Consider the following 56323-nt stretch of genomic DNA (forward strand, 5'->3'; position numbering starts at 1 on the left):
CGGCGCGCGAAACGCCTCGATTCGTCGCAAAACGCATCCCGGCGCGACCGCTCACCAAACGTCAACAGCCCCTAGGCTTGGTCTACTTGCTGTACCTGCTTTCCACACGCTGGTAAGCCCTGTGACCGGCAGGGTCTATGCAGCTCATTCTCGTTTTCATTATCATTTACTTTTGCAATCGAATTTTAATGACCGATAGCAAAAACAATGAGAAAATAGCGCCTCCCATCGTATGGATAAACGAGATGAGCCACAGCCACCACCCCATCGACACGCGCAAGGAACCGGAAAGCGTGGAACGCCAGCAAGCCGCGCGCACCAGCACGCTGGTCAGCGTGGTGGTCAATATCGTGCTGTCCACGGTGCAGATCATCGTCGGCGCCTGGGCGCACTCTTCCGCCCTGATCGCCGACGGCATCCACTCGCTGTCCGACCTGTTCGCCGATTTTGTCGTGCTGTTTGCCGGCAAGCACAGCGGCAAGGGCCCGGACCACGATCATCAATACGGCCATCAGCGCTATGAGAACGCCGCGTCTTTGGTGCTGGGCCTGCTGTTGTTGGCCGTGGGCGGCGGCATGCTGTATTCCGCCGCGAATAAATTCATCCATCCCGAAGACATTCCGTCGGTGCATGCGCTGGCCTTGTGGATCGCCGCTCTGGCGCTGATCGCCAAGGAAAGCCTGTTCCGCTACATGCTGGCGGTGGCGCAGCGCGTGCGTTCCAGCATGCTGGTGGCCAATGCCTGGCACGCGCGCTCCGACGCCGCGTCATCGTTGGTGGTGGCGGCCGGCGTCGCCGGCAACCTGCTGGGCTATCCGATACTGGACCCGGTGGCCGCGCTGGTGGTGGGGCTGCTGGTGGGCAAGATGGGTTGGAGCTTCGCCTCGGACGCGCTGCACGATCTGATGGACCGTGCCGCCAGCGAAGACGATGTCGCGGCCATTCGCGCCACCTTGCTGGACACGCCAGGCATCATCGGCGTGCACGACCTGCGCACTCGCAAGATGGGCGATCTGATCCTGGTGGACGTGCATCTGGAAGTCGACGGCAGCATCAATGTGTTCCAGGCCCATGCCATCACCGAAGACGCCCAGCAGCGCGTCATGCGCAGCCACCCGGTGCTGGACGTGATGACCCACATCGACCCAGCCGAGCACTATCAATCAAATAGCATAACCATCGCCAGTTGATGGTATAGTGGCGGGCTGCAACTTTTGCGGCGCCAGCCCGTCTATTGCTACCATGACGCCACAACTCCGATACTCACAACGCAGATTGCTGCAGATCCTGACGGCGCTGACCGTGCTGTGGCAGTTCGAGACCTATGCCGTAGGCCACGCGCCGCTTGCGCCGGCCGCGGAGGAGCCCGCCATCAGCACCTGGAGCGAGCATTTGCCGCCGGACACGCCTTTCCTGCTGGTGCAGGAGGTCCGCGACCAGTTCCGCCATACCGACGCCAAGCGCGATGCCGGCACCCCGGTGCGCGACATCGCCGCGCTGCCGCCCCGGCCAGACGACGCAGCCTGAAGGCACAAGGCAAAAGGGCCGGTTGTCTCGCGACAAGCGGCCCTTGCGCTTCCATTTCAGGTTCAACGACTCATGGCGCTTTCGGCAACTGCCCCTGCGGATTGCAGAGCGGGCAGCCCGGATTGCTGCAATGAATCGAGCTGTTATGCACCAGCCCGCGCAGCTGGGAAAGCCGCTCAAAGTCGGCCGCGCCATCCCGGCTTTTTTTCGTCAGCAAAGCGCTGCCATGGCTGCTCAGCGTCGGCTCCAGCGCCATCTGCAACGGCTCCGCCTGCGCGGCCGCGCCAACACCCAGCATCACGCCGCCTGCGCTCAATACATAAACCAGACTTTTCTGCATACGCATTCTCCCCTTTGCAGGATCTGATGGCCTGACATGTTTGAAGCACGCCGCCGCTCGCGCGGGATCATTGAAAAAACAAACCCCGCCAAAGCGGGGTTGCGTCAAAATCAGCGTATCAGCTCTACCTTGTAGCGCGGCGGCAACAGCAGGGCCGGAATTTCGCGCTTGCCTTTGCGGCTGCGACGGCCAGGCGGCCGCGGCTGCTTCAGGCCTTCGCCATGGCTCATCAGCATCGGCAGCGCCGGCGACTCTCGCAGCGCCGACTCTCGCGGCTTCGGTTCCCGCACAATGGGCTCACGCGATGCCGACTTAGGCCGCGGCAGCCAGGACGGCCAGAAGCCATCCACGCTCTGCGGCGGCAGCGTCAGCTTGGTCAGCCGCTCGATCGCCTCGAGCTGCTTGGTTTCTTCCTGACACATCAGCGAAATCGCCACCCCCTTGGCGCCGGCGCGGCCGGTGCGGCCAATGCGATGCACGTAGTCCTCGGGCGAGGTCGGCAGCTCGAAGTTGACCACATAGGGCAGTTCGGTGATATCCAGGCCGCGCGCGGCCACGTCAGTGGCGACCAGCACGCGCAGATTGCCGTCCTTGAACCCGGCCAGCGTCTCCAGCCGCGCGCCCTGCGTCTTGTCGCCATGAATCGCCTCGGCATCCAGGCCGTCGCGCTTCAGATCGCGCGCCAGTTGGTCGGCGCTGATCTTGGTCTTGCAGAACACGATCACCTGGCTCATTTCGCGCGAACGGATCAAGTGCGCCAGCAACTGGCGCTTCTTGAAGTTGTCCACCTGGAACACCAGTTGCTCGACTTGCTCGTTGGTGGCGTTCTGGCGGGCCACTTCCACGGTCTGCGGCGAATGCATGAAGTCCGCGGAAAGCCGACGGATTTCCGGGGCAAAGGTGGCGGAGAACAACAGCGTCTGCCTGTCCTTGGGCAGCATGCCCATGATCTTGCGGATATCCTGAATGAAGCCCATGTCCAGCATGCGGTCGGCCTCGTCCAGCACCAACACTTCCACCTTGTTCAGCTGAATCGACTTCTGCTGGATGTGATCCAGCAGGCGGCCCGGCGTCGCGATCAGGATTTCCACGCCGCGGCGCAGCTCCTGCGTCTGCGGATCCATATTCATGCCGCCGTAGACGGTGGTCGCGCGCAAGGGCAGGTATTTGGTGTAGCTCTTGACGTTCTCGCCGATCTGGTCGGCCAGCTCGCGGGTGGGGGAAATCACCAGGGCGCGCACCGGGTGCATGGCCGGCGATACGCTGGTATTGGCAAACTTCTTCAGCCGCTCCAGGATGGGCAGCATGAAGGCGGCAGTCTTGCCGGTGCCGGTCTGCGCCGCAGCCAGCAGGTCGCGGCCCGACAACACCAGCGGGATGGCTTTCTCCTGGATCGGCGTCGGCTGGCTATAGCCTTGCTCCTCGATCGCTCGCAGGATCTCAGGCGACAAGCCCAGTTCCGAAAACAACATTTAACACACTCCTGCAATACGGAGGGGCACGTCGCGCCATTGCGCCAACGCGCCCCGATGTTCATCAATCGACCGGCGGCGGATAAAGCAATTGCCACTCCTAGGAGTGGCAACACCGTCAGCCCATATGGCTGGCCACGCTGATCAACAGCACAACCGCCAGCCACAACAAGGCGGATCGCCATACCAAACCTACCGCGCTTCTCAGGTAGCTGGGATCGGCTTCGTCGCCCAAGCCCAACTCCGGACGGTACTTCACCGAATAATCCTGGCGCAGCGGATCGCCCAGGCGGACGCCCAGCGCGCCGGCGGCGGAGGCCAGCAGAATCCCATTGGCGTAGTTGCCCCAGGTTCTGGCCTGGGAGCGCCAGCAGTACACGGCATCCTCGAAATCGCCCATCACGGCGAAAGCCGCCGCCGTCAAGCGCACCGGCAGCCAATCCAGCCAAGCCGCCGCTCTGGCGGCAAACAGGCCAAACAAGTCATCTGTCGCGCCGCGGATGCCCCACTTCTGATTCAGCATAGAACACAAGCGGTACAGCAAGGCGCCGGATGGGCCCGGCAGCAACACGAACCAGAACATGGTTCCGAACACATGGCGGTAGCTGTCCACCACGCCTTGTTCTATCGCCAGACGGGAGATCTCCTCCACCGACAGCTCGGCAGTGGGCTGCCCGGTCCAGTTGGCCAGCGCCACGCGCGCGTCCAGGTCCCGTCCCTCCGCCAGGGCCAGCGAAATCTCGGAAAACGCGCTGGAGAAATGACGGAAGCCCATGGTCAGATACAGAATCAGCACGTTGAAGGCCAGCGCCAGCAAGGGGCTGACCGCCTTCAACGAATAGAACACCAACAGGCTCAGCGCCATGGCCGGCACAATGGCGGCCAGCCAAGCCAGCACGCCGTGGCGTTCGGCGCCGGCATTCAAGTTGCGCTCGAGATGGTTGGCGTAACGGGTGAACAACAGCCACACCCGGTTGCGGTTGCCGAGCGGCCGCAACTGTTCCAAGGCCAGGGCGAGAATCAAGGAAATCAGGGTCATGGGTTCTGGATGTGATTTTCACGGGACCGCTGGGGAAGATACCACAAAGGGGGCGACTGCGCCCAGCCGCGATGATTCGGACAGCGGGCAAAGAAAAGGCGCCTTGCGGCGCCAAGCTGACAGAGCGGCGGTTCAAGCCGATCCCAATAAGCGGCGGCCGGTCACCACATCGGGGCGATTGCCGTCGCGGTCATAACCCAGCGTGGAAGCCGCGGCCGCGCGCAATGCGGTCAAGGCGCCCTCGACTTCCTGCAAACGTTCGGATACGAAACCGGCGTTAAGCTGGTTGACGCCTTGGGCGCGGCCAACCACGTCTTCCAATTGCACCCAGGCTTCGCAGGCGGCGGGCTTGTCGGCCAGCCAGATATACAGCGTATCTTTATCCTGCACGCCCTGCTCCGCCAGCAGCTTGCCGCGCAAGGCGGACTGCTGCGCCAGTTCGTCCAGCACTTCGCTCTTTTCGTCGGCCAGCGCATCCAACTGGTGCTCCAGCCTATTGACCAGCAGGGATTGCTCCTGCTCCAACAACGCAAGCAGCCGGGACATGAGTGCTATCTCAGCCCGGCACAATTCTGTGAATTCATCTATGACAGACATCTTGTCGCCTCATCGCTACCGGCGATCCGCCCGGCTCGCCGTTCAGCCGTGCAGCAGTTCCTGAGCCGAGGAGATCAGGCCGTCGGCAATCTTGTCGGCATTGATGCTGAAGCTGCCGTTGGCGATGGCGGACTTGATCGACTCGACCTTGGCGGCGTCGAATGAGGGCTGCTGCGCGCTGGGATCATTGCCGATGGCGCTCAAGCGGCTGGCCACCGAATTGATCTTCACACTGTCAGCGCTCGCGCTGCTGTCGCTGGTGCTGGAACTGGACGGCGCCCGGGGGGTGGTCTTGCTCTGGGTGCTGTAGGTACCCGACAGCTTGCCCGAATTGTCGATTTTCATGGCCTGGCCTTCCAGAAGCTATACTCAACTGACTCTATTATCGACCGAAAAAACAATCTCTTGAACTATTTTTCTAGACGATATCTGCTAAAAAACCACAGCGACGCTGCCATCCTGCCGCACCATGCCGCGCACAACCCTTCCCGTGCTGAGCCGGACATTGACCTGCTCGCCCAAAGCGGCGTTGCCCATCGCCATGCCCTCCGCCTCCGCGGCGAAGCCTTCGCCTTCCGCCGACACCTTGACCTGCTGGTTCACCCGCACCAGATAGGGCGCCCGCACCATGAAGTTGCGCAGCCAGGCGCCCGACGGCGCGCCGGAGCGCATCACCTGCCCCACAGCCTGGCTGGCATCGGTCAGCACATTGCTGGCTAGCGCCGGATTGCTGATCTCGACCATTCTGACATCATCGGCCGTCAACTGCTCGCCTGGGGCCACGGCCCGGTTCAGCGCCACGCCCAGGCGCTTTTCATTGATCATCACCGGCAGGCGCAAGGTCCAGCCGGAATCGGGACAGGAGAGCAAAACCGCTGTCGCGCCAGTGGTCACCGCCGGATTGGCCCATTCCGCCTTCGGTTTGGCGCAGGCCGGCACTGCCAGCCTGCGATCCAGTTGCCCCAGCTTCCAACTGGCCTCGCGCAAGCCCAGCTCGCGTTTCAAAAACTGCTCGGCCAGCTTTTCCAACACGCCCAGATTCTGGATGCCGTCGGCACGGGCCGACAGGGCCAGCAGCAGGCAGCAACCGCACAAAAAAAGTCTTCGCATGCCCGCATTTTAGCGCAAGCGCCCCATGACATGGGATGTCATTGACAAGTGGCTGCAACATTCGAATAATCGTTTGAATAGAGTTTAGACTCTTAAACCAAATAAAACATTTGCATGCTCGTTTCACGAGGAGACCCTGATGCGCATCCGCTTGACCGCTCTCGCCCTGGCCACCGCAATGGCCCTGCCAGCCGCTGCCCATGCTTACAGCAATATTTACTTCTTTGGGGATAGTCTGACTGACACCGGCGCTTTTGGCGGACTGGGCAATTTGCCTGCCAACGCTCGCTGGACGCTGGGTTACGGGGCTGGCTGGTCGGAGAACTTCGCCGGCCACTTCGGTATTTCGGTTACCCCGAATAATCCCAACAACAGCAAGATCACCGCCAAAAATGGCAACAACTACGCGCAAGGCGATGCGCGAGCGCAGCCGGCCAACCCAGCCAATACCAATCCGGAATCGGTTACCGGTGCGCCAACCAGCGACGCAATCAAGGTTTCCGACCTCGTAGACCTGACCGTGAACGGCACGGTCACCAATCCAGGCCAGATTTCCAGTTATCTAAAGCAAAGTGGTGGAAAAGCGGACCCCAACGCACTCTATTCAGTGTGGATTGGGGGGAATGATGTGATCAACTCTTTGCAGGTGGGCCAGGCTGCAATGTCGGCAGCCATAACATCTGCTCTGGCTGGTGGCGCCACGTTGGCACAAGCTCAGGCGCAAGGAAAAGCCGCCGCTTCAACAGCGATCCAAAACTACCTGACAACATCTGCGACTAACACCGTCCAAGCTGTTGGCACACTAAAAGCGATTGGTGCCAATACCATCCTATTGCCCAACCTGCCCAATATCGCGGCCGCCCCGCTGGCGGTATACGCCACCATCAATGCGAAATACTCGACGCCGGCGGACGCCGCCAATCTGGCCACCGCCTGGGGCGCCGCTTGGCAGGTGCTGAGCGCCGGCAAGACGGCTGGCTCCGCGGCGCTGGTTAGCCAGGCGCTGGCCAACGCAGAAAATTCAGTCGGTTTGACTGCGGGCACCCTGCAAACCATCTACAACACGCAAGTTCAGCCTACCCTGCAAACCGGCTCCTCTGGCTACAACCAGCTGGTTGACTTGCAATTGGCGGGAGCCGGCCTGACTCACGGTATTATCCGTGCCAACATCAACGGCCTATTCACCGAGATTCTGGCCAATCCGGGCACCTACGGCTTCACCAATACGTCCGGCTCTGCTTGCCCGCAATCGGCGTTGTACTGCAATGCGCAAGTCGTCCCTGGACTCAATTATCTGTTCACAGACGCGCTCCATCCGACCCCGCAAGCCTACAAGATCATATCCGACTACTTCTACGGCCTGACTCAGGCTCCGCTGTTCGCCGCCGCGCTGCCCGACTCCTCGCTGAACAACGCCCGCCAGCTCGGCAGCGCGCTGGACGCCCGCTACCAGGCCATCCGCTCGCAACAGCGCGCCGTCGGCACGGTCAGCGCCTTTGTGGACGGCGCATTCAACCAGGACAAGATTGCTTACAACGGCCTGGAATCCAAGCCCAAGGGCCAGCTGTACACCCTGGGCCTGGATTTCCAGGCCACGCCCAGCCTGAGCATGGGCCTGGCCATGTCTCGCCAGCAGGGCAAGTCCGATGTGACGAGCTCCGGCACCCCCGGCACGCTGAACGACCGCACCACGCTGATGACCGGCCTGGTCAGCTACAACCAGGACAAGTTCTGGATAGACGGCGACGTGCACGTCGGCTCCGGCGACGTCGACACCAGCCGCAGCGTGACGGAAGGCCCGGCGACGATCAACATCGGCGGCAAGACGCGCCAGACCCAGTACGGCATGCGCATTGGCGGCGGCTACCGCCTGCAATACGGCAGCCTCACCCATGGCCCGGTAGCGGGGCTGGATTTCGCCCACGCCAAGGTTGGAGGATTTACCGAACAAGGCGGCAACAGCAGCAGCATGTATTTCAACGAGCAAACCCGCAGCTCGCTGGTGGGCCGCGTGGGTTGGCAGCTGGACGCCACCGTGGGCCAGTTCAGCCCTTACGCCAAGGTCAGCTACGCCCACGAGTTCAAGCAGGATGACCGCACCATCACCGCCGGCCTCGCCACCGCCCTGGGCGATTGGACGACCAATCTGGGCAAACCCGCCAGCAACTGGATGGAATGGACGGCCGGCGTCAGCGCCAACTTCAACAAGAAGGTCACCGCCTTTGGCCAGCTCACCGCCACCAGCGGCAAGAACGGCGGCAACCAGACTGGCGGCAACATCGGCGTAGCCGTGTCGTTCTGATCCGCCACGCAGGAATCAAAACAGGCTCCGCATGCGGAGCCTGTTTTTTATGCCATCACGGCGGCTTAGGCCAAGGTTTTCTCGATCAAGGCCTTGACCTGGCCGGCATCCGCCGGCAGCACCACCACGCGCTGCGGCAAAGATTCCAGCTGCTCGAAGCCGGCCGGCCGCGGCGGATCGCGGTCCAGCGCCTCGCGTATGGTTTCGGCGAACTTGGCCGGCAGCGCCGTCTCCAGGCAGACGATATTCTCGCCCGCGCGCCGCAGCGCACGCGCCACCTTGATGCCGTCGGCGGTATGGGTGTCCACCACCACGCGGTCCTCGGCATCGACTTGGCGGATGGTGGCGAGCCGGTCGGCGTGCGCGCTCCTGCCGGAGACGAAACCAAACTGCTCGCGCACGCGGCGCATGGCGTCCGCATCCAGCTGGAAACCGCCGCCCGAGTCCACTTCGGCCCACAGCCGCTGTACTGCTGCGGCGTCGCGTCCCATCAGGTCGAACACGAAGCGCTCGAAGTTCGAGGCCTTGGAGATGTCCATGGACGGGCTGGAGGTGACATAGGTGCGCTCGCTGCCGCGCGGCGCGTAGCGGCCAGTGCGGAAGAACTCGTCCAATACGTCGTTTTCATTGGTGGCGACGATCAGGCGGTCTATCGGCAGTCCCATCTGCCGCGCCACATGGCCGGCGCAGACATTGCCGAAGTTGCCGGACGGCACGCAGAAGCTGACTGACTGCTGGTTGCTGTCCGTCGCGCGGAAGTAGCCGTGGAAGTAGTACACCACCTGCGCCACCACGCGCGCCCAGTTGATTGAGTTGACGGTGCCTATCTTGTGGCGCGCCTTGAAGGCATGATCGTTCTGCACCGCCTTCACGATGTCCTGGCAGTCGTCGAACATGCCCTGGATGGCGATATTGTGGATGTTCTCGTCCTGCAGGCTGTACATCTGCGCGCGCTGGAAGGCGCTCATCTTGCCGTCCGGGCTCAGCATGAACACATTGATGCCGCGCTTGCCGCGCATGGCGTATTCGGCGGCGGAGCCGGTATCGCCGGAGGTGGCGCCCAGGATGTTCAGCGTCTCGCCGCGCTTGTCCAGCACGTACTCGAACAGCTGGCCGAGGAATTGCATGGCCATGTCCTTGAAAGCCAGCGTCGGGCCGTTGGACAGCTCCAGTATGGCCAGGCCGTCATGCAGGCGCTTGAGCGGGGCAATCTCGGGGCTGCCGAATACTTCGGGCCGGTAGGCGCGCTCGACGATGCCCTTCAGGTCCGCTGCCGGAATGTCGTCGGCGAACAGGCGGATGATCTGGAACGCCAGCTCGGCGTAACTCAGGCCGCGCCAGGCCTCCAGCGTGGCGCGATCGATCTGCGGGTAGCGCTCCGGCAGCAGCAGGCCGCCGTCCGGCGCCAGGCCCATCAGCACGGTTTCGCAAAACGGCAGCGGCGCCATGCCGCCGCGGGTACTGACATAGTTCATTGCTGTGTTTCCAGATATTGGCCGCAGGCGGCGGACGCCTCCTTCAGGCGCTGTTTGCCGCGCGGGTCGTCTTTCTTGATCTGGCCGGTGAGCACCCCCATCACCTCTTCCGCGGTGAAGGTATTGGCCAGTTTCTCGCTGGCGCACTGGCAATAACGCTGCACCTGCTCGTTGCCGGGCTGGCCGACGCCGTCGGAAGCCGGCGTGCGCTTCAGACAGCCGCGCATCAGGAAGCCCTGCAGCAATTGATGCTGGCCGGGACTCAGCGGCGTCGCGGCGGCGACGCCGGTAAACAGCGCGGCGTACAAGCCGGCTTGCAAAGACTTAGTCATTCAACTCTTCCATCCTCAGACGCACCACCTTGCCAGCCACGCTGTCCAGCGCTTCAATGCTGGCTATGGCCCGATTGATCGCTTTTTCCTGCACGCGGTGGGTCAGGATCACCACTTCGGCGGTGCCGTCGCTGACCGATCCTTTCTGGATCAGCGCCTCGATCGAGATGCCGTTCTCAGCCAGCAGGCGGGTGATGTTGGCCAGCACGCCGGCGCGGTCCACGGCGCCGATGCGCAAATAATACGAGCTGGTGACATCGGCGATCGGCAGGATAGGCAGATCCTGCAGCTGGTCCGGCTGGAAGGCCAGGTGCGGCACGCGATGCTCCGGGTCGGAAGTCAGCAAACGCGTGACGTCGACAATGTCCGCCACCACCGCCGAAGCGGTGGGCAGGGCGCCGGCGCCGGCGCCGTAATACAGCGTCGGCCCCAGCGCGTCGCCCTTGACCAGCACCGCGTTCATCACGCCGTTGACGTTGGCGATCAAGCGGCTTTCCGGAATCAGCGTCGGATGCACGCGCAGCTCCACGCCCTTGTCGGTGCGGCGGGTCAGGCCCAGCAGCTTGACGCGGTAACCCAGTTCCTCGGCGTAGCGGATATCGCGGCCATCCAGCTTGCTGATGCCTTCCAGATAGCACTGGTCGAACTGCATCGGGATGCCGAAGGCCAGCGCCGCCATGATGGTCAGCTTGTGGCCGGCGTCGTGGCCTTCGATGTCAAAGGTCGGGTCCGCCTCGGCGTAGCCCAGCTTCTGCGCCTCGGCCAGCACGTCGGCGAAACTGGCGCCTTTGTCGCGCATTTCGGTCAGGATGAAGTTGGAGGTGCCGTTGATGATGCCGGCGATCCATTCGATGCGGTTGGCGGCCAGGCCTTCGCGCAGGGTCTTGATGATGGGGATGCCGCCGGCCACCGCCGCCTCGAACGCCACCATCACGCCTTTTTCCTGGGCGCGGGCGAAAATTTCCGTGCCGTGCAGCGCCAGCAGCTTCTTGTTGGCGGTGACCACGTGCTTGCCGTTGGCGATGGCCTTCAGCACCAGCTCCTTGGCGATGGTGTCGCCGCCGATCAATTCAACCACGATGTCCACGTCCGGGTTGTTGACGACCAGCAGCGCATCGTCCACCACCTGCACATCCGGCCCCAAGACGGCGCGGGCCTTGGCCACATCGCGGTTGGCGGCCTGGATCAGGCGGATTTCGCGGCCGGCGCGGCGGGTGATCTCGCCGGCGTTGCGTTTCAACACGGTGGCGGTGCCGCCGCCGACGGTGCCGACGCCCATCAGGCCGATATTGATCGGTTTCATATACATCTCCATTCAGTCCCTGGTTTTTATTCGGCTCAAGGCCGTCTGGACAGCTTGGGCTATCCGCACGGTCCTGCCGGCGGCGGATTTCTCCGCCGCCTCATAACGCTACGATCAGACCTCGCTGCCGTGGCGCTTGCGGTAACGCTCGAGGAAGCTGGCGATCCGGCCGATGGCCTCGATCAGATCATCCGAGTTGGGAAGGAATACCACGCGGAAGTGATCGTGCGCAATCCAGTTGAAGCCGCTGCCCTGCACCAGCAGCACCTTCTCCTGTTGCAACAGCTCCAGGATGAACTGCTGGTCGTCCGCGATCGGATAAACCTTGGGGTCCAGCTTGGGGAACAAGTACAAGGCGCCCTGCGGCTTGACGCAGCTGACGCCCGGTATCTCGGTCAACAGCTTGTGCGCCAGATCGCGCTGGCGCGCCAGGCGGCCGCCCGGCGCCACCAGGTCGTCTATGCTCTGGTAGCCGCCCAGCGCGGTCTGGATCGCATACTGCGACGGCACGTTGGCGCACAGCCGCATCGAGGCCAGCATGTTCAAGCCCTCGATATAGTCCTTGGCATGCGTCTTCTCGCCGGACAGCACCATCCAGCCGGCGCGGTAGCCGCAGGCGCGATAGTTCTTGGACAGGCCGTTCAGCGTCACCACGAACAGGTCCGGCGCCAGCGAGGCGATGGAGGTGTGCTTGACCGCGTCGTACAGCACCTTGTCGTAGATTTCGTCGGCGTAGATGATCAGCTGGTGCTGGCGCGCCAGGTCGACGATCTGCTGCAGCAAGGCCGGCGGATAGACCGCGCCGGTCGGGTTGTTCGGGTTGATGATGACGATGGCGCGGCTGGACGGGGTAATCTTGGCGCGGATGTCGTCGATGCTGGGGAACCAGCCCTGCTCTTCGTCGCAGACGTAGTGCACGGCCTTGCCGCCGGCCAGGCTGACCGCCGCGGTCCACAGCGGATAATCCGGCGCCGGCACCAGCACTTCATCGCCGTTGTCCAGCAGCGCCTGCATGGCCATCACGATCAGTTCGGATACGCCGTTGCCGATGATGATGTCGTCCATCGCCACATTGGGCAGGCTCTTCTGCTGCGCGTAATGCATGATGGCCTTGCGCGCGGCGAACAGGCCCTTGGAATCGGAATAGCCGGAGGCGGCCGGCAGGTTGACGATCACGTCTTCTATGATCTCGTCCGGCGCGAAAAAACCAAACGGCGCCGGGTTGCCGATATTCAGCTTGATGATGCGATGGCCCTCATCCTCCATCTTCTTGGCGTGCTCAAGCACCGGACCACGAATGTCGTAGCAGACGTTGGCGAGCTTGTTGGATTTATGTACGGGCTGCATGGAGGGGGTTTCCGTTTCGGGCTGCCCGCCAGACGCTATGGCGTTTCTTTGGCGGTGTGGCTGTTTCATGGGATCTCTCGTATTGGTTGGCCGGCGGGAAACCACATACAGGGCGTGGTCGCGTCCACTCCGGGTCTGGGTATAATCCTATCCCAATCTTTGACGCACTGCACAGCGCCGACGCGCGGCGCGCGCATCGTCCGCAACCCAGAGTCAATGGAGCCATTCCGATGAAAATGCATCAGTCGCTGGGACAGGGCAAAAACCTGTTCACCGGCTATGGCGAAGGCCATGTGCTGATCAACGCCCAACGCCATGACGGCAACCTGATCGTCAGCGGCGACGAGATCGTCAGCTGGGCCGCGCCGGACTTCGCCAGCCTGGCCGCGGAGCATTTCGAGGTCTTGCTGGCTTATCAGCCGGAAGTGGTGCTGTTCGGTTCCGGCAAGAGCCAACGCTTCGTCCATCCCAAGCTGTACGCCGCGCTGACTCAGGCCGGCATCGGCATCGAGTGCATGGACACCCAGGCCGCCTGCCGCACCTTCAACATCCTGCTGGCGGAAGACCGCCGCGTGATCGCGGCGCTGCTGGCGATCTAAGCCGCCTCCTCCGCCCGCGTCCGCGCGGGCTCGCGGTGATAGGCCCACACCACGGCCGCCGCAGCCAAAGCCAATAGCGCCAGCAGGGCGAACAGTGCCGGCTGGCTCCACGACAGCCCGATCAGCACCCCGCCCAGCCACGGCCCCAGCACCGAGCCGATGCGGCCGATGCCTAGGCTCCAGCCTACGCCGGTGGCGCGCAGGCCGGTGGGGTAGGCGCTGGCCGCCAGCGCGTTGACCGCCGGCTGGACGCCGATGACGCAGAAGCCGGCGCAAAACAGCAGCCCATACAGCCACAAGGCCTCGCCTTCGATGCCCCCGAGCGTCCACAAGCCCAATGCCGCCAGCAAAAAGCTGGTCAGCAGCACCTTGCGGAAGCCCAGACGGTCTATCCAGTGGCCGAAGGCCAAGGTGCCCGCCACCCCGCCCAGTTGCAGCATGCTGCCAGCGAGCAGGGCATGGCGCATGTCCAGCCCTTGCGCCCGCAGCAGCGACGGCATCCAGTTGGACAGAAAATACAGCACGATCAGATTCAGAAAACTGAGCAGCCACAGCAGCAGCGTGCGCCGGGCCAAGCCATGGCGGAACAGTTCGATCACCGGATTGCGCGAGGCCGGCTGCTCCGCCAGCCACGGCTGGCAATCGGCCGGCAAGGCTGGGTCCATCCGCCGCAGCCAGAACAAGGCCTGCGCCGGCCGGCCGCGCAGCAGCAGGAATTTGGCCGACTCGGGCAGGCCGCGCAGCATGGGCAGCCACAATAGCAGCGGCGCGGCGCCGCCGACGATGAACACGGCGCGCCAGCCATGGGCCGGAATCAGCCAGGCGGCCAGCAAGCCGCCCAGCAAGGCGCCGGCGGTGAAGCCGCAGGAAATGATCATCATCAGGCTGGCGCGCCGCCGCGCCGGGCTGTATTCGCCGGCCAGCGCCATCGCATTGGGCATGATGCCGCCCAAGCCGATGCCGGTGATCAGGCGCAGCGCGATCAATTGCGGCAGGCTGGCGGCCAGGGACGTGGCCAGCATGCCGGCGGAAAAGAGCAGCGTGCACAGCAGCAGCAATGGCCGGCGGCCGATGCGGTCCGCCACGGCGCCGAACAGCAGCGCGCCCAGCATCAGCCCCAGCAGACCCGAGCCGAACACCGGCCCCAGCGCCGCCTTGGCGATGCCCCAGTCTTCCAGCAGGGCCGGCGCGACATAACCCATGGCCTGCACGTCGAAGCCGTCCAATATCATGCATAGGCCGCACAGAACCAACAGCCGGTACTGAAATGCGCCCAACGGCCGCTCGTCCAACCACTTGCCCAGCTCCATGCCCGCTCCTTCGATATGCGAATGTCAAAGCAGCATCGAAGAAAGGCGGCAATGGGTCAAGTTGCGGCGCAGCACAGATCACAAGATAGGCAAGACAAACTAATGGCACTAGGGGCTGTTGACGTTTTGTGAGCGGTCGCGCCGGGATGCGTTTTGCGCCGAATCGAGGCGTTTCGCGCGCCGCATAGTCATTCTCTGCCAGCGCGGAACAACGAGGAGTCGGCGCGAAAGGCGCCCGGCCCTGCGGGTTTGGCCGCTTTGGGCCGGAAGCCGCGTTGCCCAGCCCTTGCATAGAATGACTATGCGTCGGACTGTGCGCCTTGCTTCCGGCCCAAATCGGCGCAAACGCGATCCACTCACCAAACGTCAACAGCCCCTAGCGTGAAGCAAATGGCAAATCGCCAGCCACCCAACTCCCCTTCTGGCCACGCCGCCCTGAAAACCGAGAGCAAGGTTTTAAGCTGGCGTTTGTTTGAGGCGCGCGACGTTAGCGCGCGCCGAGTTCGCCAGCGCCTTGCACTCGGTTTTCAGGGCGGGAATTCGTGGCCGGAGGGGTGGCCTGGGGTCGTGAGGGGGCTGGCCGCACAGCCCCCTCACCCGTCGACCGGGCGGAACCGGCATAGAAGCATCCATCCGCGCAGCGGATTCCACATAAAACAAAATGCCGCTCACTTTCCGCAAGTGAGCGGCATTCGCCAAAACTTCCCTCAAGCGGACCTGAACGGCCCACGCCATCATCAATGCAGCTTCAATGCCGGCCGCGCCGCGCGGCGCAGCTTGTCGCCGATGAACAGCAGGATTGCCAGCACCCAGCCATGCACCGCCGCCTGGTGCATGCGGTACAGCGAGGCGTAGATCAGCTTCGCGCCGCGGCCTTCCACGTGGTAATCGCGCTTCGGCCCCACCACGGCCGCCAGGCTGCCCACCGCGGTGTGCTTGCCCAGCGACACCATCATGCCCTGCGGCTTGAAGACAAACGGCCGCGCCGGCTTGTCGTCCAGCCGGCGCGCCAACTCCTCGGCCAGATAGCGCGCCTGCTGGTGCGCCACCTGGGCGGTGGCGGACAGCATGCGGCCGCTGTCGCCGTCCGGCGCGGCGGCGCAATCGCCCATCGCGTAGATGCAGTCGCCGCCGGCGCAATGCAGCCGGGTATCCACCACCAGCTGATTGACGCGGTTCACTTCCAGGCCGTCCAGCGTGGCCAGCCAGGCCGGCGCCTTGACGCCGGCGGCCCATACCGTGATGTCGGCTTCGATCTTGCGGCCATCTTTCAGCGCCACGCCATCGGCCTCCACCGCCGCCACCAGGCTGTTGGTCAGCACCTGGATGCGCTTGGCCGCGAGTTGCTCCTCTGCGTAAGCGGACAGCGACGGCGGCGCGGCGGCCAGGATGCGCTCGGCGCCTTCTATCACGCTGATCTTGACGCGTTCCGGCTGCAGGCGCGCACCGTAGTGGTGCAGTTCGCACATGGTATGGTTCAGCTCGGCGGCCAGTTCCACCCCGGTGGCACCGCCGCCGACGATGGCGATGGACAGCGCGCGCGCCGGCGCCGCGGCGCCGCTGGCGCGGAAGGCCTGCTCCAGCACGCGGTGGCGCAGCTTTTCGGCATCGGCCGGGGTGTTCAGGAACATCGCGTGCTCGGCCACGCCGGGCGTGCCGAAGTCGTTGGCCTGGGCGCCCACCGCGATCACCAGCCAGTCATAGGACACATCGCGCGCCGGGCTCAGTTCGCTCCCATCCTGGCTCTGGATGGCAGACAGCCGTATCGTGCGTTGCGCCTGGTCCAGGCCGGTCATGTAGCCGAATTCGAAATCGTAGCCGTTGCGGTAGCCGTGGGCGAAGTAATTGACTTCGTCCTCGCCGGTATTCAGCGCACCGGTCGCCACTTCGTGCAGCAGCGGTTTCCAGATGTGAGTAGGCGAGCCATCGACCAGCACGATCTGCGCGCGGTGGCGCGCGCCCAGGGTGCGGCCCAAACGGGTGGCCAGCTCCAGCCCGCCGGCGCCTCCCCCGACAATGACGATGCGCGGCAGCGCCGCGTTGCGGCTTAACATAAGCAGCTCCTGATGAGTGGTATTTTTGGCCAAGATTACCGCATTTTTCGCCCACCCTGCGGCGTCCGGCAATAATTAGCACCATGCCATGGAAGATTCATGCCATGCGCCTGATTCGACAGACATTTACGGCCATGCCGCGGGCAAGGCATTCAGAAAACATGCCCTTGGCCGCCGCGCGGCAGCCGATCGACTTATCCACAGTTGCACACCGTAGCCGATACTTATCCACAACGCAGCGTGCCTGGCGTCTGCACGCCCAGAAAAAACGGGCAACAGCCGTTGGCCATTGCCCGTTTCTCCCGCTCGCCAAGACATCGGCGCAACATCAGTCCTACCACAACGTCTTCGCCAACAGCGCAGCCAGCAGCAGGGCGATCAGCAGCAGCAGGAAATTCTGTCGCTTCTGTTCGCGCATCAGCTGGATATAGCCTTCCACCAGCAGGTCGGTCTTGGCCGAGCTCAGCGTATCGTTCAGCTTGCGCGGCAAGGTCGGCAAGGTCGTCGCCCATTGCGGCGCTTCATTTTTCAGCGTGCGCAACAGGCCGCGCCAACCGACCTGCTCGTTCATCCACTTGGTGAGGAAGGGCTTGGCGGTGTCCCACAAGTCCAGCTCCGGGTCCAGCTGGCGGCCCAGGCCTTCGATATTCAGCAAAGTCTTCTGCAGCAGCACCAGCTGCGGCTGGATTTCCACATTGAAGCGGCGGCTGGTTTCAAACAGCCGCAGCAGCACCATGCCGAAGGAAATTTGCGACAGTGGCTTCTCGAAGATCGGTTCGCACACGGTGCGAACCGCGGCTTCCAGCTCTTCGGCGCGGGTATCCTTGGGCACCCAGCCCGATTCGATGTGGGCGGTGGCCACGCGGTGGTAATCGCGGTTGAAGAAAGCCAGGAAGTTGACCGCCAGATAGTGCTTGTCGGTGTCGGTCAGGCTGCCGACGATGCCGAAGTCCAGCGCGATATAGCGGCCGTCGGCGGCCACGAAGATATTGCCCGGATGCATGTCGGCATGGAAAAAGCCGTGGCGGAACACCTGGGTAAAGAAGATTTCCACGCCGTAGCGGCTGAGCTTGCTCAGGTCGATGCCGGCCTGCCGCAACCGCTCCACCTGGCCTACCGGGATGCCGTGCATCCACTCCAGCGTCAGCACCTCGCGGCTGGAGTAGTCGTAGAACACTTCCGGCACGATCAGCTTGTCCGAGCCCTTGAAGTTGCGCCGCAGCTGCGAGGCGTTGGCCGCCTCGTGCATCATGTCCAGCTCGTCGTGCAGGTATTTGTCGAACTCGGCCACCACTTCGCGCGGCTTCAGCCGCTTGCCGTCGGCGAACAGCTTCTCCACCCAGCCGGCCAGCGTGCGCATCAGCGACAGGTCCTGTTCGATCACCGGCAGGATGCCGGGCCGCAACACCTTGACCGCCACTTCGCGGCCGCGGCTGCCGTCCGCTTGCCGCAGCCAGGCCTTATGCACCTGGGCGACGGAGGCGCTGGCCACCGGGGTCAGGTTGAAATCGACATAGATTTCGTCGATCTTGCGGCCCAGGCTGCTTTCCACCACCTGCTGCGCCAGCGCGCCGTCGAACGGCGGCACCCGGTCTTGCAGCAAGGCCAATTCGTCGGCGTATTCCGGCGGCAGCAAGTCGCGTCGGGTGGACAGCACCTGGCCGAACTTGACGAAGATCGGCCCCAGGCTCTCCAGCGCCATGCGCATCCGCGCCGGCAGAGGCGCGGCGGTGTCGCGCGCGATAGGACACAGGCGGAACAGCTTGTGCAGGAAGGCCAGCCTGGAATGCCCTTCCAGGAAATCATCCAGACCGTAGCGGTACAGGGTGGCAACAATCTTCAGCGAGCGCGATATCGACATAAAGTCCGTCAGGTCCGGGAATTCTGTTTATTGTTGAGCGCGGCTTCCAGCCGCTCCAGCCGCTTGTCCAGCCGGCCGGCGTCATCACGCAGCTTGTCCACGTCTTGCACGAAGCGGCCCACCTGATGCCGTCCAGCCAGCACGGCGCCATCCTCGCGCAAGTGCTCCAGCCAGTTGTCGGCCAGGCGGAAGGCCAACTGCCCCTTGAAGCCGAACAGGCCGCGCGCCAGCGTTTCGATGCGTTGCGCCGCCACATCGCCGAACACCCGCGACAGGTCTTCGCTGGCGTGCCATTGCAGCTGGCCGATGATGCGGCCGAGCGCGGCGGCCAGCTCGGCGTCGCCCTCCAGCGCGATGTCCGACAACTGCGGCGCCTGGCTGCTCAGGTGCGAGAACAGCACGCCGTGGCGCAGCACCAGCTTGGCTTCCGGCTCGCCCTCGCAGGCGGCCAGCCAGCCCTCATCGGTAATCACGCCGGCCACATGCAGCGGCGGCAGCGCGATGGCCACCCGCCGTCCGACAAAGCGCGCCAGCTCGGCGCGCCGCGCCGGATGCTGGTTCAAGAGATGGTTGAATGCGGCGATGGTCAGCGCCATGTGTTTACTCCGGTGAACCGTCACGCCCGCCAGCGCCAATGCCAGGGCTCGTACAGATAGCCGCTGGCGTTGCCGCGCGGGTAGCTCAGATGAAAGCCGAAATCCGCCGCCCGCCGCTGAAGCCAGCCAAAGGCGGCGGTGGTTTCAAACGCTTCCTCCAGCGGCGGCGAGCCGGGCGCGCCGATATCGACGGCGCAGCCGGTGTGGTGCTCGCTGAAGCCCGGCGCGGCGCTGACGCGCAGTATCTCGTCCAGGCTCAGCCCGCGCGCCAGTTTGGCGGCTACGATCTCATGCTGCCGCGCCACGCTGCGAAAAGCCGACAGCAGGAACACCTGCACGCCCTCGTCCGCCGCCGCGCGTCGCATCGCCTGCCAGGCAGCCGCCGCCGCAGGGACGAGCAGAAACTCGCGGCCCTCGGCATCGGTTTCCGCCAACGCCAGCTCGGCCGGCTCGGCATGGATTTCCAGCCCCCGCGCGAGCAAGTTAGCCGGAGCGATACCCAGCTCGGCCAGACGCGCCGCCAGCTCCGGCATCATCAGAACTTGACCCCCTTGTGCAGCGCAACAACGCCGCCGGTCAGATTATGGTAGTCCACCTTGCCGAAACCCGCGTCCAGCATCATCTGCTTCAGCGTCTCCTGATCGGGATGCATGCGGATCGATTCGGCCAGGTACTGGTAGCTGTCGGCGTCGTTCGCCACAAGCTTGCCCATGATGGGCAGGGCCTTGAAGGAGTAGAAGTCGTAGAACGGCGACAAGGGCTTCCACACCTTGGAGAACTCCAGCACGAACAGCTTGCCGCCCGGCTTCAGCACGCGGCACATCTCCTTCAGCGCCGCGTCCTTGTGCGTCATGTTGCGCAGGCCGAAAGCCACCGACACCGCGTCGAAATAATGGTCCGGGAACGGCAGCTTCTCGGCGTCGGCCAGCGACACCGGCAGGATCACGCCTTCGTCCAGCAGGCGGTCGCGCCCCACGGTCAGCATCGAGCTGTTGATGTCGGTCAGCCAGACTTCGCCGCTCTTGCCCACGCGCTTGGCCCAGCCGCGCGCCAAGTCGCCGGTGCCGCCGGCGATGTCCAGCACCTTGTCGCCGGCGCGCACGCCGGAGGTGGTCAGCGTGAAATGCTTCCACACCCGGTGCAGGCCGCCGGACATCAGGTCGTTCATCACATCGTACTTGCCGGCCACCGAGTGGAAGACTTCGGCCACCTTGCTGGCCTTCTCGCTCTCCGCCACGGTCTTGTAACCGAAATGCGTGGTCTTATCCATGTTCACTCCCTGCTCGCGCCGGCGGCGGCGAGCTTGTCCAGATATTGCTGCCAGTACTGGTCGCGTTTGGCGCCCAGCTCGTATAGATAGCTCCAGCTGTAGAGGCCGCTGTCGTGGCCGTCGTCGAAGGTGATCTTCAGCGCATAGTGGCCCATGGGCTCCAGCGCGGTGATGCCGACATGGCGCTTGCCGGTCTGCAGCTTCTCCTGACCCACGCCATGGCCGCGCACTTCGGCCGAAGGCGAATAGACGCGCAGATACTCGCACGGCAGCTCGAAACGGGCGCCGTCGTCAAAGGCGATCTCCAACACCTTGGAGATTTGGTGCAGCTGGATTTCCACCGGCTGCGCGGCGTCGGGGGTGAGTCCGGACATGGCCTTATCCTCGGTTAAACCCTGAAAAACTCATTAGCCACCAAATCCACGAAAACCACAAAACGGCAGTAAACAAAGCGCTTAAAACTCACACGGACTTCCACACCGTCTTTGTGCGTTTTTTTCGTGTCGTTTCGTGGATTTCGTGGCTAAAAAACCCTCAATCAATCCTTCCGTTCCAACAGCATGGCGTCGCCGTAGCTGAAGAAACGGTATTGCTGCTCCACCGCATGGCGGTAGGCATGGAACATCTCGTCATAGCCGGCGAACGCCGACACCAGCATCAGCAGCGTCGATTTCGGCAGGTGGAAATTGGTCAGCAGGCGGTCCACCACGCGGAAACGGTAGCCTGGCGTGATGAAGATGTCGGTCTCGCCGCGTCCCGCTTTCAGTTCGCCATGCTGCGCCGCCGATTCCAGCGCGCGCACGCTGGTGGTGCCGATCGCCACCACGCGGCCGCCGCGGGCGCGCGCCGCGGCGACGGCCTCCACCGTGGACTGCGGAATATCGTAAATCTCGCTGTGCATCTTGTGCTCGGCCACATTATCCACCTTCACCGGCTGGAAGGTGCCGGCGCCGACATGCAGCGTGACGAAGGCGGTGGCGATGCCTTGCGCCTGCAGCGTCGCCAGCATGTCATCGGTAAAGTGCAAACCGGCGGTAGGCGCGGCTACCGCGCCCTGCTCGCGGGCATAGACGGTCTGGTAGCGCTCGTCGTCGTCCTGCTCGGCGCTGCGTTCGATATAAGGCGGCAGCGGCAGCTTGCCGGACGCCTCCAGAATATCGTAGACGTTCTCTTCGGCCAGGAAACGCAGCTTGAACATCGAGTCGTGGCGCTCCACCATCTCCGCCTCCCAGCGGCCGGCGAAAATCAGCCGGCTGCCCGGTTTGGGCGACTTGGACGCGCGGACATGCGCCAGCGCGGTGTGGTCGTCCAGCACGCGCTCAATCAGCGCCTCAACCTTGCCGCCGCTGGCTTTTTCGCCGAACAGGCGGGCGCGGATGACGCGGGTGTCGTTGAACACCAGCAAATCGCCGGCTTGCAAACGCGATGGAAAATCGGCGAAAGTGAGGTCGGACAGCGTCATGCCGTCCACATGCAACAGTCGGCTGGCGCCGCGCACGGCCGGCGGGTGCTGGGCGATCAAGGCCTCAGGCAGGTGGTAATCGAAATCGGAGAGCTGCATGGTGAAAGCTATGGTTCAGAACCGGCCGATTATACCTGCGCCCAACCATCGGGCACAGTGCCGGGAACGCCAATACCCAATGCCACGGCGTACTAGACGGGCAAATATTTTCTTGACATATTGCAGATACGCTACACTGCGGCACCCTGATCCGGCTAAGTTTTTACTCTAAAACCAAGATCTTGCCCTGCATTCGAGCCGCTAAACGATTGTTTTAATTTCTGCAAACGCTGGACATCTTGCTGCGAAGTGCGGCAAACTCGCGGCCAAGATGAAAAACGGGAGTCAGGCCTTGAGCCGATCCATCCTTGTGCTGCACGGTCCCAACCTCAATCTGCTCGGGGTCAGGGAGCCACAACACTACGGCCGGGACACACTTGACGCCATCAACCAGCGGCTGGCCGATCAGACCAAAGCCGCCGGCTTTGCTTTGACAGCATTGCAGAGCAACGCCGAGCATGTACTGATTGAACGCATACATCAATGTCTGGATGACGGCACCGCCTTCATCCTGATCAATCCGGCGGCGTTCACCCATACCAGCGTCGCGCTGCGCGACGCGCTGGCGGCGGTGAAAGTGCCGTTTATCGAAGTGCATCTATCCAATGTCCATGCCCGCGAACCCTTCCGCCAGCATTCGTATTTTTCGGATCTGGCGCTCGGTGTGATTTGCGGGCTGGGCCCCCACGGTTACGAGCTGGCGCTGGCGCACGCGCTGCGGCATTTGTCCGCGCAGCCCTGATCGCCGTAACTGAACACCCCATTCGAAGGATCAACAATGGATTTGCGTAAACTCAAGAAACTGATCGACCTGGTCGAAGAGTCCGGCATCGCCGAACTGGAAGTGACCGAGGGCGAAGAAAAAGTCCGCATCACCCGCGTATCCGCCAACCAACAGCAAGGCTACGCCCAGCCGGTGGCGCAAATGTACGCCGCCGCGCCGGCCGCTCCTGCGGCTGCCGCGCCGGTTGCGGCCGCTGCGCCTGCGGCCCCTGCCGCCGCCAATGAGAACGCGATGAAGTCGCCGATGGTCGGCACCTTCTACCGCTCGCCCAGCCCCGGCGCCAAGTCCTTCGTCGAAGTGGGCCAAAGCGTCAATGCCGGCGACACCCTGTGCATCATCGAAGCGATGAAGCTGATGAACGAGATCGAAGCCGACCGCTCCGGCGTGATCAAGGCCATCCTGGCGGAAGACGGCCAGCCGGTGGAGTACGGCGAGCCGCTGTTCGTCATCGAGTAAGACGCTCCGACGACCTCGCGAGATTCAGGGCACGGCCAAGGTCTGTGCCCTTGTCGTTTGACGTGACAGCAAAGGCCGGCCGATCATCCCGACGCTGGCCGGCTTGTGGAGAATTCCATGTTCGAAAAAATTCTAATCGCCAACCGTGGTGAAATCGCCCTGCGCATCCAGCGCGCCTGCCGCGAAATGGGCATCAAGACCGTGGTCGTGCATTCCGAGGCCGACCGCGACGCCAAATACGTGAAGCTGGCAGACGAGTCGGTGTGCATCGGCCCCGCCCCGTCCGCCAAGAGCTATCTCAACGTGCCGGCGCTGATCGCCGCCGCCGAAGTCACCGACGCCCAGGCCATCCACCCCGGCTACGGTTTCCTGTCGGAAAACGCCGACTTCGCCGAGCGCGTCGAGCAATCCGGCTTCGTCTTCATCGGCCCGCGCCCGGACACCATCCGCCTGATGGGCGACAAGGTGTCGGCCAAGAACGCGATGATCGAAGCCGGCGTGCCCTGCGTGCCCGGCTCCGACGGCGCCCTGCCGGACGACCCGGTGGAAATCACCAAGATCGCCAAGAAGATCGGCTTCCCGGTCATCATCAAAGCCGCCGGCGGCGGCGGCGGCCGCGGCATGCGCGTGGTGCATACCGAAGGCGCGCTGATCAGCTCGGTGCAGATGACGCGCACCGAAGCCGGCGCGGCGTTCGGCAATCCCACCGTCTACATGGAAAAATTCCTGGAGCATCCGCGCCACATCGAAATCCAGGTGCTGGCCGACGAATACGGCAACGCCATCTATCTGGGCGAGCGCGACTGCTCCATGCAGCGCCGCCACCAGAAAGTGATCGAGGAGGCGCCGGCCCCAGGCATCACCGACAAGCAGCGCCAGAGGATAGGCGAAGCGTGCGCCGAAGCCTGCCGCCGCATCGGCTACCGCGGCGCCGGCACGTTTGAATTCCTGTTCGAAAACGGCGAGTTCTACTTCATCGAGATGAACACCCGCGTACAGGTGGAACACCCGGTGACCGAAATGATCACCGGCGTCGACATCGTGCAGGAGCAGATCCGCATCGCAGCCGGCGAGAAACTGCGCTATAAGCAAAAAGACATCGTGATCTCCGGCCACGCCATGGAATGCCGCATCAATGCCGAGGACCCGTTCACCTTCGTGCCGTCTCCCGGCAAGATCGAGAGCTACCACCCGGCCGGCGGCCCCGGCATCCGCATCGACTCGCACATCTACCAAGGCTACGTCGTGCCGCCTCACTATGACTCGATGGTGGGCAAGCTGATCGCCTACGGCGACACCCGCGAGCAAGCGATGGCCCGGATGCGCGTGGCGCTGTCGGAAATGGCGATTTCCGGCATCAAGACCAATATCCCGCTGCACCAGGAGCTGTTCATGGATGCGGCCTTCCAGCGCGGCGGCACCAGCATCCACTACTTGGAAAACCGCTTGTCGCAGCAGAAAAAAGGGAGCGCCTGATGGCCTGGTTGCAAGCCACCATTGATTCCGATTCCTCTGTCGCCGAACGGCTGGCCGACGCGCTGATGGACGCCGGCGCGCTGTCCACCGCCATCGAGGACGCCTGGGCCGGCACCGACAAGGAGCAGCCCATCTTCGGCGAACCGGGCGAGCCGGTTGACCAGCTGTGGAGCCAGAGCCGCATCATTACGCTGTTCGACGAGAACGACGACCCAGCGCTGCTGATCGCCGCCGCCGCCACCGCCTGCCAGCTGGCCATGCCCAGCTACAAGATCGAGCGCGTGGAAGAACAGGACTGGGTGCGGCTGACCCAGTCGCAGTTCGACCCGATCCGCATCTCCGACCGGCTGTGGATCACCCCCACCTGGCACGAAGCGCCGGAACCGAACGCGGTCAACCTGCAGCTGGACCCGGGCCTGGCCTTCGGCACCGGCAGCCACCCCACCACCCGGCTGTGCCTGCAATGGCTGGACAAGCAGCTGCAAGGCGGCGAGTCCGTGCTCGACTACGGCTGCGGCTCCGGCATCCTGGCCATCGCCGCGCTGAAGCTCGGCGCGGCCTCGGCCGTGGGCATCGACATCGATCCGCAGGCGGTGCGCTCAAGCCAGGACAATGCCGAGCAGAACGGCGTGCAGGCCGACTTCTTCCTGCCGGACGCCAATCCGCAAGCCCAATACGACGTGGTGCTGGCCAATATTCTGGCCAATCCGCTGCGCATGTTGGGCGACTTGCTGGCAAGCCATGTGAAAACCGGTGGTAGAATCGTGCTTTCCGGCATCCTCGCCGAGCAGGCCGACGAGCTGTCCGCCATCTATAGCCAGTGGTTTGAGATGGACGCGCCTGTGTTCGACGAAGGGTGGACACGATTGACAGGAACCCGACGCGCCCAGGTATGACATATACGACACAGTGCCCAAACTGCCAGACCCGTTTCAAGGTCAACGACGTCCAGCTGGCCGCCGCCGACGGACTGGTTCGCTGCGGGCGCTGTTCGCATGTCTTCAAGGCGCCGGATCATTTTGTCATCACGCAGCCGGCGCCCGCGCCGGTTGCGCCTCCCCCGCTGATTACCACGCCGCCGCCAGCCGTCCCGTCGTCCGCCGCGCCCGAGCGCGACCCGATGGACGACTTCGAGCTGGAAGTGCCGGACTTCGACCCGCACGCCAACGCCGCGGAACTCTCCTCACCGATGGCAGCGGCGCCGCAGTACGATCTGCCTGCCGAGCACGCCGCGCAGCCGGCCGAGCCGCCGGCGGAAGAAGTTGAAGCCTTCCAGCGCGCGCTGGCGGAGGCCATGCAGAACCGCAATATCACGGCGCCGATAGGCAACCCCTTCAATGAACCGGCCCCCAGCCCAGCCATCGCCGCGGAGCCGGAAGTCTTTGGCAGCCGCCGCCGCGCCGAAACGCCGCCGGAGCCGGAGCCGATCAAGCCCGCCGCCCGCATCGAGCCGGAGGAGCCGCTATTCACCGACGCCGATGCCGAGGAGGAGGACGAGGCCCGCCATCAAAAGCCCGCCGCGCCCTGGCTCAACGGCTTGCTGGCGGCGTTCGCCTTGTTGGGCTTGCTGTTTCTGGCCGCGCAACTGGTCTACATCAATCGCACCCGCATCGCCGCCGAGGCGCCGGAAACCCGTCCCGCGCTGGAACAGCTGTGCAAGTCCATGGGCTGCGACGTGCCCTGGCCGACCGACATCGCGCTGATCCGCACCGAATGGTCGGAACTGGCCTTCGTGCCGGACTACCCCAATCTGATCCAGCTGTCCGCCACGCTGAAGAACCACGCACAGTACGCTCAGGCTTACCCGATGCTGGAAGTGACGCTGAAGGACAGCGACGACCAAGTGCTGATCCGCAAGGTATTCACGCCCAAGGAATACCTGAAGCCGGACGACCTCAAGCTGGGCCGCTTCAATGGCAACAGCGAGGTCAAAGTCACAATGCGGCTGGACGCCGGCAAGGTGCACGCCATGGGTTACAGCCTGTATTGGTTCTATCCCTAAGCTACGGCTTCGCGCCTGATCTCGTCGCCAGCCCGTCGGCGTAACCCCCGCCATGCGGGCTTCCGCCCTAGCGGAAAAATTCTTCCAGATACTCGACGAACACCCTGACCTTGCCCGGCACATGCCGCCGCACCGGATACACCACGGACAGATCCAGGCAGTGCCAATCGTACTCCTGCAGCACCGGCACCAGGCTGCCATCGGCCAGCGCCTTCTCCAACAGGAAACGCGGCTGCAAGACGATGCCCATGCCGTGCACCGCGGCATCGGTCAGCACATCGCCGTTATTGGCCCGCAGCGCCCCCTTCACTCTCACCTTGTCCTGGCCGCCGTCAGGCCCGCGGTAATCCCAGATGTTGGGCTGAGCCGTCAAGGCGTACAGCAGGCACTGATGCTCGGCCAGCTCCGCCGGGTGACGCGGCGTGCCGTGGCGCGCCAGGTAGTCCGGCGACGCCGCCACCAGGTCGCGGATCTGCGCCAAGCGCCTGGCCACCAGGGTGGAGTCGGTCAGATTGGACACCCGCAGCGCCAGATCGAAGCCTTCCTCCACCAGATCCACCCGCCGGTCGTTCAGGTTCAGCTCCACTTCGATGCGCGGGTGGCGCTGATGGAAGCCGCCGATGATGGCGCCGAGGTAGCGCATGCCGAACGATACCGGCGCCGACAGCCGCAAGCGCCCCACCGGCTCGCTGGCGCCGTGCGACAGCCGCGCGTCCAGCTCGTCCAGCTCCGCCAGCAAGCTGCCGGCCTGCGCCAGATAGGTCTCGCCGGCTTCGGTCAGCGACAGCTTGCGCGTGGTGCGATGCATCAGCCGCGCGCCCAAGCGGTTTTCCAGCGCCGCCACCAGCTTGGTCACCATCGCCCGCGACAACTCCAGCCGCTCCGCCGCGGCGACGAAGCTGCCCAGTTCCGCCACGGCGACGAAGGCGCGTATTTCCGAAAAACGGTCCATATAGTTTCTTATTGGTAAATAATAATTTCAATAGAACGATATTTATTGAATATAAGGCCGATGGTCAAATAGCGCCATCCCCATTCTTCAGGAACAAACACCATGAACCGTCTGCAAAATCCCTACCTCGCCACGCTGTTGCTGCGCGTGGCGCTGGGTCTGATGTATCTGTCGCACGGCGCATTGAAACTTTTCGTCTTTGGTCCGGCCGGCACCGCCGGCTACTTCGCCAGCCTGGGTTTGCCCGGCTTCTTCGGCTACGTCGCCATCGCCATCGAAATCGGCGGCGGGCTGCTGCTGCTGGCCGGCATCCAGGCGCGCTGGGTGGCGCTGCTGCTGATTCCGCAGCTTCTGGGCGCCATCGCGCTGGTTCATGCCGCCAATGGCTGGATGTTCGCCAATGCCGGCGGCGGCTGGGAATACCCGGCCTTCCTGATCGCCGCATCGCTAGCGCTGTTCCTGCAAGGCGATGCCAAGCGCGCCCGCGCCGCCTAAATGCCCTTTCATCCGGCCCTCCCGGGCCGGATGCCGCCTTTCTCCGTTTTAGAGTTGCATTACAAAAATGCAACAACCGCCCCGCCGCCCTTCCCGCCGCTAATTCCAGCGCAATCAAGCTACAATAACGGGCTTGCCCAGCGATGGTGCAACGCAGCACTTAATTCGAACAATTCAGACTTGCACATTTTCTTGATTGCCATCAAGCTGCTGCGTAATTTGCGTGTAGTTTAACTACAAACCTTGGCAAGATATAACGCAACCCAGTCGTCGATGTCTGCAGATGGCGACCCGTATATAATCGCCGAAAGCCAGTCAGGACAAGCCAAGCCGTCAAGAGGCGCAGAAATGGCCCTTGAGCTGGCGCAAACAAGAATCGGTTTGATTGACGCTCGTAATAAAACGACTGGAATTATCCACGAATTGAGGAGTTTCTCATGGGCACCTCCGCACCAAGACTAGACATCCTGGCCCCCCTCTCCGGATGGTTGGTCCCCTTGGACAGCGTTCCGGACCCGGTGTTCGCCGGCAAAATGGTCGGCGACGGCATCTCGCTTGACCCCACCTCCGGCAGCCTGCTGGCGCCGGTCAGCGGCGTGGTCAGCAATCTGCATCCGGCCCATCACGCCCTCACCATCACCACTGCGGAAGGCGTGGAAGTCATGGTGCACGTGGGCATCGATACCGTGATGCTGAAAGGCGAAGGCTTTTTCCCGCTGATCGAACAAGGCCAGCAAGTCAGCGCCGGCCAGCCGGTCATCGACTTCGATCTGGACCTGGTGGGACGCAAGGCCGCCAGCCTGCTGACCCAGATCATCATCACCAACGGCGAGACCGTGGCCCGCATGCAGCCAGCCACCGGCATGGTGGATGCCGGCAAGAACGTGGTGCTGTCGCTGCAGCTGGCCAACGGCAAGGACGTGCTGCAAGCCGTCGTCGGCGAGCCGCAACTGTCCGCCGACATCACCATCGGCAACCCGGCCGGCCTGCATGCGCGTCCGGCCGCCGTGTTCGCAAGCAAGGCCAAGAGCTTCGGCTCCGACATCCAGCTGCTGTTGGATGGCAAGGAAGCCAATGCCAAGTCGGTGGTCGCCATCATGGGCCTGGCCACCAAGTTCGGCGACAAGGTGCGCGTCCGCGCCCAGGGCGACGATGCGGCTGCCGCCATCGCGGAACTGACCCAACTGCTGAATGACCGTTGCGGCGAGAAAGCCGACGAGGCGCCGCTTGCGCCTGCCGCCGCTCCGGCCGCGGCCCAGCAACAGGACAGCGATACCCAGCTGGCTGGCGTGGGCGCTTCGCCCGGCATCGCCATCGGCCGCATCGTCCATCACCGCCTGCAGGAATTCGACGTGCCGGAGCAGGGCAAGGGCGCCAATGTGGAACAGCAGGCCTTCGCCCGCGCCACCGAGGAAGCCGCCGCCCAGCTGGATCTGGTCAAGGCGCAGCTGACCGATCCGGCCAAGCAGGCCATCCTGTCCATGCACCAGGAACTGCTGCAAGACCCGGACCTGCTGGCGCAAACCTATACCGGCCTGGCCGACGGCAAATCCGCCGCCTGGTCCTGGCGCGCCGCCTTCAGCGCCTACTCCGCCCGCCTGGAAGCGCAGGACAACGCCCTGCTGCGCGAACGCGCCAACGACATCCGCGACGTGGGCCGCCGCGTGCTGGCCCTGCTGGCCGGCGTGAAGCAGGCTTCGCTGGAGCTGCCGGCCGGCTCCATCCTGATCGCCGAAGACCTGGCCCCGTCCGACACCGCCTCGCTGGATCCGTCCAAGGTGATGGGCTTCTGTACCCGCACCGGTGGCGCCACCAGCCACGTGGCCATCCTGGCGCGTTCGCTGGGCATCCCGGCGATCTGCGGCATCTCGCAATCCGCGCTGAAGCTGCCGGAAGGCCTGCAAGTGATTTTGAACGGCAACGAAGGCACGCTGGCCATCGCCCCGACGGCTGAAGACCTGGCCGCCGCCGAGCAGGAAATCGCCCGCCTGGCCGAACGGCGCGCCTCCGAAGCCAAGAGCTCCATGCAACCGGCCGCCACCAGCGACGGCGTGCGCATCGACGTGGTCGCCAATATCCGCAACGCCGCCGACGCGCGCGAAGCGGTGGCCAAGGGCGCCGAAGGCGTGGGCCTCTTGCGCTCGGAATTCCTGTTCGACAACCGCGACACCGCGCCGACCGAACAGGAACAGGCGGCAGAATATTGCGCCGTGGCCGAAGCGCTGGGCAAGGACCGCCCGCTGGTGGTGCGCACGCTGGACGTGGGCGGCGACAAGCCGCTGTCCTACCTGCCGCTGCCGAAGGAAGACAACCCCTTCCTGGGCCTGCGCGGCATCCGCGTCAGCCTGGACCGTCCTGACCTGTTGCGCACCCAGTTGCGCGCCATTCTGCAGGCCGCGCCGTTGACCAAGCTGCACATCATGTTCCCGATGGTGGCCTCGCTGGAAGAGCTGCGCGCCGCCAAGGCCATTCTGGCCGAGGAACAGGCCGCCGCCGGCGTCACCGACGTCAAGGTCGGCATCATGGTGGAAGTGCCGTCGGCTGCCGTGCTGGCCGCTCGCTTCGCGCCGGAGGTGGACTTCTTCTCCATCGGCACCAACGACCTGACCCAGTACGTGCTGGCGATGGACCGCGGCCACCCGCAATTGGCCAAGCAGGCCGACGCGCTGCACCCGGCGGTGCTGGCGATGATCGCGCTGACCTGCGAAGGCGCGCGCGCCCACGGCAAATGGGTGGGCGTGTGCGGCGGCTTGGCCTCGGACGAACGCGCCGCGCCGCTCTTGGTGGGCATAGGCGTGACCGAACTGTCGGCCAGCACCCCGGCCGTCGCCTCGGTCAAAGCCACGCTGTCGCGCTGGAGCCTGGACGAGTGCCAGCAACTGGCCAAGGATGTGTTGGCGCTGTCCACCGCGACCGACGTCCGCCACTACCTGAATCAACACGCTCGTTAATCGGATAAGCGCCGACGCGGCGGGAGCTGCGGCGCCGGATGGGGAGACCGCCAGGGCAACCTGGCGCCGTCCGGCGCCACCTAGCGCAGCGTCCAGCCACGGCGGTGCTTTATAGAGGGGACGGCCTCACAGCCGCTCGACATTCCATAAGCATGTCAAAGCAGGATAATAATCATGTTTAGTCAATCGTTCGCTTTTCTGCAGAAGATAGGCAAGGCGCTGATGCTTCCAGTAGCGGTGCTGCCTGTCGCGGGCCTGCTGCTCGGCATCGGCGCCACCGACTTCCACACCCAGAACGCCATCGCCCTGGCGATCCTGTCGCTGATGAAGCACTCCGGCGATGTGATCTTCGGCAACCTGCCGCTGATCTTCGCCGTCGGCGTGGCGCTCGGCTTCACTGAAAACGATGGCGTGGCCGCCATCGCCGCGGTGATCGGCCATCTGGTCACCACCGTCACCCTGGGCGTGATGGCCGGCATCATGGGCGTGGAGACCGCCACCATCATGGGCCTGCCGTCGATTCAGACCGGCGTGTTCGGCGGCATCCTCGCCGGCGGCCTGGCAGCCTATATGTTCAACCGCTTCTATCGAATCGACCTGCCAGAGTACCTTAGCTTCTTCGCCGGCAAGCGTTTTGTTCCGATCATCACCGCCATCGGCGCCATCGGCCTGGGCGTGATCCTGTCCTTCATCTGGCCGCCGATCGGCAACGGCATCAAGGCGTTCTCGCAATGGGCCGCCGTCAGCGACCCGCGCACCGCCGCCACCGTGTACGGCTTCGTCGAGCGTCTGCTGATCCCGTTCGGTCTGCACCACATCTGGAACGTGCCGTTCTTCTTTGAAATCGGCGCCTTCCCCGACCCGGTGACCGGCAAGGTCATCCACGGCGACATCGCCCGCTTCTTTGCCGGCGACCCGACCGCGGGCATCCTGTCCGGCGCCTTCCTGTTCAAGATGTTCGGCCTGCCGGCAGCCGCCATCGCCATCTGGCACTCGGCCAAGCCGGAAAACCGCGTCAAGGTGGGCGGCATCATGATCTCCGCCGCGCTGACCTCGTTCCTGACCGGCATCACCGAGCCGATCGAGTTCTCCTTCCTGTTCGTGGCGCCTATCCTGTACGTGATCCACGCCGTGCTGGCCGCTTCCACCCAGTTCGTGGCCAACACCCTGGACATGCACATGGGCTTCACCTTCTCGCAAGGCGGCATCGACTTCCTGATGTTCAACCTGATCGGCGACAAGGCCAAGCACGCCTGGTATGTGTTCATCCTGGGCCCGATCTACGCCGTGGTGTACTACAGCGTGTTCCGCTTCGTCATCGCCAAGTTCAACCTGAAGACCCCGGGCCGCGAAGATGAAACCCTGGAAAGCGCTGGCGCAGTCAGCGAAGACCAGCGAGCTCGCGAACTGGTGCTGGCCTTCGGCGGCCGCTCCAACATCCGCGGCCTGGACGCCTGCATCACCCGTCTGCGCGTGGCCGTGGCTGAAATCGCCAAAGTCGATCAAGCCAAGCTGAAAGCCATGGGCGCCTCCGGCGTGGTGGTGGTCGGCAATGGCGTGCAAGCCATCTTCGGACCCAAATCGGAAAACCTGAAAACGGATATGGACATCTACCTGCGCAGCGCCGGCAGCGACGCCGAACTGTCGTCCGCGCCGGCCCCGGCAGCCGCCCCCGCGGCAGCCCCGGCTGCGGCCAAGGCCGATGTCGCCGCGCTGAAGCAGGCCCTGGGCGGCAACGCCAACCTGGGCAAGGTAGAGGCCATCGCCCATACCCGCCTGCGCGTGGAGCTGAAGGATGCCAGCCGCTTCAACGAAGCCGCTGCCCGCGCCGCCGGCGTGAGCGCAGTGACCCAGGTGTCTCCGGGCACGCTGCATCTGATCGTAGGCGATCAGGCCGCCGCCCTGGCCGCGGCGCTGCAAGCCTGATAGGCCCTGTCTCCGGCCAAAACCAAACGCCAGCGGCTCGCCGCTGGCGTTTTTCATTATCCACCATCCCTCAGCGCGCCACGCGCAGCCCGCCCTCGATTCCCTGCCTGCTGAACAGCACCTGCCACAGCTGGATGTCCCGCGCCCGGAACGCGCCGGCGCAGACATTCAGGTAATAGCAGAACATGCGGTAGAAACGCGGAGAATAATGGGCCGACAACTGCGGCCAGGCCTGCTGGAAACGCTGCAGCCAAGCCATCAGCGTCAGATCGTAATCGGCGCCGAAGTTGTGCCAGTCCTCCATCAGCCAATATTCCGAGCTGGCTTCGGCGATGTGGATGGCGGATGGCAGGCAGCCGTTGGGAAAGATGTATTTCTCTATCCACGGATCCACCCACATATCGGTCACCTTGGCGCCTATGGTATGCAGCAAGAACAGTCCGTCCGGCTTCAGATTGCGGGCGATGGTTTCAAAGTAGGCGCGGTAGTTGCGCGGGCCGACGTGCTCGAACATGCCGACCGAGGCGATGCGGTCCGCCCGCAGCGCCAGATGGCGATAATCCTGCAGCAGGATTTCCACGTCCAAGCCGGCGCAGCGCTCTCGCGCCAGCCGCTGCTGCTGCTCGGAAATGGTGATGCCGGTCACGCGAACGCCATAATGCCGCGCGGCGTATTCCGCCAACCCGCCCCAGCCGCAACCGACATCCAGCAGATGCATGCCCGGCTGCAGGCCCAGCTTGTCGCAGATCAGCTTGAGCTTGGCCTCCTGCGCCGCCTCCAGCGTGTCGGCGCCCTTCCAGTAGCCGCAGGAATATTGCATATAGGGGTCGAGCATGGCGGCAAACAAGTCGTTGCCCAAGTCATAGTGATGCTCGCCCACCTGGCGGGCGCGGCGCAAGGATTGGTAATTGACCACTCTGGCCGCCAGCACGTACAGGATGTCGCGCCAGCGGCGCGGCAGGCGATGCTCCAGACCGGCGCGCAAGGTCCGCTGGAAGAAGATGTCCAGCCGCTCGCACTCCCACCAACCATCCATATAGCTTTCGCCCAGCCCCAGCGAGCCCTGCTGCAGCACGCGCCGGTAAAACTGCGGGTGTTTGACCTGGATGTCGAACGGCCGGCTGCCGTTGACGGCGATGTCCGCCGCGGACAACAGCTCCTCGATCACCGCCTGCCCCGGTTGGCGGACGGCACTGCCCTCGTTTTCAAGACAAGATGAATTCATGGCATCCCCCATGGCCTCGGCCACACTGCACAGCGAACTCGATCGACAATCTTAAAATCAGTTTTGTTTTGGATGGAGACCGGCCAGCCCCAGCCCAGGCAGTACGCCTTGTCGCCGGGAAGCCGCAAAGTCTTATGGGATGGTCTTAGCTTAGCGCGCTCCCGCGGCACTTGGCTAGCGGGAGCGAGAAGAGGCGATTTACAGCGCGAACAATTCGCGCAAGTGTCGCGCCACGCCGGAGTCGGCATGGCTGGCGATCTGCCGCGCATGCGGCAGCTCGCGGCGCAGACGGGGATGCGCGTTGCCCATCAGCCGCGGATGGCCGGCGGCCTGCAGCAACTCGATATCGTTCTGCCCGTCGCCAAAGGCCAGGCACTCGCTGGCCGGAATCGCCAGCCTGTCCAACACCAGCTGCAGCGCATGGCCCTTGGACACGCCAGCCGCCATCACTTCCAGGCAATGATCGAGCGAGAAGGTGATGTACAGCCGGTCGCCGAAGCGCGCTCTCAACTTGCGCTCCACCTCCAGCAAGTGCGCGTGCGGCGCGATGTACAGCACCTTGCCCACGCGCGCGCCGTCGTGGCGGGCCAGATCGCACACTCGATACACCATGCCGGAATCGCGGTGCATGTCCAGCAGCGCTTGGCTCGGTTCGCTGATCAGCCATTCGTCGTCGAGGTAGAAGTTGACGATGGCGCCGGCGGCGAACTCCGGCTGCGCCATCTGGCGCACCAGCGCCGCGTCGATATCCTGGCGGTGGATCAGCGCATTGTCGGGATCGTGCACGCGGGCGCCGTTCGAGGTGATCAAGTGGGCGCGCACGCCCAAGGCCTGGCGGATGCCCTTGACGTCCAGGTAATGGCGTCCGGTGGCGATGGCGAACTGGACGCCGCGCCGCTCCAGACGCTGCAGGGTGTCGGCTGTCAGCGGATCGACGGCGTGGTGCACATCCAGCAACGTGCCATCCAGGTCGGAAGCGATGAAACGATAGGACATGGAAACTCCAATGCTGCGCGAAGCCAAGATTATACGCCGCCCGACCAAGCCGCACCGCGTTACGCGGCGCTATGCTGATTATCCGCAAATTGACAAAGCCATAAGCGGCAGATAACTTGGCCTATTCGCAGCCGCAAGCAAAAACTCGCAAAGAACCTGAGCCAAGGGGCGCCGACGCAGCCAGTACGGCAAGGGGGCGCAACGCAGGATCAGGGGGGTTGGCTGGCGGCGCTTCGCCGAAAATTTCCTGCCCATCGACAGGAAGCCTAATGGGAGCCGATATGGCCAATCGATATGGCGAGCTGTTGCGCACCCCCGGCGTCGCTACGCTTGCGCTGGCGGGCGGCGTGGCGCGCCTGCCCGGCGCCATGGTCGGCATCGGCGTCATCACCATGCTGTCGCTGACGCAGAACAGTTATGGCCTGGCCGGTGCGGTGGCAGCCACTTTGACCCTGGCCGCGGCTTTCTTGTCGCCGCAAGTCTCGCGGCTGGCCGACCGCTACGGCCAGAGCCGCGTGCTGCCGCCGGCCGTCGGCATCGGCGCGTCGGCCCTGCTGGCGCTGGCGCTATGCAGCTGGCTGAGCGCTCCGCCCTGGGCCTTGTTTGCCTGCGCCGCGCTGGCAGGCTGCCTGCCCAGCATCCCGGCCATGACCCGCGCGCGCTGGGCTCGGCTGCTGGATGGCCGCACCCTGCTGCCCACCGCGTTTGCGCTGGACAGCGTGCTCAGCGAACTCGCCTTCGTCATCGGTCCGCCGCTGGCCATCGCCTTGTGCATGGGTTGGTTCGCGGAAGCCGGGCCGATCTGCGCCGTACTGATGCTGCTGCTGGGCGCCGCGGTATTGCTGCGCCAGAAAGCCACCGAACCGCCGGTCCACCCAGATGCGCAGCACGGCGGCCGGCCGGCGCTCTTCCTGCGGCCGGTGCCGACGCTGGCCCTCTTGCTCGCCACCTTGGGCGCCATCAACGGCGCGATAGACGTCACCGCTGTGGCCATTGCCAAGGCGGAAGGCTCGCCGTCGGCCGCCAGCTGGGTGCTGGCGCTGTACGCGCTGGGTTCGGCCACCGGCGGGCTGACCTTCGGCGCGCTCAAGCCCGCCCTGCCCTTGGGCCGGCTGCTGCTGTATTGCTGCGCGGCCACCGCGCTCAGCTCCATCCTGATCGCCCTGGCGCCCGACAGCGCCTGGCTGGCGGCCGCCATGTTGCTGTCTGGCTTGTCGTTTGCCCCGACTCTGATCGTCGCCATGGAAATGGTGGAAAAATCCGTGCCGCGCGCTCGCTTGACCGAGAGCCTGACCTGGCTGGTCACCGGCATTCAGCTGGGATTGGCCGGCGGCGCCTCGCTGTGCGGCCTGCTGACGGATGGCTATGGCCCACGCGCCGGCCAGAGCCTGGCCCTGGCGGCGGGTCTGGCCGCGCTGCTGGTCGCCGCCATGCTGCCGCGCGCGGCCCTGCGCAAGGACGTCAAACCGGCGTGCTGAACGCGCGAGGCGCGACAATGCGAAAAGCCGAACCCTTGCGGATTCGGCTTTTCGTAATCTGGTGGCCAGTCGCGGAATCGAACCACGGACACGCGGATTTTCAATCCGCTGCTCTACCAACTGAGCTAACTGGCCTTGCTGTGGTGGCCAGTCGCGGAATCGAACCACGGACACGCGGATTTTCAATCCGCTGCTCTACCAACTGAGCTAACTGGCCACTTCTTCTTTCAGCGCTAGCGCGCCGTCAGAGCCACGCATTTAATCAGAGGACGGCTTTTGAGTCAAGGCATAATTGCAAAAAAACGGCTCGCCATCCGCCTGAAAACATAAACAGCCCGGCCGCTCAACGCGCCCGGGCTGCCGGATCAAACACTTACACCGCGTCCGGCTGCTTGGCCGGATGCGCGTCGGCAAATGCCGGCAGCGCCTCCAAGGCCTCCGCAATGCGGAAGATGGTCGGATACGGCGCCAGGTCCACGCCAAAGCGGCGCGCGCCGAACACCTGCGGCAGCAGGCAAATGTCGGCCAGCGTCGGCTCATCGCCCACCGCATAGCGGCCGGCGCTCTGAGCCAGCTGCTGTTCCAGCGCGTTGAAGCCGGTGCGTATCCAGTGGCGTATCCACTCGGTCTTGCCCTCCTCGCCCGCGCCGAACTCCGCCTGCAGATACTTGCCGACGCGCGGATTCTGCAGCGGGTGGATGTCCGCGGCGATGGCCAGCGCGATCGAGCGCGCCTGCGCCCGGAGCGCGGGATCCGCCGGCAACAGCCGCGGCGAATCCGGATAGGCCTCGTCCAGGTATTCGCAGATGGCCAGCGACTGGGCGATCCTCACCCCGCCGTCGTCCAGCAGCGGCACCAGGCCGTGCGGATTGATGGCCAGGTACTCGGCGCTGCGCTGCTCGCCCTGCAGCAGATTGACCGCCCGGTACTGGTAAGCCAAGCCCTTCAGGTTCAGCGCGATGCGCACCCGATACGCCGCGCTGGAGCGGAAGTAGCCGTATAGAACGCGCTCAGCCATGCGCCACCACAGCCTGCTCGATGGCGCCGAAGATGCTGCGGCCGGCGGCGTCTTTCATCTCGATGCGCACGGTGTCGCCCGCCTTCATGAACGGGGTCTTGGGCGCGCCCTGCTCGATGGTTTCTATCATGCGCTGTTCGGCCAGGCAGCAGGAACCGACGCTGCGGTCATGATTGGAGATGGTGCCGGAGCCGATGATGGAACCGGCCGCCAGCTCGCGGGTCTTGGACACATGCGCCACCAGTTGCGGGAAGCTGAACTGCATCTCCACGCCGCAATTGGGCTTGCCGTAGAAGGCGCCGTTGTAGTCCACCAGCAAGGGCAGATGCACCTTGCCGCCCTGCCAGGCTTCTCCCAGCTCGTCCGGGGTGACGGCGACCGGCGAGAACGCGGTGGCCGGCTTGCTCTGGAAGAAGCCGAAGCCCTTGGCCAGCTCGGCCGGGATCAGGTTGCGCAGCGTGACGTCATTCACCAGCATCAAGAGGCGGATATGCTTCTCATCGGCCGGCGCGCCCAGCGGCACATCGCCGGTGATCACCGCGACTTCGCCTTCGAAATCCAGGCCCCAGGCTTCGTCGCGCAGCGGGATGTCGGCCGTCGGCGCCAGGAAGGCGTCGGAACCGCCCTGGTACATCAAGGGATCGGTGTAGAAGCTGGCCGGCACCTCGGCGCCGCGCGCCTTGCGCACCAGTTCCACGTGGTTCAGGTAGGCGCTGCCGTCGGCCCATTGATAGGCGCGCGGCAAGGGGCTCAGGCAACGCTTGGCGTCGAAGGCGACTTCGTCCGGCACCTGGCCATGGTTGATGGCGTTGTAGACTTCCTTCAGCCGCGGCTCGGCTTGCGCCCAGTTGTCCAGCGCGGCCTGCAGCGTGGCGGCGATGGCGGGCACCGCCACGGCGCGGGTCAGATCGCGGCTGACCACCATCAGCTGGCCGTCGCGGGTGTGATTGTGATAGGTCGCTAATTTCATCTTGATGTTCTTTCTGCTAACAGGCAGTGACGCGCTTGCTTGTTATTTAAATGCTTAGCGCGGCTTGAGGAGCATTTCGTCGCGACGGCCCGAGGTCGAAGCGAGACGCGCAGCTGTACAAGTGGTACAGCGAGCATCGCAGCTTCGAGATCGGCCCGCGCAGCAGAAATGAACTCAAGCTCAAACTTTCGGCTTCCAGCTGTCCACGTAGCCCTGCCACTCCACGGCGGCAAGGCCTGGGCCCTGCTCCAGCGCATCGCGGGTATCGATCATCACCGCCACTTCGTCGGTGAACTTCTTCGGGTCGCTCATCGCCTTGGCGAAGGCCTTCGGATGCGGGCCGTGGGTGAAACCGGCCGGGTGGAAGGTCATCATGCCAGGCTTGATGTTGTCGCGGCTGAAGAAGTCGCCGGCGTGGTAGAAGATCACTTCGTCGTAATCGTCGTTGTTGTGATAGAACGGCACCTTCAGCGCGCCCGGGTCGGACTCGATCGGCCGCGGCACGAAGGTGCACACCACGAAGCCGTCTGCGACGAAGGTGGTGTGCGCCGACGGCGGCAGGTGGTAGCGATGGCTCATCAGCGGACGGATGTCGCGCCAGTTGACGCGCGCCACCGACAAATTGCCGTGCCAGCCGATGGCGTCCAGCGGGTTGTACGGGTAGGTGACGGTGGACAGCGCGCCGCGGCGCTTGATCACCACCTGCCATTCGTCTTCAGTCTGCTGCGCCTTGAAGGCGTCATCGATGGCCGGCACGTCCAGCACCGCTTCGTCGAAGATGGCGTGCGGCCCGACCAGTCCCTTTTCCGGCAATTGATACGCGCCGTTGCTGGTTTCGATCATCAGCATGGTGGTGGCTTCGGCCGGCTCGATGCGCCAGCTGGTGGAGCGCGGCACCAGGATGTAGTCGCCGTCGCGGTAGCTGAGGTGGCCGTAGTCGCAGAACAGCTCGCCGCTGCCGCCGTGGATGAACAGCAGATCGTCGCCGTCGGCGTTGCGGAACAGCTGGGTCATCGCCTGGTCGCAGCGCCAGATGCGCAGCTTGCACTGGGCGTTGTGCAACACCAACAGCGCCTCCCACGGCGCCGGCGCGCCGTGAGGCAGTTCGTTCAGGTCGAAGGCGCGCGGGCGCAGCGGCCCTTCCCAATCGCTCCAGCCGGTGGGCGGATGCTTGTGGTGCAAGTGGGTGGCCGGGCCGAAGAAGCCGCTGCGGCCGACTTCCCGTTCATAGATGCCTTCGGCCGGCAAGTCGGCGTGGGCTTGGCGCGAGATGGTGCCTTCGCGGTGCGGAAAACTGATCCATTTACGCATTGTGCAAAATCCTTTTTGCCACGGAAGCACACGGAAAACACGGAAGAAACCCAAAGTTCAAGCCGTTGCCCCTTGATGGGAGCAGGCGCCGTCTCTTGATTATTCCGTGCCCTTCCGTGTGTTTTCCGTGGCCAATTTCTTGGACCGCCCTTGCCTCCAACCTTAAACAAGCGCAAACAAGGACGCTCAGAATCACTTTCAGCGACTGGCCGCTCAGGCCTTCAGCACGCCGCGGCGGATCTGGTCTTCCTCGATGGACTCGAACAGGGCCTTGAAGTTGCCTTCGCCGAAGCCCTCGTTGCCCTTGCGCTGGATGATCTCGAAGAAGATCGGGCCGATCACGGTTTCGGTGAATATCTGCAGCAGGATGCCTTCCACCGGCGCGCCGTCGATCAGGATGCTGTTCTTCTTCAGGCGGGCCACGTCCTCGCCATGGCCCGGCACGCGCGCGTCCACCTTTTCATAATAGGTGTCCGGCGTATCCAGGAAGCGGGTGCCGCGCGCCTTCAGCGTTTCCACCGTGGCGTAGATGTCGTCGGTGGTCAGCGCGATGTGCTGGATGCCTTCGCCGTTGTACTGGCGCAGGAATTCCTCGATCTGGCTCTTGTCGTCGGACGATTCGTTGATCGGGATGCGGATCTTGCCGCAGGGGCTGGTCATCGCCTTGGACACCAGGCCGGTCAGCTTGCCTTCGATGTCGAAATAGCGGATCTCGCGGAAGTTAGCGATGTTGGTGTAGAAGTCGGCCCAGGTGGCCATATTGCCGCGCGCCACGTTGTGGGTCAGGTGGTCGATCAGGGTCAGGCCCACGCCGAACGGATGCTGATCGACGCCGTCCACCGGCACGAAGTCCACGTCGTAGATATTGTGTTCCGGACCGTAGCGGTCGACGAAATACAGCGCGGAACCGCCGATGCCCTGCACTGCCGGGATGTTCAGCTCCATGAAGCCGATCGGGCGCTGATAGGGCTTGGCGCCATGCGCCAGCGCGTATTCGTAGGCCTTGGCGGCATCCTTCACGCGCCAGGCCATCGCACAAGCCGACGGGCCGTGCGCGTGGGCGAATTCACTGGCCGGCTGGCTGGTTTCGGCGTTCAGGATGAAGTTGATGTCGCCCTGGCGGAACAGGCTGACGTTCTTGCTGCGGTGGCGGGCGACTTCGGTAAAGCCCAGCGACAGGAACAACTGGCGCAGCTTTTCCACGCCGGCCGCGTCGGGCGCGGTGTATTCGACAAACTCGAAGCCGTCGGTGGCGAGCGGGTTTTGCAGCATGGCTTCCATTTTCATCTGTTTCTCCTCTGTTATATAGATCGCGCTCCGATGATACGGAAAGCGATAATCCACTCGGTTTGAGCGTTGTGTGTAAACGTCTGCAGGCGATCCGCGTTATGTAAGCAGGCCGCCTGCCCGCCCGCTTTTGCGGGCGGTTGGCAGTTCGACAGGGTGGGAAGAGGCAGACGGGAAAACCGCGTTGCGCACCTGGGACGGGCGCATCGGCGCCGACCGCCGATGGCGGCACGGCAAGCTCTCCTCCGAATGAATCGTTATCTGCTGTCACACACCATCGACATGCGTCGGCAGTCTGGCGCTGCCGTTTGCGATTTAGGCTTTTTATTCTATGGAAAGTGCATAGCAATTATCTTGCCAAATTGCTTTCCATGATTGATATTGAAGAATAAAATGCCGCAACAAACCGATAATCAGGAGAAAATATGCCAAGTCTTACATTAGATAAGACGGACTTGCGTATTCTGGCCGAATTGCAGCTGGATGGCCGGTTGACCAATGTCGAGCTGGCCGAGCGCGTGGCGCTGTCGCCATCGCCCTGTCTGCGCCGGCTCAAGCAGCTGGAAGAGTCCGGCGTGATCCGCCAATATGTGGCGCTGCTCGATCCTGCGCATATCGGTCTGGGCCTGCAGGCCTGGGTGCGAGTGACGCTGGAAAAACGTGGCAATATGCACCTGCAAAGCTTCATCGAAGCGGTGCAGAACTGGCCGGAAGTCATCAACTGCTTCGCCATGACCGGCGAAATGGACTATCTGTTGCAGGTGTACTTTGAAGACATGGAGCACTTCTCGCGCTTCGTGATGGATGAGCTGCTGCAGCACCCCGGCGTGGAGGACGTCAAATCCAGCTTCGTGCTGAAGGAGATCAAGCGCACCACCGCGCTGCCCCTGGGACAGATGCGCGGCATGTGATCACGCCCCGCGCAATAAGCAAAACGGCCCTTCGCGGGCCGTTTTGCTTGTTCGGATCCGGTTCAGTGCCGCTGGTGCTGCGCCGTCGCGCTGGCCAGCAACTTGTCGGTATAGGCGATGGCCGCGGCGGACAGCAGGAAGGCCAGATGCAAAAACAGCTGCCACTTGATGGTGTGCTCGTCGATGCGGCTGGCGTTGATGAAGGTTTGCAGCAGATGGATGGACGAGATGCTGATGATGGCCATCGACAGCTTCACTTTCAGCACCGAGGCGTTGACGTGGTCCAGCCATTCCGGCTGGTCCGGGTGAGTGTCGATGCGCAAGCGCGACACGAAGGTCTCGTAACCGCCCACCGTCACCATCACCAGCAGGTTGGCGATCATCACCACATCGATCAGCCCCAGCACCGCCAGCATGATGTCGGTCTCGGTCAGATGATTCAGCCCTTCCAGCAGTTCCCACAACTGCGCCAGGAATTTCCAGGCGTAGACGCCCTGCACCACGATCAAACCCAGATAGATGGGCAATTGCAGCCAGCGGCTGCTGAAAATGATCTGGCCGAGCAGCGATTTTCTCGGCGGATTCTGGATGCTCAATGAGTCTTGCATAGGCTTTCCTGTCGTTGGCGGCCGCGGGCGGCCCATGCCGCCCGCGCGCCGTCACAGGCCCAGCCTCTGCCAGATGGTGGAGACCAGGCCTGCCTGGTTCAATGTGTAAAAATGCAGCCCCGGCGCGCCGCCTTGCAGCAGCCGGTCGCACAGCTCGGTCACCACGTCCAGGCCCAGCGCGCGGATGGACGCGGTGTCGTCGTAATAGGCCTGCATGCGCAGGCGCAGCCAGCGCGGCACTTCCGCTCCGCACATGTCGGAGAAGCGGCACAGCTGGCCAAAATTGGAAATCGGCATGATACCGGGCACGATGGGGATGTCCAGTCCGCGGGCGCGGATTTCATCGACGAAGCGGAAATAGCTGTCGGCGTTGAAGAAATACTGGGTGATGGCGGAGTCGGCTCCGGCGCGCACCTTGCGCACGAAATTATCCAGATCGTCATCGGCCGAGCGCGCCTGCGGATGAAACTCCGGATAGGCCGCCACCTCGATGTGGAAATGATCGCCGTGCTCGGCGCGGATGAACTCCACCAGCTCGTTGGCGTAGCGGAACTCCCCCGCCCCCACCATGCCGGACGGGATATCGCCGCGCAGCGCCACCAGGTGGCGGATGCCGTTGCCGCGGTACTCATTGAGGATGGCGGCGATGTTTTCCCGGGTGGAGCCCACGCAGGACAGGTGCGGCGCGGCGGCCTGCCCTTCGCTGCGGATTTCCAGCACGGTAGACAGGGTGCCGTCGCGGGTGGTTCCGCCGGCGCCGAAAGTCACCGAGAAAAACTGCGGCTTGAACTGGGCCAGCTGCTGGCGGGTGGTGCGCAGCTTGGCCACGCCTTCCGGCGTTTTCGGCGGAAAGAATTCAAAACTGAAGGTGCGCGGCGTTTGTGTCATCGTGATCCTCTCTATCGCTGTCCTGGCTATCTTGTCATTGTCGGCCTCTGGGTGCCGTTGCTTGCGCGGGCCCGAAAAAAACGGACAGCACCATTCTAGGGGGCTGTCCGTTTCGGCTTGGTTCAAAAATCAATAACGATAGTGATCTGGCTTATAAGGCCCTTGCTTGGGCACGCTGATGTAGGCCGCCTGCTGGTCGGACAGCTCGGTCAGCCGCGCGCCGATGCGGGAGAGGTGCAGCCGCGCCACTTTCTCGTCCAGATGCTTGGGCAGCACGTACACTTGCTTTTCATATTTGTGGCCGTTGGCGAACAGCTCGATCTGCGCCAGCACCTGATTGGTGAAGCTGTTTGACATCACGAAGCTCGGGTGGCCGGTGGCGCAGCCGAGGTTCACCAGGCGGCCTTCCGCCAGCAGGATGATGCGCTTGCCGTCGGGGAAGATGATGTGATCGACCTGCGGCTTGATGTTTTCCCACTGGTGCTGACGCAGGCTGGCGACTTCGATTTCGCTGTCGAAGTGGCCGATATTGCAGACGATGGCGTTGTTGCGCATCTTCTTCATGTGCTCGTGCGTGATCACGCCGACGTTGCCGGTAGCGGTGACGAAGATGTCGGCCTGATCGGCCACCTCGTCCATGCGCACCACGCGGTAGCCTTCCATCGCCGCCTGCAGCGCGCAGATCGGGTCGATCTCGGTCACCCACACGGTGGCGCCCAGGCCGCGCAGGCTCTGCGCGCAGCCCTTGCCCACGTCGCCATAGCCCAGCACCACCGCCACCTTGCCGGCGATCATGACGTCGGTGGCGCGCTTGATGCCGTCCACCAGGCTTTCGCGGCAGCCGTACAGATTGTCGAACTTGGACTTGGTGACGGAGTCGTTGACGTTGATCGCCGGGAACGGCAGATGGCCGTCCTTTTCCAGCTGGTACAGGCGGTGCACGCCGGTGGTGGTTTCTTCCGTCACGCCCTGAATGTGCTGCAGGCGCTTGGAATACCACTGCGGGTCGATGGCCAGATGGCGCTTGATCGACGCGAACAGCGCGGTTTCTTCCTCATTGGTGGCGTGCGCGATGGCGCCGATGTCCTTCTCCGCCTTGCTGCCCAGCATCAACAGCAGGGTGGCGTCGCCGCCGTCGTCCAGAATCATATTGGCCGGCTGGCCTTCGGGCCATTCGAATATCTTGTGGCTGAACTCCCAGTACTCGTCCAGGCTCTCGCCCTTGAAGGCGAATACCGGAATGCCGGCGGCGGCGATGGCGGCGGCGGCGTGGTCCTGGGTGGAGAAGATGTTGCACGACGCCCAGCGCACTTCCGCGCCCAGCGCCGTCAGCGTTTCGATCAGCACCGCGGTCTGCACCGTCATGTGCAGGCTGCCGGCGATGCGCGCGCCGCGCAGCGGCTGCGCGGCGCGATACTCGTCGCGGATCGCCATCAGGCCCGGCATTTCGGTTTCGGCGATGTTCAACTCCTTGCGGCCCCAGCCGGCAAGGGAAAAATCTGCTACGTGATAATCGGAGAAATCAGCCATCGTGAAGCATCCTTGTTCACGCGGCCAGGCAGGATGCGGCCCACCCGTCATCCCATGCCCGCCACGGTCATGAGTCAGGTGAGCGCCGTTGAGTCGCCCGCCGGGCGGCAGGCGGCACGCCAAGCCTGGGGAGAACACCCTCCTCGCAGCGCCCCTCGGCATGCCGGGTAATTATACCTAGTCCGCGCGGAAAATATAGGCGTTGTCATGCTGGCGCGATACGCAAGCCATCCATCGCCAGCGTCGATGCCAAGATTTCCCGCCTGGCGACAAATGGCAGGATATCCCGCGAATGCTCGCTAGAGCCGCCAAGCGCGCGGCGATTCCATCATAAAAGCGGATAAAAAAACCGCCTGCGTGAGCAGGCGGTGTTCCAGACCCTCGACAGATTCGGCGCTTACAGGCCGGCGTCGGCGCGCAGCGCCTCCACCTTGTCGGTGCGTTCCCAGCTGAATTCCGGCTCTTCGCGGCCGAAGTGGCCGTAAGCGGCGGTCTTGCCGTAGATCGGACGCAGCAGGTCCAGCATCTGGATGATGCCCTTCGGACGCAGGTCGAAGTGCTTTTTCACCAGTTCCACGATCTTCTCGTTCGGAATGGTGTTGGTGCCGAAGGTGTCGACCGAGATCGAGGTCGGCTCCGCCACGCCGATGGCGTAGGAAACCTGGATCTGGCACTGGCGCGCCAGGCCGGCGGCGACGATGTTCTTCGCCACGTAACGGCCGGCGTAAGCGGCGGAACGGTCCACCTTGGACGGATCCTTGCCGGAGAAAGCGCCGCCGCCGTGCGGCGCCGCGCCGCCATAGGTGTCGACGATGATCTTGCGGCCGGTCAGGCCGCAATCGCCTTGCGGACCGCCGATGACGAAACGGCCGGTCGGGTTGATCAGGAACTTGGTTTCCGCGGTGATCATTTCCGGCGGCAGCACCGGCTTGATGATGTCTTCGATCACCGCCTCGGTCAGCGTCTTGTGGTCGATGTCCGGGGTATGCTGGGTGGACAGCACCACGGTGTCGATGCGCTTGGGCAGGCCGCTGGCGCCGTCGTACACGCAGGTGATCTGGCTCTTGGCGTCCGGACGCAGCCACGGCAGGCGGCCATCCTTGCGCAGTTCGGCCTGGCGCTGCACCAGGCGGTGCGCGTAGTAGATCGGGAACGGCATCAGCGTCGGGGTTTCGTCGCAGGCGTAGCCGAACATCAGGCCCTGGTCGCCGGCGCCCTGGTTCAGATCCAGGCCCTCGCCTTCGTTGACGCCCTGGGCGATGTCCGGCGATTGCTTGTCGTAGCAGGCCATCACCGCGCAGCCGCGGTAATCGAAGCCGAGTTCGGAGTCGTCGTAGCCGATGCGCTTGATGGTTTCGCGCGCGATCTTGATGTAGTCGACGTTGGCGGTGGTGGTGATCTCGCCTGCCAGCACCACCAGGCCGGTGTTGACCAGCGTTTCCGCCGCTACGCGGGCGTGCTTGTCCTCGCGCAGGATGGCGTCGAGGATGGCATCGGAGATCTGGTCGGCGACTTTGTCCGGGTGGCCTTCGGATACGGATTCCGAGGTAAACAGGTATTCACTCATTTATTCTGCGTTCCCAAAAAATACAAAACCCTGTGGTGATAAAATAGGCCGCTTTCAGACCCAGACTGCTGAGCTCATGTCCAAGCTAGTCCATTTACTACTGTCTGTCCTGGCGCACCTCCCCTTATCCTGGCTACAAGGTTTGGGTGCCGCTCTGGGGCGACTGACTTATCTTGCGTCCCCCGGCTTCGCCGCTAGGCTGCGGGAGAATCTAAGTTCTAGTAAAATCTTCGAAAATTATCCGGTTTTACCAGCCAAAGTCAAACAAAGCGCGGCCGAAACCGGCAAGGGGGCGCTGGAGCTGGCCATCGCCTGGTGCCGCAGCCCGGAAGACATCACCGGCATGGTCAAACGCTGCGAAGGCTGGGAGCATGTGGAGCAGGCGCTGGCGCACGGCAACGGTATTATATTCGTAACTCCGCACTTAGGCAGCTACGATATCGCCGGACGCTATATCAGCTCCCGCCTGCCCTTCCCGCTGACCGCCATGTACCGCCCACCGAAGCTGCAGTGGCTGGAGCCAGTGATGCAGGCCGGCCGGGCTCGCGGCAAAGGCAAAACCGCTCCGGCCACGGCCTCCGGCGTGCGCGTGCTGATGAAAGCCTTGAAATCCGGCGAGGCCACCATCATTCTGCCCGACCAAGTGCCCGGCAACGGCGAAGGGATCTGGGCGCCGTTCTTCGGCCGGCCGGCCTACACCATGACGCTGGTGCCGCGCCTGGCGCAAATGAGCGGCGTGACCACGCTGTTCTTCGTCGGGGAGCGGCTGCGCGGCGGGCAGGGCTTTGCCGTGCATATCGAGCCATTGGCGCAACCGTTCACCGGCGACAAGGAGACAGACTGCGCGCAGATGAACGCCCAGGTGGAACAACTGATCCGCCGCTTCCCCTGCCAGTACCTGTGGAGCTACAACCGCTATAAATGCCCGCCCGGCGTCAGCCGGCCGGACGCAGAACAAGGATTCGCATGAAACTCGCTTTTGCCCTGCTGTGGCTGATCCGCCTGCTGCCGATGCGCGCTATCGGCCTCATCGCCGCCGGCCTAGGCAATCTCGCCTACCTGCTGGCTCGCGGCCGCCGCCGCGTCGGTCTGATCAATCTGCGGCTATGCTTCCCGGACATGCCGCAGGCGGAACGCCGTCGGCTGATCCGCAAGAACTGCCAGCACATGATACGCATGGTGCTGGAATATGGCGTGTGCTGGTGGAGCTCGGCCAAGCGCATCGACGATCTGGTCAGCATCAAGAACCTGCATTACGTCACCGATCTGCGCGACAAGGGCGAGGACGTGATCCTGTTCTATCCGCACTTCGTCGGCTTCGAGATGTGCGTCTACGCGCTGAACCAATACATCCCGCTGGTCAGCGTTTACTCGCACCAGAAGAACGAAGCGCTGGACCAGCAAATCTACGCCGGCCGCCAGCGCTACAACAACGCCTACATCGTGTCGCGCCAGGAAGGCCTGCGCCCCATCATCAAAGCCATGCGCAAGGACCATGCGCCTTTCTTGTATCTGCCGGATCAGGACTTCGGCGTGCGCGATTCGCTGTTCGTCGACTTCTTTGGCGTCAAGGCGGCCACCATCACCGGCATGGCGCGCATCGCCAAGCTGGCGCGCGCCAAAGTCGTGCCGGCCATCGCGCGCCGCGTCGGCGACTGTTTCGAGCTGGAGTTCTACCCGGCCTGGGACCACTACCCAAGCGAGGACATCGAGGCCGACACCCGCCGCATGAACGCCTTCCTGGAAGACCGCATCCGCGAAATCCCGGATCAGTACTTCTGGCTGCACAAACGCTTCAAGAGCCGGCCACAGGGCGAGGCGCGATTCTACTGACCCTTGGGGATGTTGACGTTTTCCGGACGGCCGCGCCCAGCCCCGCTGGGACAGCGCTACTCAGTTAGCAATCCATATCGGCCCATAGCAGGTATCCGGCGCATCCGCTCCATCTTGATGCCATAAGGAAGCCTCTGCCGGAAAAGCATTCAGCCTTTGCGCGGAGATCTGGATTTCCAGACTGGTCAAGACATTGCGCTGCTGCGCGTCGCGCAGGCAACGCAAGCTCAACGCCGCTCCGCTGGCTGCGCCAAAAGCCTGGGTAAAAGCCTGCCGCACCGCAGTCGGATCGACCATCGCCCCTTGCTTATTCTTCAGATAACTGCCGAACGGGCTGTCCAGCACCGACTGCCGCAATTGCAGCGCTTTCGCAAAATAATCATTGCCGGCAAAACCGAAGCATTGGGCATGTTTGACGAACTCGCTGCTGATCAGATCGTCATCCAATAATTTCGGAACCGCCTTGGCAAGCCGAGCCTGCACCTCGTCGGATAGCTGCGGATCATCAACGCTATGGCTGAAGTAGAAACAGCTTTTGAGCCGCCAACTCTCATCGTTGACGCCTTGTTCCTGCAGGCTGGCCGGCAAGGAAGGCCACAAACCCAGCAAGCCTAGCGCGCCATCTGAATTCGGCGGCATTTGACAGGACTGGCTCAACTTGCAGAAGCCTGGTTGCCAGGCCAGCGCCAATGTGTAATGGGAAAAATCGCCATTCCTGCTGGCTTGCAGATTGCTCGCCATAGCAGGCAATGCCGTGATCAAGATGATTAGCACCAGACGGATCCGTGCAAACATTCCCGCTCCCTTTGGACTAGATTGTCAAAAGCTGCTTGGCCAGTGGATGCCGGCAATACTGCGCCCAGCTGCTCAAATCTACCTTAAGAAGCGAGAATGCAAGCCACACTCTCAAACTAAATTAATTAATATTTACAGATATTGAATATTTCCAACAAGAAACATCACGCATTAAGAATTTGAAATACAAGGGCTAATACAGGCTTTATGCGCATTCCGCCGCCTGTCTGCGCCAGGCTGACTGGCCGAAAGAACTGTCGTGCGTTCAACACAGTATGGCTTCTGCAAGAACAGCCACATGCGAAGCGCCAGATCGCCTACGTCGCGATGCGACGCCGCATAGCCGCCTACCAGCTAGGCAAAACAAACGGCTCCGCGCAGCTATCCTCGTATTCGCCGTCAGGGGTATCCACAAAGCTCTGCGCGGCGGGAAAGCTTGCCAGCTGGTCGGCCTTGAGCGTGAACCAGAATTGCGTCAAGACATTGCGGCCTTGTTTGTCTTTGCCGCATTGCAATTGCAGCGCGCGCCGCTGATCGGTGCCGAAGGCTTTGACGAAGGCGCCCTGCAATTCATCGCGGCTGCGCGTCTGCCCCGCTTGCCCCAGCAGATAATCGCCAAAGCCGCTATCCACCACCGCCTGGCGCATCTTTAGCGCCGTCTCGAAAAACTGCTGTGCCGGATAGCCGAAGCACTGAGCATGCTTGACGTACTCGTGCAGCAGCAGGTCATCCTTGAGCTGCGGCATCACCACTTTCAATTCGTCCCGCGTTTCCGCAGGCAAGGCCGGCACGGCATGCACATGCGGGAAAAAGGCGCAGCCCTTGGCCCACCATTGCTGAACCGGCACATTCTGAGCGATCAGGCTCTGCGGTTCAGAGGGCCACAGCCCATGCAAACCGATTTGCACTTCATGCGATTGCTCGGGCAGACACCCCTCCCCTGTCGAACAGAACCCAGGCTGCCAGGTCAGCGCGTAGGTATAGCGGGGAAAATCGGCATGCTGGGCCGGCTGCAAGTCGGCGGCGTGGGCAGCGCCGGCTAAGGCCAGCGCGGAGATCAGACAAGAGATGGTTTTCTTCATATCGCCTCAGGATAGCGGGATCAAGATCAAGACATGCAAATGTCAATTCTTTATCACCATAAAGCAATCCATGGCAATACAACTTAACAAAAAAGCACTGCCGTGGCAGTGCTTTCGAACGCGTGTCGGAAGCGGGCTAGTGAGCCGGCCGATGCCAGAAATAGCGGTAGACAAACCCCGGGAAGGCCGCCACCAGAAACAAGGCAAGCGTCGTCACGTAGAACTGCCAGTGCTGTTCGTGCACCGGCATCTCGCGCGCCTCCAGCAGCCTGGCCAGGCCGCCCACCAGGGCGAACAGCACCGCCAACTCCAGCGCATGCCAGCCGAAATGCTTGCGCGCCACCTTGAAGAAGCCGGCGACGCGATCGCTGGCGAACGGCAGGTTGGCGGCCACAACGGCCAGCGCCAGCAGTATGGTGATGCTGCTATCCATGGCCTCTGCCTTAGATCATGCCCAGCGATTGACGCATCGCCTGCACGCACAGTTCCAGCAAGGATTGCGGCAGCACACCGACGACCAGCAGCGCCAGCGCGTTCAGCGACAGCACCACCTTCATGTCGGCGCGGACGGCGATCGGAGCGGTATCCTGCGCCTCATCAAAGTAGATGGCCTTGACCACGCGCAGGTAGTAGAAGGCGCCTATCACCGACATCAGCACCGAGAACACGGCCAGCTTGACCATGCCGATGTCCAGAATGGCCTTGATCACCACGAACTTGGCGTAGAAGCCCAGCAGCGGCGGGATGCCGGCCATCGAGAACATGGCCAGCAGCATCAGCAAAGCATACCAGCTGTTGCGGCTGTTCAGGCCCTTCAGGTCGTCGATGTTCTCGCACTCGAAACCCTTGCGCGACAGCGCCAGGATGATGCCGAAACCCACCATGGACATGGCCACGTACACCACGGCGTAGAACAGCGCCGCGGCGTAGCCCTGCTGGGTGCCCGCCAACACGCCCAGGAGCAGGAAGCCCATGTGCGAGATGGTGGAATAAGCCAGCATGCGCTTGATGTTGCTTTGCACGATGGCGGTGATGTTGCCGATGGCCATGGACAACACGGCCACGATCGCCAGCATGGACTGCCAGTCGCCGACCAGCACGTCCAGGCCTTGGGCCAGGATGCGCAGCACGAAGACGAAGGCGGCCAGCTTGGGCGCGGCGCCGACCATCAGCGTGACGGAAGTCGGCGAGCCCTGGTACACATCAGGCACCCACATATGGAACGGCACGGCGCCCAGCTTGAAGCTGAGGCCAGCCACGATGAACACCAGGCCGAAGATCAGCAGCACCGGGTTGGCGGCGTGCGACTTGATGGACTTGGCGACGGTGGCCAGCTCCAGCGAGCCGGTGGCGCCGTAGATCATCGAGATGCCGTACAGCAGCAGGCCGGAAGCCAGCGCGCCCAGCACGAAGTACTTCATCGCCGATTCGGTGGCCGGGATCGAATCGCGCTGCAGCGCGATCAGCGAGTACAAGGCCAGCGACAGCAGCTCCAGGCCCATGTACAGGGTCAGGAAGTGCGAGGCGGACACCATCAGGTTCATGCCCAGGAGCGCGAACAGCGACAGCGAGAAGTATTCGCCCTTGAACAAGCCGCGATCCGCCGTGTACTGGCGGCTATACACCAGCACGATGGCGGTGGCGCCATACATCGCCAGCTTGACCAGGGAGGCCAGCGGATCGGCCACGTACATGCCAGAGAAGGTATGCACCGGGTATGGGGTAAAGGTGTAGACCTGCGCGACGGCGGTGCCGGCCAGCGTCAGCAGCGTCAAGCCGTAGGTGATGCCGCGCTTTTCATCGGAGATGAAAAGATCCAGCATCAGCACCACCAGCAAGGCGCCGATCAGGAACAGCTCCGGCATCGCAGGTATCAGGTTGAGATCAGCCCAATTCATTTGTATGTATTCCTTCCGCGCTTACAGCTTGCTCTGCGCAACATGCGTGATCAGGTCGTTCACCGCCAGGTGCATCTTGGAGACGAAAGCCTCGGGGTACAGACCCATGCCCAGCACCATGACCGCCAGGATGGCCAGCACCAGGAACTCGCGCTTGTTGACGTCGGACAGTTCCGCCACATGCTGGTTGGCCACATCGCCGAAGATCACGCGCTTGTACATCCACAGGGTGTAGGCGGCGCCGAAGATCAGGGTGGTGGCGGCCAGCGCGGCGTACCAGAAGTTCACCTGCACCGAACCCATGATCACCATGAACTCGCCGACGAAGCCGGAGGTGGCCGGCAGGCCGGAGTTGGCCATGGCGAACAGCATCATGAAGGCGGCGAAGATAGGCATCTTGTTGGCCACGCCGCCGTAGTCGGCGATGTTGCGGCTGTGCACGCGGTCATACATCACGCCGATGCAGAAGAACATCGCGGCGGAGACGAAACCGTGAGACACCATCTGCACCAGCGCGCCTTCCACCGCCCACTGGTTCATTTCGTTGCCGGCGAACAGGAACATGCCCAGCGTCACGAAGCCCATGTGGGAGATGGACGAATACGCCACCAGCTTCTTCATGTCGGACTGCACCAGCGCCACCAGGCCGATGTACACCACCGCCACCAGCGACAGGCCGATGATGATGGGCGCCACTTCGCGCGAGGCATCCGGCAGAATCGGCAGCGCGAACCGCAGGAAGCCGTAAGCGCCGATCTTCAGCGTGATCGCGGCCAGCACCATGGAGCCGCCGGTAGGCGCTTCCACGTGGGCGTCCGGCAACCAGGTATGCACCGGCCACATCGGCACCTTCACCGCGAACGACAGGAAGAAGGCGACGAACAGCAGGATCTGCACCGTCAGCGGAATCTTGGCGATGGCGTGGAAGGCCAGGATGTCGAAGCTCTTGCCAGCCTGGAAGTACAGGTAGATCAGCGCCACCAGCATCAGCAGCGAGCCGAGCAGGGTGTACAGGAAGAACTTGATCGACGCGTAGACGCGACGCGGACCGCCCCAGACGCCGATGATCAGGTACATCGGAATCAGCATGCCTTCGAAGAAGACATAGAACAGAATGGCGTCCAGCGCGGCAAAGGCGCCGTTGATCAGGCCGGACATGATCAGGAAGGCAGCCATGTACTGCGCCACGCGCTTCTGGATCACTTCCCAGCCGGCGATCACCACCAGCAGCGTGGTGAAGCTGTTCAGCACCACGAACAGCATCGAGATGCCGTCCACGCCCAGGTGGTAGTTGATGTTGAGCGCGGCGATCCACGGCTTCAGTTCTTCGAACTGCATGCCGCCGTTGAGGTTGTTGAACTCGGTGAACAGCGGCACCGACAGCAGGAAGCCCGCGAGGGCCCCCGCCAAGGCCAGCCAGCGCGCCAAGGGCGCGCGCTGGTCGCCGCCGGTGGCCAGCACCACGAGGCCGGCCAGGATCGGCGTCCAGATCACCAGACTTAGCAGATTTGTGGACATAATCAAACCTATATTGTTATTTCAATCCCGGAGGCCGGACTCAACGCAAAATCAACGGCAGGAACCACCAGGTCATCAGACCCAGCACGCCGATGATCATGGCGGTGGCGTAGCTGTAGATGAAGCCGGTCTGCATGCGGCGGATCACGCTGGAGAACCAGCCGATCAGCTTGGCCGTGCCATTCACCAGCAGGCCGTCGATCAGCAGCATGTCGCCCACCTTCCAGAAGAAGGTACCGATGGCGCGGGAACCCTTGGCGAATACGGCGAAGTAGATCTCGTCCAGGTAGTACTTGTTTTCCAGCAGCGCGTTGATCGGCGCGAACTTCTGTTTGATGGCGGCCGGAATGTGCGGCGCCTTCATGTAGAAGTACCAGGCGGTCACCACGCCGGCCAGGGCCAGCAGGAACGGCAGGCTGGTGAACGAGTGCAGACCCATGGCGACAGCGCCGTGGAACTCATGCGCCAGTTCTTCCATGGCCGGGTGCGCTTCGTTGTTGACGGCGATCACGCCCTTGAAGAAGTCGCCAAACACCAGCTTGTCGATGCCGAAGTAACCGACCAGCACCGACGGAATCGCCAGCAGCACCAGCGGCAGCGTCACCACCCAAGGGCTTTCATGAGGCTTGTCGTTCGGACCCAGGCCATGGTGGTGATCGTGGGAAACCTCTTCATCCGCGCTATCGCCATGGTGCTCGTGGTGCGAGCCATGGTTCTGCATCCAGCGCTCCTTGCCGTGGAAGACCAGGAAGTACATGCGGAAGGAGTAGAAGGCGGTCACGAACACGCCGGCGATCACGGCGAAGTAGGCGAAACCGGCCGCGGACAGATGCGAAGCGGCCACCGCCTCGATGATCGAGTCCTTGGAGTAGAAGCCGGAGAAGAACGGCGTGCCGATCAGCGCCAGCGAACCCAGCAGCGAGGTGATCCAGGTGATGGGCATGTACTTGCGCAGGCCGCCCATATTGCGCATGTCCTGGTCATGGTGCATGCCGATGATCACGGAGCCGGCCGCCAGGAACAGCAGCGCCTTGAAGAAGGCGTGGGTCATCACGTGGAACATCGCCACCGAGTACGCCGACGCGCCCAGCGCCACGGTCATGTAACCCAGCTGCGACAGCGTGGAGTAAGCCACCACGCGCTTGATGTCGTTCTGCACGATGCCGAGAAAGCCCATGAACAGCGCGGTGATCGCGCCGGCCACCATCACCACGTTCAGCGCGGTGTCGGACATCTCGAACAGCGGGCTCATGCGCGACACCATGAAGATGCCGGCCGTCACCATGGTGGCGGCGTGGATCAGCGCGGAGATCGGGGTCGGGCCTTCCATCGAGTCCGGCAGCCACACGTGCAGCGGGAACTGCGCCGACTTGCCCATCGCGCCGATGAACAGCAGGATGCAGGTGACGGTCATCAGCGACCACTCGTGGCCCGGGATGATCTCGATGGTCTTCTGGGCCAGCGCCGGCGCGGCGGCGAACACGTCGCTGTAGTTCAGCGAGCCGCCGAAGTACGCCAGCACCATGCCGATGCCCAACAGGAAGCCGAAGTCGCCCACGCGGTTGACCAGGAAAGCCTTCAGGTTGGCGAACACCGCGGTCGGCCGCTTGAACCAGAAGCCGATCAGCAGGTAGGACACCAGACCCACCGCCTCCCAACCGAAGAACAGCTGGACGAAGTTGTTGCTCATCACCAGCATCAGCATCGAGAAGGTAAACAGCGAGATGTAGCTGAAGAAACGCTGGTAGCCCGGATCATCCTGCATGTAGCCGATGGTGTAGATATGCACCATCAGCGACACGCTGGTGACCACCACCAGCATCATCGCGGTCAGCGAGTCGACCAGGAAGCCGACCGCATACTCGTGGCCGCCGACAGTCAGCCAGGTGTAGACCGGTCCATTGAACACTTCCGCGCTTCCGTTGAGGAAACCCAGGAGCACCTTGAGCGACAGCGCGGCGGACACCGCCACGCCGGCTATCGTCACGACGTGCGAAGCGCGCCGTCCGATCGCCCATCCAAACAGGCCTGCAATGATGGAACCCGCCAGCGGAGCGAGTGCAATCAGCAGGTATAAGCTCTTCATATCCATGCTTTTGTGCTTTAGTTGTGGTTCCGGTTTGCCTTAGCCCTTGAGGCTGCCCAAGTCTTCAACGTTGATGCTCTGCAGGTTGCGGAACAACACCACCAGAATCGCCAAGCCAATGGCGGACTCGGCGGCGGCAACCGTCAGGATGAAGAACACGAAGATCTGCCCCGCAGAATCCGACA

The 56323-nt window shown here is 63.3% G+C and carries 52 protein-coding genes, 2 tRNA genes and 1 riboswitch (1 of these 55 cut by a window edge); of the genes, 16 read left to right on the plus strand and 38 right to left on the minus strand.

Annotated elements, in window-relative coordinates; genetic code table 11:
- Positions 1–245: 245 nt before the first annotated feature.
- Together QUG01_RS13230 and QUG01_RS13235 are read left to right on the plus strand one after the other, a co-directional pair.
- Entirely contained in the window at positions 246–1190 is a 945-nt protein-coding gene (locus QUG01_RS13230; protein WP_500830556.1) for a cation diffusion facilitator family transporter, read from the plus strand.
- An 85-nt stretch (positions 1191–1275) separates the two neighbouring features.
- Positions 1276–1527, plus strand: coding sequence for a hypothetical protein (locus QUG01_RS13235; RefSeq protein ID WP_043623490.1), 252 nt, complete (start codon positions 1276–1278; stop codon positions 1525–1527).
- Positions 1528–1597: 70 nt separating this feature from the next.
- Here the strand turns inward: QUG01_RS13235 and QUG01_RS13240 are convergent, their stop codons facing one another.
- From QUG01_RS13240 to flgA, 6 genes are all read right to left on the minus strand, one after another.
- Complete coding sequence (locus QUG01_RS13240) at positions 1598–1867, minus strand: hypothetical protein (RefSeq protein ID WP_500830557.1); 270 nt, start codon at positions 1865–1867, stop codon at positions 1598–1600.
- A gap of 110 nt (positions 1868–1977) precedes the next feature.
- Entirely contained in the window at positions 1978–3339 is a 1362-nt protein-coding gene (locus tag QUG01_RS13245; protein ID WP_500830558.1) for a DEAD/DEAH box helicase, read from the minus strand.
- A 118-nt stretch (positions 3340–3457) separates the two neighbouring features.
- Positions 3458–4378 carry a CobD/CbiB family protein gene (locus QUG01_RS13250; protein ID WP_500830559.1) on the minus strand — a complete coding sequence of 307 codons (921 nt, stop codon included), beginning with the start codon at positions 4376–4378 and terminating at the stop codon, positions 3458–3460.
- A gap of 132 nt (positions 4379–4510) precedes the next feature.
- The gene (locus QUG01_RS13255; RefSeq protein ID WP_500830560.1) at positions 4511–4975 is read right to left on the minus strand and encodes a flagella synthesis protein FlgN; all 465 of its coding nucleotides are present in this window, start codon (positions 4973–4975) and stop codon (positions 4511–4513) included.
- 42 nt (positions 4976–5017) lie between these two features.
- Positions 5018–5320, minus strand: coding sequence for a flagellar biosynthesis anti-sigma factor FlgM (flgM, locus tag QUG01_RS13260; RefSeq protein ID WP_500830561.1), 303 nt, complete (start codon positions 5318–5320; stop codon positions 5018–5020).
- A gap of 87 nt (positions 5321–5407) precedes the next feature.
- Positions 5408–6085 carry a flagellar basal body P-ring formation chaperone FlgA gene (gene flgA, locus QUG01_RS13265; protein WP_500830562.1) on the minus strand — a complete coding sequence of 226 codons (678 nt, stop codon included), beginning with the start codon at positions 6083–6085 and terminating at the stop codon, positions 5408–5410.
- Positions 6086–6224: 139 nt separating this feature from the next.
- Between flgA and QUG01_RS13270 the strand changes: the two genes are divergently transcribed.
- Positions 6225–8387 (plus strand): autotransporter outer membrane beta-barrel domain-containing protein, encoded by a 2163-nt coding sequence (locus QUG01_RS13270; RefSeq protein ID WP_500830563.1) that lies wholly within the window; start codon positions 6225–6227, stop codon positions 8385–8387.
- A 65-nt stretch (positions 8388–8452) separates the two neighbouring features.
- Here QUG01_RS13270 and thrC read toward each other — a convergent pair whose 3' ends face one another.
- The 4 genes from thrC to QUG01_RS13290 form a co-directional block, all read right to left on the minus strand.
- Positions 8453–9862: a threonine synthase gene (gene thrC, locus QUG01_RS13275; RefSeq protein WP_500830564.1), complete on the minus strand. Its 1410-nt coding sequence runs from the start codon at positions 9860–9862 to the stop codon at positions 8453–8455.
- Entirely contained in the window at positions 9859–10194 is a 336-nt protein-coding gene (locus QUG01_RS13280; RefSeq protein ID WP_071109634.1) for a hypothetical protein, read from the minus strand. The genes thrC and QUG01_RS13280 overlap by 4 nt, the downstream gene beginning before the upstream one ends.
- On the minus strand, positions 10187–11497 hold the full coding sequence (locus tag QUG01_RS13285) for a homoserine dehydrogenase (protein ID WP_500830565.1): 1311 nt from the start codon (positions 11495–11497) through the stop codon (positions 10187–10189). Before QUG01_RS13285 ends, QUG01_RS13280 begins: the two co-directional genes overlap by 8 nt.
- A 114-nt stretch (positions 11498–11611) precedes the next feature.
- Positions 11612–12844, minus strand: a complete 1233-nt coding sequence (locus QUG01_RS13290) for a pyridoxal phosphate-dependent aminotransferase (protein ID WP_043623521.1) — start codon at positions 12842–12844, stop codon at positions 11612–11614.
- A gap of 230 nt (positions 12845–13074) precedes the next feature.
- On the opposite strand from QUG01_RS13290, the gene QUG01_RS13295 reads away from it, so the two are divergent.
- A complete protein-coding gene (locus QUG01_RS13295) occupies positions 13075–13443 on the plus strand; it encodes an Mth938-like domain-containing protein (RefSeq protein WP_043623523.1) in 369 nt (122 codons plus the stop codon).
- Here QUG01_RS13295 and QUG01_RS13300 read toward each other — a convergent pair.
- The 8 genes from QUG01_RS13300 to queA form a co-directional block, all read right to left on the minus strand.
- Positions 13440–14753, minus strand: a complete 1314-nt coding sequence (locus QUG01_RS13300) for an MFS transporter (protein ID WP_500830566.1) — start codon at positions 14751–14753, stop codon at positions 13440–13442. The two genes, QUG01_RS13295 and QUG01_RS13300, sit on opposite strands and share 4 nt — an antisense overlap.
- Before the next feature lie 737 nt (positions 14754–15490).
- Entirely contained in the window at positions 15491–16807 is a 1317-nt protein-coding gene (locus tag QUG01_RS13305; protein WP_500830567.1) for an NAD(P)/FAD-dependent oxidoreductase, read from the minus strand.
- A 334-nt stretch (positions 16808–17141) separates the two neighbouring features.
- Positions 17142–18668, minus strand: coding sequence for a ubiquinone biosynthesis regulatory protein kinase UbiB (ubiB, locus tag QUG01_RS13310; RefSeq protein ID WP_500830568.1), 1527 nt, complete (start codon positions 18666–18668; stop codon positions 17142–17144).
- Between the two features lie 8 nt (positions 18669–18676).
- Positions 18677–19264 (minus strand): ubiquinone biosynthesis accessory factor UbiJ, encoded by a 588-nt coding sequence (locus QUG01_RS13315; RefSeq protein ID WP_500830569.1) that lies wholly within the window; start codon positions 19262–19264, stop codon positions 18677–18679.
- A 20-nt stretch (positions 19265–19284) separates the two neighbouring features.
- Positions 19285–19800: a M15 family metallopeptidase gene (locus QUG01_RS13320; protein ID WP_500830570.1), complete on the minus strand. Its 516-nt coding sequence runs from the start codon at positions 19798–19800 to the stop codon at positions 19285–19287.
- On the minus strand, positions 19800–20534 hold the full coding sequence (gene ubiE, locus QUG01_RS13325; RefSeq protein WP_500830571.1) for a bifunctional demethylmenaquinone methyltransferase/2-methoxy-6-polyprenyl-1,4-benzoquinol methylase UbiE: 735 nt from the start codon (positions 20532–20534) through the stop codon (positions 19800–19802). The genes QUG01_RS13320 and ubiE overlap by 1 nt, the downstream gene beginning before the upstream one ends.
- A 2-nt stretch (positions 20535–20536) precedes the next feature.
- A complete protein-coding gene (locus QUG01_RS13330; protein ID WP_103318300.1) occupies positions 20537–20908 on the minus strand; it encodes a gamma-butyrobetaine hydroxylase family protein in 372 nt (123 codons plus the stop codon).
- Positions 20909–21072: 164 nt separating this feature from the next.
- The gene (gene queA, locus QUG01_RS13335; RefSeq protein WP_500830572.1) at positions 21073–22095 is read right to left on the minus strand and encodes a tRNA preQ1(34) S-adenosylmethionine ribosyltransferase-isomerase QueA; all 1023 of its coding nucleotides are present in this window, start codon (positions 22093–22095) and stop codon (positions 21073–21075) included.
- A 271-nt stretch (positions 22096–22366) separates the two neighbouring features.
- Between queA and aroQ the strand changes: the two genes are divergently transcribed.
- The 5 genes from aroQ to QUG01_RS13360 all read left to right on the plus strand — a co-directional run bounded on the left by aroQ (position 22367) and on the right by QUG01_RS13360 (position 26813).
- On the plus strand, positions 22367–22837 hold the full coding sequence (gene aroQ / locus QUG01_RS13340; RefSeq protein ID WP_500830573.1) for a type II 3-dehydroquinate dehydratase: 471 nt from the start codon (positions 22367–22369) through the stop codon (positions 22835–22837).
- A gap of 36 nt (positions 22838–22873) precedes the next feature.
- Positions 22874–23335: an acetyl-CoA carboxylase biotin carboxyl carrier protein gene (gene accB / locus QUG01_RS13345; protein ID WP_500830574.1), complete on the plus strand. Its 462-nt coding sequence runs from the start codon at positions 22874–22876 to the stop codon at positions 23333–23335.
- Positions 23336–23452: 117 nt separating this feature from the next.
- Positions 23453–24811, plus strand: a complete 1359-nt coding sequence (accC, locus tag QUG01_RS13350) for an acetyl-CoA carboxylase biotin carboxylase subunit (RefSeq protein WP_103318305.1) — start codon at positions 23453–23455, stop codon at positions 24809–24811.
- Complete coding sequence (prmA, locus tag QUG01_RS13355) at positions 24811–25707, plus strand: 50S ribosomal protein L11 methyltransferase (RefSeq protein WP_500830575.1); 897 nt, start codon at positions 24811–24813, stop codon at positions 25705–25707. Before accC ends, prmA begins: the two co-directional genes overlap by 1 nt.
- Positions 25704–26813, plus strand: a complete 1110-nt coding sequence (locus tag QUG01_RS13360) for a DUF3426 domain-containing protein (RefSeq protein WP_500830576.1) — start codon at positions 25704–25706, stop codon at positions 26811–26813. The genes prmA and QUG01_RS13360 overlap by 4 nt, the downstream gene beginning before the upstream one ends.
- Positions 26814–26880: 67 nt before the next feature.
- On the opposite strand, the gene QUG01_RS13365 is transcribed toward QUG01_RS13360, so the two are convergent.
- On the minus strand, positions 26881–27765 hold the full coding sequence (locus QUG01_RS13365; protein WP_500830577.1) for a LysR family transcriptional regulator: 885 nt from the start codon (positions 27763–27765) through the stop codon (positions 26881–26883).
- Between the two features lie 102 nt (positions 27766–27867).
- On the opposite strand from QUG01_RS13365, the gene QUG01_RS13370 reads away from it, so the two are divergent.
- The 3 genes from QUG01_RS13370 to ptsG all read left to right on the plus strand — a co-directional run bounded on the left by QUG01_RS13370 (position 27868) and on the right by ptsG (position 33137).
- Entirely contained in the window at positions 27868–28260 is a 393-nt protein-coding gene (locus QUG01_RS13370; RefSeq protein ID WP_500830578.1) for a DoxX family protein, read from the plus strand.
- A gap of 437 nt (positions 28261–28697) precedes the next feature.
- The gene (ptsP, locus tag QUG01_RS13375; protein ID WP_500830579.1) at positions 28698–31211 is read left to right on the plus strand and encodes a phosphoenolpyruvate--protein phosphotransferase; all 2514 of its coding nucleotides are present in this window, start codon (positions 28698–28700) and stop codon (positions 31209–31211) included.
- 174 nt (positions 31212–31385) lie between these two features.
- Positions 31386–33137, plus strand: a complete 1752-nt coding sequence (gene ptsG / locus QUG01_RS13380; RefSeq protein WP_500830580.1) for a PTS glucose transporter subunit IIBC — start codon at positions 31386–31388, stop codon at positions 33135–33137.
- A gap of 70 nt (positions 33138–33207) precedes the next feature.
- Here the strand turns inward: ptsG and cfa are convergent, their stop codons facing one another.
- Both cfa and QUG01_RS13390 read right to left on the minus strand, forming a co-directional pair.
- On the minus strand, positions 33208–34362 hold the full coding sequence (gene cfa / locus QUG01_RS13385) for a cyclopropane fatty acyl phospholipid synthase (protein ID WP_500830581.1): 1155 nt from the start codon (positions 34360–34362) through the stop codon (positions 33208–33210).
- Between the two features lie 198 nt (positions 34363–34560).
- Positions 34561–35358, minus strand: a complete 798-nt coding sequence (locus tag QUG01_RS13390) for a Cof-type HAD-IIB family hydrolase (RefSeq protein ID WP_500830582.1) — start codon at positions 35356–35358, stop codon at positions 34561–34563.
- Between the two features lie 281 nt (positions 35359–35639).
- Between QUG01_RS13390 and QUG01_RS13395 the strand changes: the two genes are divergently transcribed.
- Complete coding sequence (locus QUG01_RS13395) at positions 35640–36836, plus strand: MFS transporter (protein ID WP_500830583.1); 1197 nt, start codon at positions 35640–35642, stop codon at positions 36834–36836.
- Positions 36837–36895: 59 nt separating this feature from the next.
- Here the strand turns inward: QUG01_RS13395 and QUG01_RS13400 are convergent.
- The 6 genes from QUG01_RS13400 to hppD form a co-directional block, all read right to left on the minus strand.
- A tRNA-Phe gene (locus QUG01_RS13400) sits at positions 36896–36971 on the minus strand.
- A gap of 6 nt (positions 36972–36977) precedes the next feature.
- Positions 36978–37053, minus strand: a tRNA-Phe gene (locus QUG01_RS13405).
- 156 nt (positions 37054–37209) lie between these two features.
- On the minus strand, positions 37210–37854 hold the full coding sequence (gene maiA / locus QUG01_RS13410) for a maleylacetoacetate isomerase (protein WP_500830584.1): 645 nt from the start codon (positions 37852–37854) through the stop codon (positions 37210–37212).
- Entirely contained in the window at positions 37847–38824 is a 978-nt protein-coding gene (locus tag QUG01_RS13415; protein WP_500830585.1) for a fumarylacetoacetate hydrolase family protein, read from the minus strand. The genes maiA and QUG01_RS13415 overlap by 8 nt, the downstream gene beginning before the upstream one ends.
- Before the next feature lie 180 nt (positions 38825–39004).
- The gene (locus QUG01_RS13420) at positions 39005–40135 is read right to left on the minus strand and encodes a homogentisate 1,2-dioxygenase (RefSeq protein ID WP_500830586.1); all 1131 of its coding nucleotides are present in this window, start codon (positions 40133–40135) and stop codon (positions 39005–39007) included.
- A gap of 213 nt (positions 40136–40348) precedes the next feature.
- Positions 40349–41422: a 4-hydroxyphenylpyruvate dioxygenase gene (gene hppD, locus QUG01_RS13425; protein ID WP_043623590.1), complete on the minus strand. Its 1074-nt coding sequence runs from the start codon at positions 41420–41422 to the stop codon at positions 40349–40351.
- A 425-nt stretch (positions 41423–41847) separates the two neighbouring features.
- Here hppD and QUG01_RS13430 point away from each other — a divergent pair, with 425 nt between their 5' ends.
- Positions 41848–42333: an Lrp/AsnC family transcriptional regulator gene (locus tag QUG01_RS13430; protein ID WP_043623593.1), complete on the plus strand. Its 486-nt coding sequence runs from the start codon at positions 41848–41850 to the stop codon at positions 42331–42333.
- Positions 42334–42395: 62 nt separating this feature from the next.
- Here the strand turns inward: QUG01_RS13430 and QUG01_RS13435 are convergent, their stop codons facing one another.
- The 4 genes from QUG01_RS13435 to metK form a co-directional block, all read right to left on the minus strand.
- On the minus strand, positions 42396–42941 hold the full coding sequence (locus tag QUG01_RS13435; protein ID WP_103318326.1) for a TIGR00645 family protein: 546 nt from the start codon (positions 42939–42941) through the stop codon (positions 42396–42398).
- A 51-nt stretch (positions 42942–42992) separates the two neighbouring features.
- Positions 42993–43829: a methylenetetrahydrofolate reductase [NAD(P)H] gene (gene metF, locus QUG01_RS13440; protein WP_043623599.1), complete on the minus strand. Its 837-nt coding sequence runs from the start codon at positions 43827–43829 to the stop codon at positions 42993–42995.
- Positions 43830–43958: 129 nt separating this feature from the next.
- Positions 43959–45359 (minus strand): adenosylhomocysteinase, encoded by a 1401-nt coding sequence (gene ahcY, locus QUG01_RS13445; RefSeq protein ID WP_500830587.1) that lies wholly within the window; start codon positions 45357–45359, stop codon positions 43959–43961.
- 73 nt (positions 45360–45432) lie between these two features.
- Positions 45433–45522, minus strand: a riboswitch (S-adenosyl-L-homocysteine riboswitch).
- Positions 45523–45756: 234 nt separating this feature from the next.
- Positions 45757–46926, minus strand: coding sequence for a methionine adenosyltransferase (gene metK, locus QUG01_RS13450; protein ID WP_307910147.1), 1170 nt, complete (start codon positions 46924–46926; stop codon positions 45757–45759).
- A gap of 76 nt (positions 46927–47002) precedes the next feature.
- Here metK and QUG01_RS13455 point away from each other — a divergent pair, with 76 nt between their 5' ends.
- Both QUG01_RS13455 and QUG01_RS13460 read left to right on the plus strand, forming a co-directional pair.
- Entirely contained in the window at positions 47003–47896 is an 894-nt protein-coding gene (locus tag QUG01_RS13455) for a lysophospholipid acyltransferase family protein (protein WP_500830588.1), read from the plus strand.
- A complete protein-coding gene (locus QUG01_RS13460) occupies positions 47893–48759 on the plus strand; it encodes a lipid A biosynthesis lauroyl acyltransferase (protein ID WP_500830589.1) in 867 nt (288 codons plus the stop codon). The genes QUG01_RS13455 and QUG01_RS13460 overlap by 4 nt, the downstream gene beginning before the upstream one ends.
- 60 nt (positions 48760–48819) lie before the next feature.
- Here QUG01_RS13460 and QUG01_RS13465 read toward each other — a convergent pair whose 3' ends face one another.
- The 7 genes from QUG01_RS13465 to nuoK form a co-directional block, all read right to left on the minus strand.
- Positions 48820–49554, minus strand: a complete 735-nt coding sequence (locus QUG01_RS13465; protein ID WP_500830590.1) for a ribonuclease T2 family protein — start codon at positions 49552–49554, stop codon at positions 48820–48822.
- Positions 49555–49901: 347 nt separating this feature from the next.
- Positions 49902–50636, minus strand: coding sequence for a ribonuclease T2 family protein (locus QUG01_RS13470; protein WP_500830591.1), 735 nt, complete (start codon positions 50634–50636; stop codon positions 49902–49904).
- 136 nt (positions 50637–50772) lie between these two features.
- Positions 50773–51069 carry a DUF2818 family protein gene (locus tag QUG01_RS13475; RefSeq protein WP_500830592.1) on the minus strand — a complete coding sequence of 99 codons (297 nt, stop codon included), beginning with the start codon at positions 51067–51069 and terminating at the stop codon, positions 50773–50775.
- A gap of 10 nt (positions 51070–51079) precedes the next feature.
- Positions 51080–52534 (minus strand): NADH-quinone oxidoreductase subunit NuoN, encoded by a 1455-nt coding sequence (nuoN, locus tag QUG01_RS13480; RefSeq protein ID WP_500830593.1) that lies wholly within the window; start codon positions 52532–52534, stop codon positions 51080–51082.
- 21 nt (positions 52535–52555) lie between these two features.
- Positions 52556–54055, minus strand: a complete 1500-nt coding sequence (locus tag QUG01_RS13485) for an NADH-quinone oxidoreductase subunit M (RefSeq protein WP_500830606.1) — start codon at positions 54053–54055, stop codon at positions 52556–52558.
- A gap of 37 nt (positions 54056–54092) precedes the next feature.
- On the minus strand, positions 54093–56144 hold the full coding sequence (nuoL, locus tag QUG01_RS13490; protein WP_500830594.1) for an NADH-quinone oxidoreductase subunit L: 2052 nt from the start codon (positions 56142–56144) through the stop codon (positions 54093–54095).
- Positions 56145–56177: 33 nt separating this feature from the next.
- A protein-coding gene (nuoK, locus tag QUG01_RS13495; protein ID WP_011134506.1) for an NADH-quinone oxidoreductase subunit NuoK crosses the window boundary here: on the minus strand, positions 56178–56323 show its 3' end. Its footprint extends 160 nt past the window's final position; only the last 146 of its 306 coding nucleotides appear in the window; its start codon lies beyond the right edge, outside the window; it ends in the stop codon at positions 56178–56180.

The organism is Chromobacterium sp. CCUG 76385 (assembly GCF_059916625.1).

Bases quoted from the DNA above. Each gene is read 5' to 3' on its own strand.
- QUG01_RS13415 (WP_500830585.1), bottom strand. From the start codon at position 38,824: ATGAAATTAGCGACCTATCACAATCACACCCGCGACGGCCAGCTGATG.
- QUG01_RS13395 (WP_500830583.1), top strand. From the start codon at position 35,640: ATGGCCAATCGATATGGCGAGCTGTTGCGCACCCCCGGCGTCGCTACG.
- QUG01_RS13460 (WP_500830589.1), top strand. From the start codon at position 47,893: ATGAAACTCGCTTTTGCCCTGCTGTGGCTGATCCGCCTGCTGCCGATG.
- accB (WP_500830574.1), top strand. From the start codon at position 22,874: ATGGATTTGCGTAAACTCAAGAAACTGATCGACCTGGTCGAAGAGTCC.
- flgM (WP_500830561.1), bottom strand. From the start codon at position 5,320: ATGAAAATCGACAATTCGGGCAAGCTGTCGGGTACCTACAGCACCCAG.
- QUG01_RS13255 (WP_500830560.1), bottom strand. From the start codon at position 4,975: ATGTCTGTCATAGATGAATTCACAGAATTGTGCCGGGCTGAGATAGCA.
- QUG01_RS13295 (WP_043623523.1), top strand. From the start codon at position 13,075: ATGAAAATGCATCAGTCGCTGGGACAGGGCAAAAACCTGTTCACCGGC.
- QUG01_RS13360 (WP_500830576.1), top strand. From the start codon at position 25,704: ATGACATATACGACACAGTGCCCAAACTGCCAGACCCGTTTCAAGGTC.
- aroQ (WP_500830573.1), top strand. From the start codon at position 22,367: ATGAAAAACGGGAGTCAGGCCTTGAGCCGATCCATCCTTGTGCTGCAC.
- QUG01_RS13470 (WP_500830591.1), bottom strand. From the start codon at position 50,636: ATGAAGAAAACCATCTCTTGTCTGATCTCCGCGCTGGCCTTAGCCGGC.
- QUG01_RS13240 (WP_500830557.1), bottom strand. From the start codon at position 1,867: ATGCAGAAAAGTCTGGTTTATGTATTGAGCGCAGGCGGCGTGATGCTG.
- QUG01_RS13455 (WP_500830588.1), top strand. From the start codon at position 47,003: ATGTCCAAGCTAGTCCATTTACTACTGTCTGTCCTGGCGCACCTCCCC.
- QUG01_RS13465 (WP_500830590.1), bottom strand. From the start codon at position 49,554: ATGTTTGCACGGATCCGTCTGGTGCTAATCATCTTGATCACGGCATTG.
- QUG01_RS13420 (WP_500830586.1), bottom strand. From the start codon at position 40,135: ATGCGTAAATGGATCAGTTTTCCGCACCGCGAAGGCACCATCTCGCGC.
- queA (WP_500830572.1), bottom strand. From the start codon at position 22,095: ATGCAGCTCTCCGATTTCGATTACCACCTGCCTGAGGCCTTGATCGCC.
- ubiB (WP_500830568.1), bottom strand. From the start codon at position 18,668: ATGTCGATATCGCGCTCGCTGAAGATTGTTGCCACCCTGTACCGCTAC.
- hppD (WP_043623590.1), bottom strand. From the start codon at position 41,422: ATGAAAATGGAAGCCATGCTGCAAAACCCGCTCGCCACCGACGGCTTC.
- QUG01_RS13365 (WP_500830577.1), bottom strand. From the start codon at position 27,765: ATGGACCGTTTTTCGGAAATACGCGCCTTCGTCGCCGTGGCGGAACTG.
- QUG01_RS13320 (WP_500830570.1), bottom strand. From the start codon at position 19,800: ATGATGCCGGAGCTGGCGGCGCGTCTGGCCGAGCTGGGTATCGCTCCG.
- ubiE (WP_500830571.1), bottom strand. From the start codon at position 20,534: ATGGATAAGACCACGCATTTCGGTTACAAGACCGTGGCGGAGAGCGAG.
- QUG01_RS13230 (WP_500830556.1), top strand. From the start codon at position 246: ATGAGCCACAGCCACCACCCCATCGACACGCGCAAGGAACCGGAAAGC.
- prmA (WP_500830575.1), top strand. From the start codon at position 24,811: ATGGCCTGGTTGCAAGCCACCATTGATTCCGATTCCTCTGTCGCCGAA.
- accC (WP_103318305.1), top strand. From the start codon at position 23,453: ATGTTCGAAAAAATTCTAATCGCCAACCGTGGTGAAATCGCCCTGCGC.
- nuoL (WP_500830594.1), bottom strand. From the start codon at position 56,144: ATGGATATGAAGAGCTTATACCTGCTGATTGCACTCGCTCCGCTGGCG.
- metK (WP_307910147.1), bottom strand. From the start codon at position 46,926: ATGAGTGAATACCTGTTTACCTCGGAATCCGTATCCGAAGGCCACCCG.
- QUG01_RS13245 (WP_500830558.1), bottom strand. From the start codon at position 3,339: ATGTTGTTTTCGGAACTGGGCTTGTCGCCTGAGATCCTGCGAGCGATC.
- QUG01_RS13290 (WP_043623521.1), bottom strand. From the start codon at position 12,844: ATGCAGCCCGTACATAAATCCAACAAGCTCGCCAACGTCTGCTACGAC.
- flgA (WP_500830562.1), bottom strand. From the start codon at position 6,085: ATGCGAAGACTTTTTTTGTGCGGTTGCTGCCTGCTGCTGGCCCTGTCG.
- QUG01_RS13280 (WP_071109634.1), bottom strand. From the start codon at position 10,194: ATGACTAAGTCTTTGCAAGCCGGCTTGTACGCCGCGCTGTTTACCGGC.
- ptsP (WP_500830579.1), top strand. From the start codon at position 28,698: ATGGGCACCTCCGCACCAAGACTAGACATCCTGGCCCCCCTCTCCGGA.
- QUG01_RS13300 (WP_500830566.1), bottom strand. From the start codon at position 14,753: ATGGAGCTGGGCAAGTGGTTGGACGAGCGGCCGTTGGGCGCATTTCAG.
- QUG01_RS13475 (WP_500830592.1), bottom strand. From the start codon at position 51,069: ATGGATAGCAGCATCACCATACTGCTGGCGCTGGCCGTTGTGGCCGCC.
- cfa (WP_500830581.1), bottom strand. From the start codon at position 34,362: ATGAATTCATCTTGTCTTGAAAACGAGGGCAGTGCCGTCCGCCAACCG.
- thrC (WP_500830564.1), bottom strand. From the start codon at position 9,862: ATGAACTATGTCAGTACCCGCGGCGGCATGGCGCCGCTGCCGTTTTGC.
- QUG01_RS13285 (WP_500830565.1), bottom strand. From the start codon at position 11,497: ATGAAACCGATCAATATCGGCCTGATGGGCGTCGGCACCGTCGGCGGC.
- QUG01_RS13435 (WP_103318326.1), bottom strand. From the start codon at position 42,941: ATGCAAGACTCATTGAGCATCCAGAATCCGCCGAGAAAATCGCTGCTC.
- QUG01_RS13270 (WP_500830563.1), top strand. From the start codon at position 6,225: ATGCGCATCCGCTTGACCGCTCTCGCCCTGGCCACCGCAATGGCCCTG.
- QUG01_RS13250 (WP_500830559.1), bottom strand. From the start codon at position 4,378: ATGACCCTGATTTCCTTGATTCTCGCCCTGGCCTTGGAACAGTTGCGG.
- QUG01_RS13305 (WP_500830567.1), bottom strand. From the start codon at position 16,807: ATGTTAAGCCGCAACGCGGCGCTGCCGCGCATCGTCATTGTCGGGGGA.
- QUG01_RS13390 (WP_500830582.1), bottom strand. From the start codon at position 35,358: ATGTCCTATCGTTTCATCGCTTCCGACCTGGATGGCACGTTGCTGGAT.
- QUG01_RS13370 (WP_500830578.1), top strand. From the start codon at position 27,868: ATGAACCGTCTGCAAAATCCCTACCTCGCCACGCTGTTGCTGCGCGTG.
- ahcY (WP_500830587.1), bottom strand. From the start codon at position 45,359: ATGGCTGATTTCTCCGATTATCACGTAGCAGATTTTTCCCTTGCCGGC.
- nuoN (WP_500830593.1), bottom strand. From the start codon at position 52,534: ATGAATTGGGCTGATCTCAACCTGATACCTGCGATGCCGGAGCTGTTC.
- maiA (WP_500830584.1), bottom strand. From the start codon at position 37,854: ATGGCTGAGCGCGTTCTATACGGCTACTTCCGCTCCAGCGCGGCGTAT.
- QUG01_RS13315 (WP_500830569.1), bottom strand. From the start codon at position 19,264: ATGGCGCTGACCATCGCCGCATTCAACCATCTCTTGAACCAGCATCCG.
- metF (WP_043623599.1), bottom strand. From the start codon at position 43,829: ATGACACAAACGCCGCGCACCTTCAGTTTTGAATTCTTTCCGCCGAAA.
- QUG01_RS13330 (WP_103318300.1), bottom strand. From the start codon at position 20,908: ATGTCCGGACTCACCCCCGACGCCGCGCAGCCGGTGGAAATCCAGCTG.
- ptsG (WP_500830580.1), top strand. From the start codon at position 31,386: ATGTTTAGTCAATCGTTCGCTTTTCTGCAGAAGATAGGCAAGGCGCTG.
- QUG01_RS13430 (WP_043623593.1), top strand. From the start codon at position 41,848: ATGCCAAGTCTTACATTAGATAAGACGGACTTGCGTATTCTGGCCGAA.